The following is a 57,671-nucleotide window of genomic DNA, read 5'->3' as shown; positions in this document are numbered from 1 at the left end:
GAAACGGATACGTTAAAATGTGGATTAATGATTTTTTAATCGGATTTGATGTTGCTGATGAAGTCCTAATTAATAGTGAAAAGGAATTATGTATTGAATCTAATATAAATAAGAATATTAAACAAGGTAAATACCCTTTATTAAAACAAGAAGAAAATATAATTAGATGGGAAGGAAATGTAGTTAGTGTTAGTATTAACCCTAACTACATTTATTATTGATAAATATGATACAGCTATATAAATTTAATAATAATGATTTTAGTAAAAATGGTGACATTGTTTTGAAACCAACTTATTGTATATTAACAATGGAACTTTTAACAGGATTAAATTCAATAGAGCTTAAACACCCATATGATAAAGATGGTAGATGGAGATTAATTGAAAAAGATTCAGTAGTTAGTGTTCCAACTCCGTATATTAATATTCCAGATCAACTCTATAGAATTTATAGTATAGAAAAAGATGATGATGAATTAACTGTAAGAGCTAGACATATCTTTTATGATTTGATTGATACAATTATAAAAGATTATGATAATAAAGATAATATATTTGATGTAAGATGTGTTAATTGCAACGGTCAACAGGCGTTGAATAAGATATTTAGAAATACTGGTTTTAGTGCTAGTAGTAATATCTTAGAATTAAATACATCTTATTTTTATTGCAAAAATATAATTGAAGCTTTATCTGGTGAAGAAAACTCGTTCTTAAGTAGATGGGGAGGGGAGTTATTTTTAAACAACTTTAATATCTCTATAAACTATAAAGTTGGAATGGATAATGGCGTTACCATATCATACGGTAGAAATCTACAGGGCTTATTAGAAGAGATTAGTTGGGAAAGTGTAGTCACTAGAATAATACCAATAGGCTTTGATGGGATAATGTTATCTGGAAATAAACCTTGGGTAGATAGTCCATTAATAAAAAAATATTCCCATGTATATGAGAAACCAATTAAATTTGAAAATATTAAACTTAAAGGTACTCAAAATAATTCTGGAGATGATGCAGAGGGTTTTGATACTATAGAAGAGGCTAGAGCCGAATTAATTAAATGTTGCGAAAATGAATTTGCTAAAGGAATAGATAAGCCGTTAGTTAATTATAAAGTTGATTTTCTTGATTTATCAAAGCTAGATGAATTTAAAGACTATAAAATTTTAACAGAGTTATTACTAGGTGATGAAGTATCAATAAAACATAAACTATTAAACATTGATTTAAAAGCTAGGTTAATAAAATTTGAATATAATGTTTTAGATGAAAAAATGGAAACTTTAGAACTTGGCAGCTATTTAACAACTCTATCAGAAGAAGAAGCAAATTCATCTATTAATATTGATAATCTAAAGAGTAGCTTTGATGGAGAAGGATATTTAAAAGGTAGTTCAATTAAGGGGATAATAGATGCATTAAAAGCCCCAGTAGTTGCGCAAAAAACAGTAGCTAAAAAATTAGATAGTGTAGCATGGAAAATGGAAGTTTTAGATCCTGATGATCCTAACTTTGGATGTATGCAAGCAGGAACAAAAGGACTTTTATTAGCTGATAAAAGAACACCAGACAATAGAGATTGGGATTATACAACAGCAATAACTCCTAGAGGAATTGTAGCAGATACAATCGTAACTGGTATTTTAACATCTGTTGTAATTCAAAATGCAACTGGTTCATCATATTGGAACTTAGATACTGGGGATTTCTGCTTAAATGGTGGTCGTATAATCGGTAAAAATGAAAACTTTGAAATGGATTTAAAACAAGATGGAGAACTTACGTTTAAAAATAATGGGCAGAAGGCTATTAAAATTCATAACAACTCTATTGACTTGTTTAACTGGAAAAAGGATAGTGATTATATTGGGGGATTAAAAGCATTTATTCTAGGTGATGATGCTGATAAACCTTTTGTCGGCTTGGCAAATGATTTTGATAGTGCTGTAGGTATAAGTTATCCAAAAGATAATGGCATGTTCGGACAGTATATTATATTTGATAAATATAATGCTATGAAAGATAGTGCTGTAGCACCAATTAAAATTTTAGAAAATGTTGAAATGAATCACTATAACTTATATAATCCTGTAATAAAAGCTGATAAAACTGTACCTATTTATGCTAATGGGAAAAAGGTAGCCGATTTTACAGATAAAGCAATTTTTCTTTATTCTAATGATAAATTAGTGGCTCAGTTACAAGATAACGGCTTATGGCTACACGTTCCTATACTTAACAAACATGGTAATACTGTTTTAGATCCAGATGCACCACAAGGAGAAACTACAGACGGTTCTGATGAACTAAGAAACAAAGTAGTTAATAGTGCAAGAAAGCTTATAGGTAAGTGGTATGTATGGGGTGGTAATTATCCTCCACTTGGTACAGATAGTGGAACTGATTGTAGCGGATTGATGCAATTCGCTTATAACGACAATGGTATTAAAATTAGTAGAACTACATATACACAAATTAAAGAAGGTACAGAAGTATCAGAGGGCGATTTAAAGCCTGGCGATTTAGTATTTCCGTCTACAGAACACGTATTTATGTATAGTGGTGAAAGTAATGGTCGTCATATGTGTGTTGAAGCAGCACATACTGGAACTCAAATAAGAGAAAGAGCTTTCAGCTGGGGTTCTGGCTATAGAGCTAGAAGAATAATAAAAGAGAGTAGTTCTGGTGGCGGTGGTTCTGTAGGAGGTTCTGCAGAAAGTAAAGCGAGTGCTAATATTCTTTACTATGTAAAAGGTATAGAAGGTTTTGGACCTAACTATTACTATGATTCAGTCGGAGTTAGAACTCTAGGGTACGGAATGACAGGTGGAGAACTAAATGGCATAAGAGTTCCAATTAGCGAGGCAAGTGCAACTCATTATTTAACTAAATTTTTTAACAGAGATTATTACGAACAGGTTTTAAGAATAGTTAAAAGTAAAGGTGTTAAAAATCCAAAACAAAGAGAAATAGATGCCTTTGCAAGTTTTGCTTATAACTTAGGAGTACCCGCTTTTTCTGATTCAACTCTACTAAAAAAATACGTAGCAGGTGAGCGTGGAGAAGCTATCCACGAGCAATTTAAAAGATGGGTTCATGCAGGTGGTTCAGTTCATGCAGGACTTGTAAGAAGAAGAGAAGAAGAATGGAAAATATTCAGTAATTCAGGTCATGTTGCTGGATACGATGGAAGACCTTATATAGAGATAATTAATGGTGGTGGTTCAGTAACTTCTAATGGAGGATATGGAGCATCACCTTATTAATATAAAACTTTAAAAAGGAGTTACGATTTTAAGTAACTTCTTTTTATTTTAGAAAGGAGTAAACAATGGCATTAAATAATAAACTTATAGTCTTAGATATAGATAAAAGATTTAATAGATTATTATTAGGTAAAAGTTTAGATACTACAGGCGCTAGAAGTTATAGAATGAGACTTATATATAATAATTCAGCTTTTGATTTAACAGGTTTAACAGTTCAGGTAGGGGGTACAAAGCCTGACGGCTTTGGTGTCTTATCTAGTTGTAAAGTTATAGATGTTTTAAAAGGAATTATAGAGGTAGATTTTACAACTCAAATGCTAACAACACCAGGTATATTAAAACTTGAAATAATCTTTTTAAAAGGTGATATAAGACTTTCTTCAATACCTTTTGAAGTAGAGGTTATTCAAAGCGCAACTAATTATAATCAGATGATAAGCTCAAATGATTTCTTAGTTTTTCAAGATGAATTAAGAAAAATGAGATCTCAAATGGATGCTGCAGTAGATAAAATAAACTCTAGATATAATATTACTGAAGATAAAGCTAACAAATTAATAGATGCTATGCAGCATACTGTAGATGGAACAATAGCAAATGAAGTATACAACAATACTTATGAAACTATTGAAGGAACAAATATTAAATGTGATACAAAATTTGATGGGTATACTAAAGATTTGATTATAGAAGGGAAAACTATTCAAAATTTATTGCCTGAAATAAAAAATGAAAATTTTCAACTTAGTAATAGTTTAATTCAAGATGGTTCATTTGTACTTAAATATGGTGAGAATGTAAATGCAACAAGAATATTTTGTTCAAAAAATAAGGAACTACTAAAACCAAATACAGCTTATACGGTTGTTGTAGACATAGAAGAAAATACTGCTAAAACAGCTTTAGGAATGAGTGCTTATCAAACTATATTAACCCCTGAGAAGAATTCATTTGAAAACTTAACTGGAAGATCAATAATGAAATGTACTTCTAAAAATCCAACGGATATTACTAATTGTCTTTATGGAATACAATTCTGCATATGGGCTGATGGAGGTAATTTAAGTACAAATATTAAATTTAAAGCTATGATCCTTGAAGGTGATTGGACTGACAAAGAAATCCCTTCTTACTTTGAAGATATAAAATCAGTTGGCGATTTAAATAATAATAAAGTTAATATTATAAGTAATGGAAAAAATTTATTTGATATCAAAAATCCAACTCTATTAAATAAAAGATATATTGCAAAAGATGGCTCAATAAATGTTAGTGGCGGTTGGAGTGTTATAGAAGAATTTTGGAACTGTTCTAATTATAGAAATAAAACTATTACTATAAATAAAGGGATAGATTCAACTTTTGGAGTAGCTTATTTTGCATATTATGATAGTAACAAGCAATTTCTAGGAACAATACTACCTTCAATATCAAATAGATATCCTACGTTTAATGTACCAAAAAATGCAAGCTTTATTCGATTTTCAGTTAGAGAAGAACATATAGATGGAACAACAATCCAAATTAATGAAGGTATTAAAACAGAAGAGTTTGAATCATACGTTTCTAATAAAAAAGAAATCTTATTACCAATTACAGATGGTTTAAAAAGTTTACCAAATGGAGTATGTGATAGGGTTTACGAAAAAAATGGTGAAGTAATTTTAGAACAAAATGTAGGTTCTTACCACATAAATATAGATGACTCAAATACTAAATTGAGTTACTATACATCAGATGATAAATTTGTTATCAGAGATGATAAAATGAGCGTAACTTTTTCAAATGAAAATATATGTAATATAATCTGTAATACGTTACCTGTTAATACTGCTTATGCAGATAGTAAACAAATATTAGGAATTAGTGGATGGATGGATCACTCAGCTATTTTAGTAGGTGTTTTCCCATCAAACTCAATGCCTTTAGAAGAAAAATGGGAGTATCTTTATAACTGGTTTAAAACACATCCAACATATGTTTATTATCAATTATCAGAACCTATATATCATAAAATTAAGGATTGCAAAAGATTAAAACTAAGACTTTATAATAGAGAATCATATGTAAACTCTAATAATATAGTAAAACCAATTATTAAATTTGGGTATCCAGGAACATTAAGAAGTTCAGTAGATAATACTTTTGAATCTATAACTAATATGATTCCAGAGGATATAGGCGCACTATCACCTGAAAATTTAGGCAAATGGCGTTTCTTTGATAGAGATTTAAAAGTAAATGATAAAAGAGCTCTAGTTGGATATAATGATGCAGATGGAAATAGGTTAGTTATCAACTACGGTAATGATTTTAAAAATGGTGTATATATTTATGGCCCAGTAGTTTTAGATGGATTACCATTAGGAGCTACGAGTGCAACAGAGTTTAAAAATTGCATACCTATAATTGATAACGGACAAGTAATGGAAATAGGTCGATATATTGATTTTCACTATGATGGAGGTGGAAAAACTGATTTTCATTCGAGAATAGAGTGCGGTGGATATAGAGATTTAAGAGTCATTGGTCACTTATCTACTTCTGAAGGAGAAATAGCAGCATCAGCGAATGGGAATAAGGCAATATTAGGTTCAGGACCTAAAGATGTTTTCGTGTGTAATAATAACTCTCAAAAATACTTACAATTAAAGAATGATGGTGACTTATGTTACTCCGATAGGAAAGTGCAACTTGACCCACAAGCATCCCCTTTATGGCGTGGGTACCACCATATGACGGATGATGAAATTATAACACCTACTAAAAAGCTATCTCAATGTACTAATGGTTGGGTTTTAGTATGGTCCGATTTTAATACAGGAGGAACTGGGGAAGACTTTAATTTTTGTTTAACTTATATTCCTAAAAATACACCTTGGAAAAATGGACAAGGATATAACTTTTGTACTCCAACCGATATGGGTGAAGATTCATTTACAGCTAAATATATTTATGTGTTTGATGATCATATTGCAGGGCATAAGGATAATAAAACAGGTAAAAGAGCAGATGTAGTTATAAGAGCTGTTCTTGAATACTAATAAGGAGGCGTGTGTTATGTATGTACAAATAGATTTAGATTTGAGAGTTACAGGTTATTCGAGTAATAAAGAAAATGAAACTGATATAGAAATAGAAGATAGTGTTTTAAATGGGATATTTGAAAAATGTCCTATTTTTTATGTCTATAATTCAGATACTAAAACATTTGAATATAAGGAAGAGCTATCCGAACAATATAAGCAAAATAAAGAGGATGATAAAAGTCCAACTGAAATTTTAATGATGGAAATATCAAAGAACAAAATAGCTTTAATGCAGCAACAGAATGTAAATAAAACTCTCCTTGAACAATCAGGAAAGGATAAATTAACATATATGCAGCAAAAAGAGTTAAATAAGCAAGTTGTCGAAGAAGCTGCAAAAGTTAAAATCGATAATATGAAACAACAAGAATTAAATAAAAGTTTAATAAATGAAATAGCAAATATAAAAATAGCAAATATGAAAGGTGGTAATTAGTATGGATTTTTGGAAACTATTTTGGAGTTATACAGCTGATATGGATATGTTAAGACAGGCTGTAAAAACTGAAAAGAATGTTTATGGAGATATTACACCAGAAGAGTTCAAAGAAATAACAGGAGAGGACTTTTAGAAAGGAATAGCATTATGCATGAAGAATTAGTTGAGGATAAATTAAAAACACATGATAAAAGGTTAAATAATCATGCAGATAGATTAGATAAATTGGAGCAAGGGCAAGCAGAAATGAAAATAGAAATTAAAAACTTAGTCAAAAGCTTAGATAGTTTAACTGCAGCATTAAAATGGTTAATAGGATTATTAGGAGGAAGCATAGTAGGCTTCTTTTTTTATGCAATCCAAACACATATATTTAAATAAAAGAAAGAAGGAATGTAAAATGAAAGTAAAAGAAATTATCAAAAGATTAAAAAATACAGGAACTATAGTAGCTATAGCAAGTGCTGTAGTCATGATAGTTGCAAACCTTGGATTTAGCGTAGATAGTGACAAAGTAATGTATATAGTAAATTCTTTATGTGGTATTGGCGTAGCTTTAGGAGTATTAAACAATCCAACTACAAAAGGAATAGATGTAATAAACAAAAAAGAAACAAATTCATAATATAATATAGTCGATAAATTTGGACCTAGGAGGTCTTTTTTTATTGACTAAGTTTACAAAATATAAGATTAAAAAGTAATTAACTATATAATGAAGAAAGAAGGAATTTAAATGTTAAAAGGAATAGACGTATCAGAACATCAAGGAAGAGTAGATTGGGAGAAGGTTAAAGATAATGTTGACTTTGTTATGCTAAGAGCTGGTTATGGAAAAAATAATATTGATAAGCAGTTTATTAGAAATATTAAAGAATGTAATAGATTAGGAATTAAAGTTGGAGTGTATTGGTTTAGCTATGCTTATACTGTTGAAATGGCAAGACAAGAAGCAAAATATTGTTTAGCTGCAATTAAAGATTATAAGGTAGAATACCCAGTTTGCTTTGACTTAGAATATGATACTAGAAATTATGCTGAGAAAAATGGAGTAACATTAACTAAGAGATTAGCTACAGATATGGTTAAAGCTTTTTGTAATGAAGTTGAAAGTCAAAAATATTGGGCTATGAACTATGCTAATCCAGACTTCATAAATAATCAGTTTTATCAAAATGAATTAGATAGATACTCATTATGGATTGCATGGTATGGAGCAACAGAGTCTAATGCAAAAAAATATGGATGTGAAATGTGGCAATATACTGAAGATGGAACTATTAAGGGAATTGGAACTAATTCAGTTGATGTTAATTATGATTATAGAAACTTTGCTAAAGCTATTAGAGATAAGGGGCTAAATAATTTAGGACAATCCTCTTCTAATAATGATGCTAAATATGATAAAGAATATTCAGAACACGGTGTATGTACAGTTGCTGTTGATAAATTAAATATCAGAAATAAACCCTCTTTAGATGGGAAAGTTGAAGGTTCTTATACTAGAGGTGAGAGTGTTTCATACGACTATGTAATAGATAATGATGGGTATAGATGGATTAGATGGATTGGAGCGTCAAGTGGTAAATACAGATATATGGCTGTAAGAGATTTAAAAACAAATAAAAGGTTAGGTTATTGTAAATAAAATTAAGGCAGGGGCTAATGCCCCTGCCTTTTTTATTTTGGGTGGGTATTTGAGTATTTTTTATATTTATTGATAGCTAAATTATAACCAAATAAGTTTACTATATACATAATTTAATGAAATTTTTCAAAATATATAATAAGTCTTACTAATTATATTTATTATTCTGTATATATTTGATAAATAATACTGGTAGTGTATAGAAGGGATAAAATTAATCATGAAAAAACTAAAAATTTCAATAGCTGTTATAGTAGTTTTTATAACATTAGTTGGATCAACTAATAAGATGATACCCAACTTAATCGATGGAGGATATGTAAATTTATTATTTAATGTAAATGATGACCTTAATCAACAAGGCTTAACATATTGGAATGATAATTTTTATATAGGCTTTGATGTAGGTTCCAATAAAGGAGAAATTATTAAATATAGTAAAACAGGAATTAAAATTTCATCAACTGGTAAAATTGGAATTGGTCATACCGCAGATCTTGGATTTAGAAAAAAGAATGGGAAAATCTATGTAGCAAATGGAGGAGGTTCTAATCGTACTCACGTATATGAAGTAGATTTCAATAAAAAGCACATTACCAAAGATATAAATTTAGAACAATTTGGTACCGCTGCTTTATTAGCAATTGACAATGAAAAAGACAGACTTATACTACATACTTCAAAAGGTGGAGACACTGGTAAGATAACATTCAGTATACTTAACTTTAATGGAAAATTATTAGAAGAGCAATTTGAAATTTCTAATCAAGGGACGCCACAAGGATTAGAATATTATAAATCAATGTTATATTATTACACGAACAATACTATTACTTGTATTAATGTAAAAACTCATAGTATAGTTGGAAAGTTTCATATTAAAGAAAAAGGAGAAAGTGAAGGAATTACACTAGTACAAGATGGTTCTACTACATATTTAGCAATCGGTTATAAAAAGAACAATCGGGTATATTCTATTAAATTAAATAATATTTAAATCAAGCTTACTTTTAAACATAATTTATAAAGGCAGGAACTAATTAAAGCACCTGCCTTTTCCTTTTCCACTGTTGAGGTGATTGTGTATAAAGGATTTACATTAATCGAATTATTTTAATTATAGACAAAAATATAAATTATATACAAATATTCATAAAATATTTAATTTATAGAACTGATAATAACCATATTAATGATAAAAATATATTATAATGGAAATAAGTAGAATGTAATTTTAAATATATTTAGGGGGTAAATAGATATGAAATCAAGGCTTAAAAAAATAACTGCTCCAATGATTGGAATAATAATTTCTATTTTAGCTTTAATTTTAATGTTAATTACAGTAATAATTTCGATGGTTTCAAAAGAATTAAATACACAAACAATTATTATATTTATATCAACAATTACTATAACAATATCTAATGTTGTTATATTCAACGCAAACCGAAAAAAGAGTACTTAATCTAGTTGTTCTTTTGTTCATACAGCACATGCAAAATTGATGACAACTTATTATCCTCTTCATAAGTTGAGAAAAATAGAAGGACTAGAAAAAGCTAAGTTTGTTGATCCTTATGCTGGAAGCAAAGGGAATTCCATAAGATATTTATCAGTAGCACCTCGAAATAATGATATGCAAGTTATAGGAGTAAATAATCTTTTTTGTGGTGGAGAAAAATCTGGTTTATTTGTTGGACATACTGAAGCAATTGCTACAGGGACTTTAGCAGGGCATAATGCAGTACGAATGATATTAGGAATACCATTGCTTCAGCTTCCTAGAAGTCTATCTGTTGGTGATATAATAGCATTTGCAAACGATAGTTTAATTTTAAATAAAGGCAAACAGAAAAGATATACCTTTGCAGGTTCACTCTACTTTCAAAGAATGAAAAACAATAATTTATATTCTATTAATATAAAAGAAATTGAAGACAGAGTTAAAAAAGTTGGGTTAGAAAATATCTTTAATCTAAAATTAATCTAAAATTATTAAAGAGCAGTTTTAACTGCTCTTTAATAATTAATACCACATTTATTAATACACTCAATTTTATCTGAACTACAAGGTGTAACAGCATATGTCATCTTACAATTAGGACATTTGCATACTAGGGTTTTCATCTCAAAAACTTCTCCACAGCCACAGATTATACTATGATTTGTTTTAGGAGACATATTTTCAAAACCCTTTCCCCTTACTAGATCTGCTATAGACTTTCCATCAGAAATTGAACTACAATTACATGCCATTTTAATCACTCCTTCATCTTATTATATAATTTAATATAAAAAAAGTTTGTAACATAGGATACGTGAAGTAACTTTTAAATATATATAAGGTATGATATTATAGATGTAAAAAAAGAAAAAGGTGATACTATGAAAGATACAAAAAAAATAGCTGTCATTAATGATATATCAGGAGTAGGCAGGTGCTCATTAACTGCATCAATACCAATAATAAGTGCACTTGGGTCTCAAGTTTTACCTGTGCCTACTTGTATATTATCAAATCAAACTGGTTTTGATAAATTTTATTTTAAAGATTTAAGTAGTTGCCTAACTGAATATTTAAATGTTTGGCTTAATGAAAAACGAAGATTTGATGTTATCTATACAGGATTTATAGGTTCAATAGAGCAAATTAATCCAATAATTAATTTTGTTAAAGAAAATAAGAATTCACTTATAATAACAGACCCCATACTAGGTGATGATGGAGAAAAATATAAATTTTTTACTAATGAATTATGTAAGAAACTAAACGAATTAATTGCATATAGTGATTTAATTACTCCAAATTTAACTGAAGCTTGTATTTTGCTTGATTATGATTTGAATCTAAAAAAGTATAATATAAATGATATAAAGGTGATAGCCGAAAAACTTTGCTTGCTCGGTCCATCTAAAGTTATAATTACAGGTATAAAATCTGATTCAACAATCACAAATTTATATTTTAATAATATAACTAAAGAATCATTTATAATAACTAATGAACTATTAGGTGGATCTTTTAGTGGTACAGGAGATTTATTTATTTCTACATATATTGGATTAATACAGCTTGGTAAAACTGATGCTGAAGCTTTAGAAATAGCTTCAAACTTTATTTATGATTCAATAAGTTACTCTTTAAAGTATGATTTAGATCCTAAAGAAGGTGTGTCATTTGAAAAACAAATACCTTCACTTTTATCAAATGTATAATAATTTCTAATTTGAGAAACATATTATTGGTGGTGATAATATGAATAAGAAACAGGACAAAATAAATTCAATGCAAGATTTTATTAATTTAGAAAAAACTAAAAGTTATAAGAAAAATTATGAAAATAAAAACAAAGCAACAGAAATAGTTGATAACACGAATAATTCATTGAAATAAAGATTAGGTTTTCCTAATCTTTATTTTTGGCATAAAAATAGTGAAAATTTATTAAATTTAAGTTATAATAGTAAAATGTGATTAAAAACAGAATTTTTTAATTTTATTAGGAGGAATAAATGATAAACGTGAATAACATACCTACAGAAGTATTAAGTAGGGTAAATGATATATCAGAAAAAATTAATGACTTTAATTTAAAAGTTTTAAATAAAGAGTACGCAGATAAATGTGATGAATTATTAACTTCTTTATCACAGAGTGAAAATTGTAATTTAACAAGAGGTAAAACAAACACTTGGGCAGCTGGGGTAACTCATGCTATATTTTTTGTAAATGATACTCTTAATAAAAAAGGAATACATATGGATGAACTTGCTGATTTCTTTGATGTTTCAGAAGGAACTATTGGAACTAAATCAAGAGAAATTAGAAAAGCTTTAAAAATTGAAAAAAGTTCTACTGAGTGGAAAATAGATGAAAATAATAGTAAGGACAGTATATCTTCTCCTAATACTGACGATTCATCTAAAGTTATAGAAAAATTCAGTTTAGCTTTAGGGCTTGATAATGTTGAAGAAGGCGCGAAGTTAATAAAGGAATGTAGTGAAGAACTAGAACTAAAATTAAAAGAAAATGGTAAAGAATTAAAAGATAGCATTTTTTCTTGTGCTGAAGGTGATTTTTACTTAACGGTTTTAGCAACTTTATCTAACTATGAGTTTGCTTTAGGAAATTATGAAAAGAGTTTTGAAATAGAAAAAACTTTAATAGATTTAGATCCTGAAGATTTAAGAAATGTTAAACATTCAATAATATTTAGAGCATTAATGATTCAAGATTATGATTATGTTAAAGAAATATTTGATAAATTCAAAGATGATGACTCATTATTCTTTAAATTTGGTAAGGTACTATACTACTTTAACAAAGGTGACAGAAAGAATGCTAGAAAGTACCTTAAAAAAGGTGTTAAACATAACTTTAAATTTATAGAATGTTTAATCGGGAATACTAAAGTATTCGATGGTGAGATTAGTTCATATACAAAAGGTAGTTTAGAGGAAGCTAGCTTATGTTTAGAGTACAGTTTACCTCTATGGACAAACGAAAAAATTGGGGCATGGTTAGTAAAAGCAATTAATAAAGTAAGGTAATAGGATTTCCTATTACCTTTTAATTTTTTTAAATATATTATCATATATTTTATAAGAATAATTTTTTTGGAGGAGAAATGATATCTGATAGTAATATACTGCTTTATTTAGATGAATCACTTATTAAGAATATGGCATCTCTTTATCTTGATGGATACATCGAAATACAAACCTTTAAGCGCATTTATGATATTTCTTTATCTGGTAAGTACAGATATACTGAGCGATATTTAAACTTTTATGAAGATAGAGTAACTAAAAATAAAAGAGAAGGGTATAGAGATAAAATGTATTCAGATGTATATAATTTTACGATTGGTAAGGAAAGAGAAAATTGTATAGAAAATCGTGGAACTCAAAGAATTGAAGAAGAAACAAAAAGAATATATACAAGTTTTATGCTACATAATCATCTAATTACAGCATTAAACAAGAAGAGTTTACTAAATAATTTTTCAAATGCAGATACTAATGTTATTTCATCTGGGCAAATAGTAACATGTAGTGCGTGCATTTTACCTGAGTCAATTTTAGATTATTTAAGTAATATTATTTCTATAATTAAATCTATAGGCTTTGAAAGATTAAATACACTTTTAAAAAGGGATTCTTTAATAAACTTTGAATCAGTTTTAAATATTTTTTCAGATATTTATGATAAATTAGCTTCACAAGGAACAATTGATATAATGGCTAAATGTAAAAATAATGATTTGGTCATGACATCAATTGAAAATTGTTTTTTAAATCAACAGTCACATAAGTATGATGCACTAAATTGTGATTGTACATTTGTTGGCAAAGTTCTACAAAATTGTAATCACAATAATCAATCCATTCATATGCTTAGAAAAACTGGTAATCAAGATTTTTATGAAAATATGATAAATATATGTTTGCCAGTAATTGAGACATTAAAAAAAATTGGAATAAGAGTCCCATCACCACCAAGATTTAAAATAAATAATAATCCTATACAGGTTAAACCTTTAAGCATTTATATATAAAAATAGAAAATTTATGGTATAAGTGATACAATTAATCAGTACAATTATATTAAAGAAAAGGAATCTTTTTATGAACAAGGAAATATTAGCTTATTATTCATTAAGAAAATTTGATTTAGTTTATAAACTAGATTATTTGATTATTGAAAAAAGTAGCAAAAGAGTTTTGATTAAAGCAAAAAAAAGAATTAAAGATATTGATATATATATTGCGCATAAACAATCCATATATTATATATTAAGAAATATATTAGCATTAAAGGATCTTGGTTTCTTACCTAAAGATACAACCATAGAAATTGGTTTAGATAGTATTAAAACTATTAATAAACTTAAAAGTGATTTGATAAATAAAAAATTTAGTGAAGATTCATTAAATTTCTTAATCAATAAGTTAGAAAAGATATGCTTTTTCAAATCATTAAATACATTAGAATATATATATAAAACAAAAAAGCCAAACTTAAACTTATTTATTAAATCTGAAAAAAAAGCAAAGGAATACTCAAAATTTATAAGACGAAAAAGTTTGTTAATAGATTTAAAAGAAGATTTGACAACGAAGCAAGATATTATTTTTTTTGACTTTGAAATGAATTGTCTAACAGATTTTAAAAGTGTTGAAATAATTAGTATTGGAGCCGTAAAAACCAGTATTTCAGGAGAAGTTAAGGAGAAGTTTTATAGAACAATAAAGCCCTATGGGGTGTCCCAATTATCTGAAAAATGTATTGAGATAACAGGTTTATTACAAAAAGAAATTGATAGGTCAATGAATTTTAATTATGTTTTTAATGAATTCTTTGAATGGTCAAAAAATTCAAGTAAGGTCTTTTGCTTTTGGGGGGGTAACGATCTGAAAGTACTTCAAAACGACTATAGAAGAAATTCATCTAAAAGCAAAGTAGTTATGGAAATTTTGACTAACAACTATGATTTTCAGGAAATATTTTGTAAAGACATCATAAAACAAGATGATTTATTATCTATAAAAAATGCTTTAAAGTATTTTAAAATAGATTTCATTGGAAATGAGCATAATGCCTTAAATGATGCACTTAACTTATCAATAATTTATAAAAAAATACATCATAGCCTCTTCTAGGCTATGATGTATTTTTTATAATGGAAATATAAATCCAACTAACAAACCTAAAATTAAACCACCTAATACTTCAAATGGTGTATGACCTAAAATCTCCTTTAATTTTACGTTTGATAGATCTATTTTGTTTTGAGAAGACATTAAAATATTCAAGAATTTTGCATGCTGTCCAGCAGCTCTTCTAACGCCCATCGCATCATACATAACAATCGATGCAATCACAAAAGCAAGCGCAAAAATAGGTGATTTAAAACCTTCTGTTCTCCCGATCCCTACTGCTAAAGACGATATATATGCAGAATGTGAACTAGGCATTCCCCCAGTTTCAAAAATTATGCTTAACCTCAGTTCTTTATTAATAAAGAACCCAAATGGGACTTTTAGTAATTGAGCCAAAATTAACGCAAATAAACTTAACTCAATCAATTTGTTAAAATTCATATTTATGCCTCCAACTATAGTTTTATAATATTACGATAACATATAATTATATATTTTTCATTTAATAAATATGAATTTTTATTTATTAGAGATGAAATAATAAATAAAAATACTATTTTAGGAGTGATGATCTTGCCGATTCCAGTAATAACTTCAATAATATCTGCAATCTCAATAATTTCTGGTTCTGCACTAGGTGCATGGTGTAGTTGGGTAATTAACAATAAAATACATAAAATACAGATTGAAGAAGAACATGTTCTTTTAAAAGAAAAACAAGAATTTGAGACTCTATATAAGACCAAAGAGATTTGCTCAACTGCAAATTCAATTAAGCTAGATGTTTGTACAGCCATATTTCAAAGCATAAGATTTCTAGAGTGTAAAAATAAAAAAGAAAATATTTTTATTTTTCCAATAAACAAAAACTATAGTTTTTCAATTTCTTTACTTTGTGATTATTTTAATATAAGAGAATTAAGCTATATTTATCAGTTTTATGGATTAATAGAGACTATAAACAATAAAATATTAATGAAAAATTATTATACAAATGAAGAAAATTTTATAAGTGAATATAAAAATGTTATTAAGAAAGTATACGGATTAAATTATGAGGAAATATTAAAACTTGATATAAACAGTATAAGTTACGAGGAGCTTATTAATAATGAATATATAAAACCAGGGTATAGAGAAATACTAAGTAAACTAGATAATTTATGTAAATTAGCTAAAATAAAAGATAATAAATAATTATTATCTTTTATTTTAATAGCATTATTTTAATTTTATCTAGAGAAATTTTAGTTTTTTCTATATTAGAAACATAATCACTAATATGATTTTTTAAATAACTTATTCCTGAATCTGTTATTGAATATATCTTTTTACTACGTTTATTTAAAAATTCATCACCAGTCCATTTTGAAACTACGTAACCATTTTTTTCAAGTTCATATAAACTTTCATATATAGTACTAGATGATATAGGAAACGGAACTTCTATGTCTTTGAAATTTTCCTTGAAATCAATAAGTATTTTATTTCCAAACACCATATTGTTATTGGCTAGTTCCTTTAATATGTAAAGTTTGTACATCATCTTTGCATTCACAACATTTCTAGGGGCAACAATTCTACTTCTTTTTTCCATGTTTTCACTCCTTTTGTAACAATTATAACACATATACTCTATCTTCTGAATATTATGAAGTATCTAAAGAAGAGGAGTTGATTCACGTGTCAAGATCTTGTATGAGGTATTGTAATAACTGTCCAAATAATAATTGTAATCCTTACTCAAATAGTTCATTTTGTAACGGTGGCTTTAATAGCTGTGGTTTTGGAAATAATGGATATGGATGTGGTTTTGGATTTGGTAATAATCCTTTAATATGGTTGCTTTTATTAAATAGTTTTTGTAGGTATTAGTACAAATAAGGATGTGACAATTGTCACATCCTTATTTAACTTGTAAAAATTTTTAACTAAAGATATAATCATATTGAATATTGTACTGGAGGAAATTATGAAAGAAAGATTACAAAAATATATGGCTAGTTGCGGAGTTGCATCTAGAAGAAAATGTGAAGAAATTATTTTATCCGGAAGAGTTACTGTAAATGATAAATTAGTAACTGAACTTGGTTCTAAGATAGATACTGATATTGATAAAGTTTTTTTAGATGGAATATTAATAAATAAAGAGGAATTTAAAAGATATATAATTTTAAACAAACCAGTTGGGATTATTACATCTGTAAAAGATGAAAAAAATAGAAAAACAGTTTTAGATATCGTAGATGTTAATGAGAGAGTTTATCCTGTAGGTCGTCTAGATTATGACAGTTCTGGTTTGTTATTATTAACAAATGATGGCGAATTTTATAATAAAATCATTCATCCTAGAGTTGAAGTGAATAAAGTATACATAGCAAAAGTATCTGGAACTTTCACTAAAGAAGATATTTCAAAATTTGAAAATGGAATAGACATAGGTGGATATATAACTGCAAAATCAAAAATTAAAGTGATTAAACAAAGTAGCAAAGAGTCTGTCGTAGAAATAATAATTCATGAAGGAAAAAATAGACAGATACGAAGGATGTGTTCTGCTTTAAATCATGATGTTATAAGCTTAAAAAGAGTGGCGATAGGAAATATCAAACTAGGAAATTTAAAGCCTTCCGAATATAGAGAGTTAAATAAAAGTGAAATAGATTATATCAATACACTTTAAAAGGGGTAATATATATGTATAGATACGTTGGAGATATAAGTAAAATAGCACACAATATAGTATTAAATTACCTTGATTCATTTGATGTAGCAATTGATGCAACACTCGGAAATGGTCACGATACTGATTTTTTAGTAAATCACTTTGGTATAGTTTATAGCTTTGATATACAGCAAATTGCATGTCAAAACTATTCTAATAAAAATATTTCAAATGTTAATGTAATAAACGATAGCCATGAAAATTTTAAACTATATATTGATAAGCCTGTAGACTTAATAATGTATAATTTAGGTTTTTTACCAGGTGCAAACAAGGATATTACAACTAATCATTTAAGTACTATAAAAAGTATAAAATCAGGATTGGAAATTTTAAATAACGGTGGTTTTATTACCGTATGTGTTTATCCTGGACATAATGAAGGCGAAATAGAATCATCTTGCATTTCAGACTTAATTGAAACACTTCCTAAAAATGAATTTGGAGTTATGGTTCATAAATTTGCAAATAGGAGTAATTCAGCTCCATACTTAGTTATAATAGAAAAAAATCGTGCCAATATAAAAGAATAAACAAATTATAAAAGAATCTATAATGAATTATATTGTTGAATTAAATTTCATATGATGATAAAATTATAATACATAATTATTGAAAAGTGGGTAGGATGATATGGATAATGATTTTAATGATAATAGAGATTTAATGAGATTAATTCAAACAAGATTTCAAAAGCTTAGTAAAGGACAAAAATTGATTGCTGAATATATTTTAAATGATTATGATAAAGCAGCGTTTATGACAGCCGCAAAACTTGGTGTAGCCGTAGGCGTTTCAGAATCCACGGTAGTAAGATTTGCTAATGAACTTGGTTTTAGTGGATACCCTAAACTACAAAAGGCTTTACAAGAGTTAATAAAAAATAAACTTACGACTGTTCAAAGACTAGAATTATCAAATGATTATGTATCTGATGCAGATGCGTTAAAAGGCGTTTTAAAATCCGATATGGAAAATATAAGATCTACGCTTGAAAAAATAAACCCTAAAATTTTTGAACAAGTAGTAAATGAAATTTTCAAAGCAAATAATATTTATATTCTCGGTTTAAGAAGTTCTACTGCAGTAGCAGAATTTTTAGGTTTTTATTTAAATATAATTTTGAAGAATGTTAGAACTGTAAGTTATGGAATTTCAGATATTTTCGAACAATTAATAAACGTTAAAGAAGGCGATTTAGTAATAGGAATTGGTTTTCCAAGGTATGCATCTAAAACAATTGCTGCACTTGATTTCAGTAAAACTAGAGGGGCTAAAGTTATTGCTATAACCGATTCTTTAATTTCTCCTCTTGCAGCACAGGCAGATTTAGCACTTATAGCACAAAGTAATATGGCTTCTTTTGTTGATTCATTAGTCGCTCCACTTTCGTTAGTAAATGCACTTATTATTTCTGTTGGCATGAGAGAAAAGGAGAACATAGCTAAAACATTTGATTCCCTTGAGGAAATTTGGCAAGACTATAACGTTTATCAGATAAATAATAAAACAATAGGTGATTTAAATGATTAAGCAATCTTAAATGATTGCTTTTTCTAATGTTTAATTTTAAGGAGTTGATTTTTTGAAAACAGTAGTTGTAATTGGCGCTGGACCAGCTGGTATGATGGCTGCAATAGAAAGTAGTAAAAGTAATAAAGTTATTTTAATAGAAAAAAATAATAAACTTGGTAAAAAACTATTTATCACAGGAAAAGGTAGATGTAATGTTACAAATAATAAGGATATTTCAGAGTTTTTTGATTATATTCCTGGTAATCCTCATTTTTTATATAGCTCACTTTACACTTTTGATAACCAAAGGACAATAGAGTTCTTTGAAAAAAATGGAGTTAAGTTAAAAGTTGAGAGAGGAGGAAGGATTTTCCCTAATTCTGATAAATCGTCAGATATTATAAAAGGATTTGAAAGAGCGTTAAAAGAACAAAATATCAAAATTATCTTTAATTCAGAGGTAACAGGTATTAATGTTTCGAAAAATTTAATAGAATCAGTTTCTGTAAATAATTCATCATCTATAAAAGGTGATCATTTTATATTTTGCACTGGAGGTGCATCATATCCATTAACAGGTTCTACGGGGGATGGCCAACAATTCGCAAAAATGTTAGGACATAACATAATCCCACTAACACCATCTTTGGTTCCGCTAGAATTAAATGGACGTGATTTTTCTGAATTAGCAGGTCTTTCTCTTAGAAATATACAAATTGAGATTAAAAATAAAAATAAAATCTTATATTCAAGTTTTGGTGAAATTAAATTTACTCCTTTTGGTGTAACTGGTCCTTTAATACTAAGCGGAAGCAGATATGTTAATGATAAAAATCTAAATTTAAATATAGATTTGAAGCCTGCATTAGATCAATCTGAACTAGATAAAAGAATTCAAAAAGATTTCTTAAAATATAAAAACTCGGAATTCAAGAACTCATTAAATGAATTACTTCCAAAGAAGTTAATTCCAGTAATTATAAATCGAAGTGGCATAGATGAGAATAAGCTAGTTAATGAGATAACAAAATCTGAAAGAAAAAATCTACTATACAATATTAAAAATTTTGAATTTAGTATTAAAGGTTTGAGACCTCTAGCTGAAGCAATTGTAACTTCAGGTGGAGTAGATACATTAGAAATTGATCCTTCTACAATGAAAAGTAAGATAATACAAAATTTATCATTTGCAGGTGAAATAGTTGATGTAGATGCTTTTACTGGAGGATACAATGTTCAAATAGCATTATCTACAGGGTATATTGCCGGTAACAGTATATAATAATACTTGTTAGAATAAATATATGAAGATATAATATTGATATAAAGTTTTACAATTTAGGAAGGTGGAATTGATTTGAAATTATCAGTCGCAATAGATGGTCCAGCAGGGGCCGGTAAAAGTACAATAGCACAATTAGTAGCAAAGGAATTTGATTTAATGTACATAAATACAGGAGCTATGTATAGAGCAGTAACATTAAAAGCTAAAGAAAATAAAATATCTCCTGAAGACGTTAGTTCGCTATGTGAACTTATTGATACTATGGAAATGCATTTTGAAAATGATGACTTATATTTAAATGGAGTAAATATTCAAGATAAATTAACAATGCCAGAAATAAGTGCTTCTGTCTCAGCTTATGCCTCAATTCAGGAAGTAAGAAAAAAACTAGTAACAATGCAAAGTGAAATGTCAAAAAAATTCAATGTAATAATGGATGGACGAGATATCGGAACTGTTGTACTAAAAGATTCTCCATACAAAATCTTTTTAACAGCTACACCTGAAGAAAGAGCCAAGAGAAGATTTGATGAATTAACAAATAGAGGAATAGATTGTTCTTATGAAGAAATATTAAATGATATAATAAGAAGAGATCATATTGATAGTACTAGAGCAGTGGATCCTTTAAAAAAAGCTTCGGATGCAGTAGAAATTGATACAACTGGACTAAATATTCAAGAAGTTACTCAAAACATAATAGATTTTATTAAATCTAAGAAGAACAATTAAGCGTAGGAGAATATTATGAAAAATATAATTTTAGCCGACAATGCAGGTTTTTGTTTTGGTGTAAAAAGAGCAGTAGATACATCTTTAGAAGAGCAACTAAAGCAAAATAAACCGATTTATACTTTAGGACCTCTTATACATAACAATGATGTTGTAGAATTTCTTAAAGAAAATAAAATCTATCCTATAGATATCACTGAAGTAAATAAATTAAAAAGTGGAGATACTATTATAATAAGATCACATGGTGTTCCAGAAAAAACAATTAAATATTTAAATGATTTAAATTTAAATATTGTAGATGCAACTTGCCCGTTTGTTACAAATATACAAAAAAAAGTACAGAAATATTCTAATTTAGGATATAAAATAATCATACTTGGAGATAAGGAACATCCTGAAGTTGTTGGTATAAATGGTTGGTGCAATGACAATGCTATTATCTATAAGGATGGAAATTTAAGTTCTGATGTTCCCAAAAAGGTTTGTGCTGTATCTCAGACTACAGAAAAGAATAAAAACTGGGAGAAAATGATATCACAGCTTTCTGTAAAAACCAAGGAACTACTAGCATTTAATACTATATGTTCTGCTACTGAAGAAAGGCAAAAGAGCGTTGAAGAATTAGCTAAAAATGTTGACTTGATGATTGTTATAGGTGGAAAAAACAGTTCTAATACAACCAAATTATTTCAAATAGCTAATGAATTATGTTCGAAAACAATCCATATAGAAAATGCTTCAGAATTAAATACATCCTTTTTAGACAGTGCCAATAATATAAAAGTTGGTATTACCGCAGGAGCATCAACTCCTGATTGGGTAATTAGGGAGGTTATAGAAATATGCGAGAGTCAAATGAACAACTAGAATTTATTAATAATAGTTTTAATGATTTATCAATAGGGACAGAAATTACAGGTGAAATAGTAAAAAAGAATGCAGACAGTCTTATTATTTCAATACCTAATTATAAATATGAAGGATATTTACCTTTTAATGAAATCACATTTGAAAAAAATGATATTAGTTTTTTAGATAAATATAAATTAAATGATAAAATAACTGCAAAGGTTATTAAATTAAAAGATCAAAATAACCATGTTGTTTTATCAATCTTAGAATATGAAAAACAAAATGCTTTTAAAAAAATAGATGAAATTTATAAAAGCAATGAAACTATTACACTAAATGTTGATGAGGCAAAAGAGAATGGCTTGGTTTCTTATTATAAAGGTATTAGAATCTTTATTCCATTATCACAAATTGATACTAAATTTATAAATGATACAGCTATCTTTAAAAATAAGCATATTGAAGTTAAAATAATTGACTTCGATATTAGTAATCCTTCAAGAGTGGTTGCCTCTAGTCGTATACTAAAAGAGCAAGAATTTTTATTAAAGGAAGAAAAGGCTTGGGATAGTATTAAAGTAAATGATATAGTTTCTGCTGAAATTAAAAGGTTCACAAAATTCGGGGCTTTTGCAAATGTAAATGGAATTGACGGACTAATACATTTATCACAGATTTCTTGGAATCATGTTAAAAAAGCAGAAGATTATCTAAAATCTGGAGATATAATAAATGTTAAAGTTATTGATATTGACAAAGCATCTAAAAAACTTTCTTTATCTTTAAAGGAATTATCACCAAAGCCTTGGGAAAATATTGAAGTGAAATATCCTACAAATTCTATAGTCCTTGGAAAGGTTGTTAGAATTAACGATTTTGGTGCTTTTGTTGAATTAGAAGATGGTGTAGATGGGCTAGTTCATATTTCGAAAATATCTCATAATAGAATAGAACATCCGTCTGATGTATTAACAGTTGGTCAGGAAATAAAAGCTAAAATTCTTACAGTTGATAAAAATAATAAAAGAATAAGTTTAAGTATTAAAGATGTATAAAATAACCCCTATAGGGGTTATTTGTTTAGTAAGAGGTAATTATGTATAGGCTAGTCTCATTAAATAAAGATAATTATAATTTGGTTTTGAATTTATATAAAATGAATAGTAAAAAAAACAATTTCACGAAATTCATTAACTTCAAAAATGAAAATAACTTTTTTAACAAAATAATTAATCATAGACATGTTTTCTTAATAGAACGAAACAAAACAATTTCAGGTTACATTGTTTTTGAAAAAGAAGATGACAATTTAATCGAAATTATTGATGTTTTTTTTAGCAGATATGATGAGTCGTTTATTTTAAAAGAATTCAATATGTTTAAATCTAAAAATTTCAAATTATCGTGTCTTTTAAATGATAATAATAAAGAATTTATAAATGATAATTCTTTTATTATCACAAATAGAACTTTGCTTATGAAAAAATTATTGTTAAAAAATGAGTTGGAGAGAATAGATACACAACATGCTTTGAAAATTAGGGACTATCATAAAAAACAAGATGAATTTTTAAGATGTTTTATACAAAATGATGTATTTAAAAAAGAAGGTAGAATTCCTTTATCTGTTAATGATATACTATCTGAATATGAAGAATCATATTATTTAAATGACCTTAATTTTTTCTTGTATCTATATGATAATCCTATTGGGTATGGACAAGTTATAGATTTTTTTGGAAATTATATGATAGTAAACTTAGGAGTTTTATCAGATTTTAGAAAAAAAGGTTATGGAGAATTTCTACTTGATAATATCATTAACATATCAAGATCAAAAGGAATAACAGAAATTTATATAAAAGTTGATTATGAAAATGTAATTGCACAAAGTCTATATTATAAAAAAAATTTCAAGCATATTGGCGACTTTGTCAATTGCTTTATTATAGATTAACTATTTTATTATTAACATTATTTGTGATATAATACAAAAAGTAATTTTATATATGGAGGAAAACAAATGGAATCTAATCAAAATACTGATTTAAAATATTATATAGAAACTTGGGGCTGCCAAATGAACGAAGAAGATTCAGAAAAATTATCTGGCATGCTTAAAAGAATAGGATATTCTAGAACCGAATCAAAGGAAGAGGCTTCAATTATACTATTCAATACTTGTTGCGTTAGAGAAAATGCTGAAAATAAGGTTTTTGGAAATTTAGGAGCACTAAAGAAATTAAAAGAAAAAAATAAAAATCTTATAATAGGAATCTGTGGATGTATGATGCAACAGAAAGGGATGGCTGATAAAATTCTTAAGAAATTCCCTTATGTAAATATCATATTCGGAACTCACAATTCATATAAATTCCCTGAATATTTAAATAGAGTAAGATCTGAGGGCGTTCAAATAAAAGAAATATTTGATAAAGAAACTGAAATTATTGAAGGTATTCCTGTAGATAGAGAAAGCTCATTAAAGGCTTTTGTTACAATAATGTATGGTTGTAATAATTTCTGTACTTACTGTGTAGTTCCTTATGTAAGAGGCCGAGAAAGAAGTAGAAAATCTGAAGATATAATTAACGAAATAAAAGAGTTAGTTTCAAAGGGATATAAAGAAATTACACTTTTAGGTCAAAATGTAAATTCATATGGTAAGGGACTTGAAGAAAACATAAAATTCTCTGATTTATTAAGAATGATAAATGAAATTAAAGGATTAGAAAGAGTTAGATTCATGACTTCACATCCAAAGGATTTAGATTTTGATGTGGTTGAAGCAATAAAAGATTGCGACAAATTATGCGAACAAATACATTTACCAGTACAAAGTGGATCAAATAAAGTTTTAAAAGAAATGAATAGGCACTATGATAGAGAACAATATTTAGATATAATAAAAAAAATAAAATCAGAAATTCCTGATGTTGCTATATCAACAGATATCATCGTAGGATTCCCAGGCGAGACTGATGAGGACTTTAACGAAACATTAAGCTTAGTTAAAGAGGTTGGGTATGATTCTGCATTCACTTTTATTTATTCAAGAAGAAACCATACTCCAGCTGATAAAATGGAAAATCAAATACCAGATGACGTTAAACACGAAAGGTTTAACAAATTAGTTGAAGCTGTAAATGTAGGTGTAATAAACGCAAATAAGAAATATGAAAATAAAGTAGTTGAAGTATTAGTTGAAGGATTTAGCAAAAATGATTCTACTAAATTATCAGGCAGAACAAGAACTGGTAAACTAGTTAATTTTATAGGTGATGAATCTTTCGTTGGAAAATTAGTTAATGTGAAAGTTTTAAGAGCTCAACCATTTTCACTTATAGGTGAAATAATATAAAGATGCATTTGCATCTTTTTTTTATTTGCAAGATTTTTCAAAATCATTTATTCTATTTATTAATGGAGAGTGATTTATGAAATGTTAAAACAAAATATTATAAATGCATTTATCAATAGTTGCTATATAAAAAGTGAAGCATCAGGTAAAAGAGTATTAAAAAATGATTTAGTAGAAGAGCTAAATATAAATCAAGAAGAAACTACAGTAGAAGTATATTCTAACGTTATCTCAGAAGAATTGTTTAATACATATAAAGCACAATTTGTTATTGACTATAATGCTTTAAAGGTTGTAAGTACAAAGTGCACTTGCTTAGATTTTGAAAAATCGAAAAAAACTAATTATGTATGCAAACATATTTATGCTTTGATGTTAAAATTTATAGAGAATTTAGATACGCTTTCAATGCAAGATAAATCTTATAATCAAAAATCCTACAAAAGAAAACCTTGTATTATGGATTTTTTAATAGATGATTCTAAAAATCTTTTAAAATTAGAATCTTTCATAAATAAAGACGAGTGGTCAAATAAAATTTCAATTGAATTTAAAATTGGAAATGAAGTAGATAACTTAAATTTAATGTATTCTATACGAGATATTAATTTGTTTATATTAAATAAATATAATAACATTCCTATGAAATTTGGAAAAGGATTAACTTTCCAAGATGACTTGTTTTCTTTCAGTGATAAAGATACAGAAATTTTAAATTTTATTTCAATGCTTCAAGAGTATGATTACAGTCTTGGAAATTATAAAAAGAGCCAAGAAAAATTTGTAAACGGAAAAGAACTAAGAATTCCAAAGTTTCTATTAAAACAATTTTTGAAGATTTTTGTAGGTGAACATATTTATTTAAACAAAGGGTTTTACTCAAGAGTTATTATTTCCGAAGTTATTTCAGGGGATATTCCTCTTCCTATAGATGTTATAGATAAAAATGGATTAACTATTGACTTTATTGATGGATTACCAGAAGAACTTCTAGAAGGATCGAATGTTTTTATATATAAATCCAATATTTATCTACCTAGCCAAAATCAAATAAATATGCTTAAAAAATTTATTAAATTAGCAGCAGAAACTAAAAAAATTATAATAGATAAAGGTGAAAAAGATTCTGCATATAAGCATTTAATCCCAAAGCTTATGAGTTTTAGTAAATACCTTCATTTAGATAATACAGTTAAAAAAAATATTTTATTTGGAAATCCAATTTATAAATTCTATTTTGATAGAGATGGTTCGACCACTGTCTTAAAAATTAATGTATGTTACGATAATTATGAATTTAATATTTTTGAAAACATTAAAGGTAAATACATCTATAATAATCTTGATAGTGTTAAACATATTGTAGACCAGATTGAAGGCTATGGTTTTACTAAAATAGATAATAACTTTGTTTTTACTAATTCTGAATATGAGCAATATGACTTTTTCAAAAATAAGATAAACGATTTACAAAGATTAGGTGAAATATTCTACACTGATAATTTTAAGCCATTATTAAATATAAACGATAAAATTGAAATTAATGTTGGGCACGGAAGACAAGATTATATAGAAATGAAATATGAATTTAAAGATATAGACGAAGTTGAGTATAAAAGCATTATAGAATCTATTATAAACCATAATAAATTCTATAAGTTAAATTCAGGAGAGTTCATAGATTTAGAAGAAATTGAGATAAAGGAATTAATCTGCTTTTTAAACGCAGTAACTCCATTTAAAGATGATATTAATAAAAACAAGATAGAAGTCCCTTCTAGTTATGGTTACTTTATAAAAAATAAATTAAATACTTTTACAAATACAACTTCAAAAGAGTTTCTTTCATTTTATAAAAATAAATCTAACTGTGATAATGAACTAAATTTTGAATCAATCAATGCTACCTTAAGGGAATATCAGATTTTTGGTGTTAAATGGTTAATAGAGAAATATAATTTAAAACTTGGGGGAATCTTAGCAGATGAAATGGGGCTTGGAAAGACATTACAGATTATTGCTTTATTGATTCTAAAAAGGCCAATAAAAACGTTGATTGTATCGCCTACATCATTAATATATAATTGGCAAAATGAAATAATTAAATTTGCACCAAACTTAAATTACAAAGTCATAGCAGGTTCTAAATCTGAAAGGTGTGATTTAATTAAAAATATTAAAAGTAATGAGGTTATAATAACTTCATATAACTCTCTAAGGATAGATAAAGATCTCTATGAAAATTTAAAATTTGATTTATTAGTTCTTGATGAAGCTCAATATATTAAAAATCCATCATCATTAACTGCAAGAACATGTAAATCACTTAATGCTAACTGTAAGTTTGCGTTAACTGGAACACCAATAGAAAATAACTTACTGGATTTGTGGTCAATATTTGATTTTATATTACCAGGCTACCTTTTCAGTAAAGAAGATTTTAATGTTAAATATAACAGAAACTTAAATGAGGATGAATGTATAAAAGATGAATTAAACAATTTAATTACACCTTTTATACTAAGGCGAACTAAAAACGAAGTATTAAAAGATCTTCCACCTAAAATTGAAAAAACCTTAACAGTTAAGATGACTAAGGAACAAGAAAAAATATATCTATCTTATAGTAAGTATGTTACAAGTATAATTAAAAAAGAAATGAAAGAAGATACATTTGGTAAAAATAAGATAAAAATGTTATCTTATTTAACTAAATTAAGACAGATATCAATTAGTCCTAAGCTTACAATAAATAGTTACACTTCTGATAGTGCAAAATTTAGAGCTGCTTATGACTTAATAATTAAATCAATAGAAAATAATAAAAAGATACTTGTATTTTCTCAATTTACAACAGCATTAAAAGAATTTTCAAACCTTCTTCAAAAGAAATCTATTAATTTCTTCTATTTAGATGGTAAAACTAAAGCTTCAGATAGAATTGAATTAGTGAATTCTTTTAATTCAGAATCTAAATGTAACGTTTTTCTAATATCTTTAAAGGCGGGCGGAACTGGACTAAACTTAACATCTGCGAATGTTGTTATTCACTTAGACCCTTGGTGGAATCCTTCTGTTGAGAATCAAGCGAACGATAGAGCACATAGGTTTGGTCAAAAAGAACCAGTTGAAATAATAAAAATAGTATCTAAAGATACTATAGAAGAAAAAGTTCTTAATTTACAGAATCAAAAAAATATGCTTATTAAAAGTATTTTAGAAAATGGCAATTTATCAAATGAATATCTATCAAGTTTATCTAATGAAGATTTTCTTAAAATGTTTGAAGGCTAAGAATGCAACTTAGCCTTCTTTTATATATAAGTTTAATAATATGATTGGTTATGTTAAAATAATTCTATAATAATATATTAATGGAGGTAATACAGTATGGGTTTAACACCTATGATGTTGCAATATTTTGAAATAAAAGAAAGATATAAAGATTGTATAGTATTTTTTAGACTAGGTGATTTTTATGAGATGTTTTTTGAGGATGCAAAAACTGCTTCAAAAGAATTAGAGTTAGTATTAACAGGGAGAGATTGTGGATTAGAAGAACGTGCACCAATGTGTGGTATTCCTTTTCATGCCTCTGCTAACTATATATCTAGATTAGTACAAAAGGGGTATAAAGTTGCAATCTGTGAACAGGTTCAAGATCCAAGTGAAGCTAAAGGTATTGTTAAAAGAGATGTTATAAAGGTTATAACTCCTGGAACATATATAGATCCATCTAATGATGAATGCAGTAATACATATTTAATGTCTATAACAGAATCAGATGGGGAGTTTGGTCTTGCAATAAGTGATATAAGCACTGGAGAATTTAAGACAACTTCATTTAAGGAATCAATTAATACGTTGGAAGATGAAATAGCGAAGATATCTCCTAAAGAAATAATAGTATTTAATGAAATTTCAGATTATTTAAATAAATCACTTGAGAGTTTATCTGGAATACTAATAAGTAAAAAAGATTACAAAGCTAATGATATAAAAATTGAATCAATGTTTGAGAATTATAAGGAAACAGATATAAGTTCTTTAAGTAATTCTAAAATAAGTGCAATTAAATTACTATTATCTTATATTAAGGATACACAAAAATGTAATCTTAGTAATATTAATTTTTTAGATGTATATGAAATAATTAATTTTATGACTATAGATAGTTCATCTAGACGTAATTTAGAATTAACTGAGAATATTCATGAAAAAACTAAGAAAGGTTCTTTATTATGGGTCCTAGATAATACATCTACAACAATGGGTGGAAGAGCATTACGTAAGTGGATAGAAGAACCTTTAATTAGTAAGGATGAAATAGATGATAGGTTAAATGGAGTAGATGAATTATACAAAAATATATCTTTAAACGAAGATATAAGGGCGTCATTAAAAGACATATACGATATAGAGAGAATTGTAGGTAAAATTGCAAATGGAAGTGTTAATGCAAAGGATTTAATTTCTTTAAAAAACTCTTTAACAAAGGTTCCTGCTATTAAAAATTTGATTTCATCTACAACCTCAACCATTTTAAAAAAGTATTATGATAACTTAGATCCGCTATTAGAATTAACTTCACTATTAGAAAAATCTATTAAAGATGATCCAAGCATAAGTTTAAAAGAAGGTAATATTATAAAAGATACCTATTCAAAAGATATAGATGAGTTAAGAATAGCAAAAACTAACGGGAAAGAGTGGATTGCTTCTTTAGAGAATAGTGAAAGGGATATTACTGGAATCAAATCATTAAAGGTTGGATATAATAAAGTTTTTGGTTATTACATAGAAATAAGAAAAGCTAATTATGATTCAATTCCTGAAGGAAGGTATATTAGAAAACAAACTTTATCAAATTCTGAGAGATATATAACTCAAGAATTAAAGGAAATGGAAGATAAAATTCTTGGTGCTGAAGAAAAACTAATAAATTTAGAATATAAGCTATTTTTAGAAATCAGATGTATTGTTGAAAAGCACATACCGAAATTAAAAAATACAGCTAGAACTTTAAGTAATATTGATGTACTATCAACTTTAGCTAAAGTTGCATTAGAAAATAATTACGTAAAGCCAACTCTTAATTCAGATGGCATTATAAATATTGTAGATGGCAGACACCCAGTGGTAGAAAAGGTGATTGGTCTTGGTGAATTTATTTCAAATGATTCATTACTTAACAGAAATAATGATAGGCTACTTTTAATTACGGGGCCTAATATGGCAGGAAAATCTACGTACATGAGGCAAGTTGCTTTAATAACGCTAATGGCTCAAATAGGTTCATTTGTTCCCGCAAAAGCTGCTAATATTTCACTATGTGATAAAATCTTTACACGTATAGGGGCTTCTGATGATTTAGCAGGAGGTAAATCTACTTTTATGGTAGAGATGTGGGAAGTTTCAAATATCTTAAATAACGCAACTTCTAAGAGCTTAGTATTATTAGATGAGGTTGGAAGAGGTACTTCTACTTATGATGGACTTAGCATTGCATGGGCTGTGATTGAGTATATATCAAAAAACAAGGATTTACAATGTAATACCCTATTTGCAACACACTATCATGAACTTACGAAGTTAGAGGGACAAATTGAAGGCGTAAAAAACTATTCAGTTGCTGTTAAAGAAATGAATGATAGCATAATATTCCTTAGAAAAATCATTGAAGGTGGTGCTGATCAATCTTATGGAATTGAAGTTGCAAAATTAGCAGGATTACCTGAAGCTGTTATTAATAGAGCAAAGGATATTTTAAATAACTTAGAAAATGTAGATCAAAATAACTTAAATACAAATAAAGAATTATTTGAAAAAGAAATAATAGACTCACCTAAATCTCAAACTCCTGATATACAGATGGATTTTGAAAGTTTAGAAAAAGAAAATTTATTAAATGAAATATTAAATATAAATATTTTAGAATTAACTCCTATGTCCGCAATGAATGAATTATATTCTTTAATAAATAAAGTAAAAGCATTAAAATAAGGTGATAACATGAGTAGAATAAATGTTTTAGATGATGTAACTTCAAACAAAATAGCAGCAGGTGAAGTAGTCGAAAGACCTTCCTCTGTTGTTAAAGAATTAATTGAAAATTCAATAGATGCAAACGCTAAAAACATAAAGATAGAAATTAAAGATGGGGGATCTACATTAATAAGAATAATAGATGATGGGGATGGAATTCATAAAGACGATTTAAAAAAAGCATTTCTACCTCATGCAACAAGTAAAATACAAAATGTAGAAGATATTTTTTCAATTTTATCCTTAGGTTTTAGAGGAGAAGCTTTAGCCTCTATAGCTTCAGTTGCAAAAGTTAAACTAAAATCCAAAACAGCTGATAGTGAATTTGGTAGAGGAATAGTTGTAGAAGGAGGAAAGATACTTTCTGAAGAGGAATGTGGATGCAATGACGGTACACAAATTGATGTGACCGACCTTTTTTATAATGTTCCAGCTAGAAAGAAATTTCTAAAATCCTTTACAAGAGAGGGCTCTATAATAAATGACATTGTAAATAGAATTGCCATTTCAAATCCTAAAATTAGCTTTTTATTAATTAATAATGATAAAAAAGTCTTACAAACGTACGGAAATGGGAATCAGAAAGATGTAATTAGAGCTATATACGGAAAAACAATCTCGGATGAAACTATTCCATTTAAATCAGATAATGATTTTATATCTATTTCTGGTTTTATTGGAAGAGAATTAATAGCAAGAGGATCTAGAAATAATCAAAGTATTTTTGTAAATAATAGATACATTAAAAATAAAACTGTAGTTGCAGCTGTGGAAAATGCATTTAAATCTTTTAGCACAGTAAATAAATTTCCTTTCTTTGTTTTAAATATAAATATTTATCCTGAATTTATTGATGTGAATATTCATCCAACTAAATCTGAGATTAAATTTAAAGATGAAAGGATTCTTTTTAAAACTGTGTTTGATGCTATTCATACCGCATTAAAAAATGATGTTTTCAACGATTTCAATTTACCTGAAGAAATTAAACAAAATACGCAAACTATTAGTGAGAAGCCAATAGAACTTGAACTTAATTTTTTAGAAGAGGAGTCAAAAATAAAACAAAATTCAAATATAAGTAGTAATGAGTTTATGTTTGATAAAATCGATAAAGAAAGAGAACAATTACTTAAGTTAAAAAATGCATTTTCAAATGAATCTGTAATGAATAATAAAATAGACTTAAATCAAAATGAAGAAAGTTATTCTGAATCATTAGTAAAAGAAGATAATTCTAATAGTTACAATGATAAAGATTGTGTTGCAAAAGAAGATTTAATACCTAAATTTCCTGCACTTAATGTTATTGGTCAATTCAACAAAACATATATACTTTGTGAAAATGATAGTATTCTTTATATTATTGACCAACATGCAGCACACGAAAAAATATTATTTGAGAATTATATGCAAAGTATTAAAAATAAAAACATTGTAGTTCAGCCTTTGTTGATTCCAACTCTAATTGATTTGTCGCAAGATGATTTTGCTTATTTTGAAGAGAATAAATCTATATTTTTAGATTCAGGTTTTGTAATTGAGAATTTTGGTGATTTTACTATTTCGATTAAAGAAGTGCCATATTTTCTAGGAAAGTTAGATGCAAAAAAAATTTTTATAGATATACTAGACAATATTAAAAACTTAGGTAGTGGCAAAGAGATTGAAGTTAAGTATAATAAAATAGCTACTATGGCTTGTAAATCAGCAGTAAAAGGAAATGATTACTTAGATTATAAAGAAATGGTTAATTTAGTAGATAAACTAAGATTTATAGAGGATCCATTCCATTGCCCTCATGGTCGCCCTACTATTATTAAGTTCAGCAGTACTGATTTAGATAAAAAATTTAGAAGGATTGTGTAAAATGATTAAAAAAAATAAAGACATCTTAGTTTTAGCCGGGCCTACAGCGATAGGTAAGACTGAACTTTCAATTAGATTAGCAAAAAAATTAAATGGAGAAATAATATCTGCAGATTCTATGCAAATTTATAAAAGTCTTGATATAGGCTCTGCAAAAGTAACTAGAGAAGAGATGCAAGATATACCACACCATATGATTGATATCATTGACCCAGATATACCTTTTACTGTTGCTGAATATAAAAATATTGCAGCCCCAATAATAAAGGATATTATATTACGAGGAAAGCTACCTATAATAGCTGGTGGTACTGGGTTATATATAAATTCTCTTACATGTAACATGGACTTTACAGAGGCCAAAACAGATATAAACTACAGAAATGAATTAAATAGTTTAGCATCTTTAAAGGGAAATGAATATGTACACTCACTTTTAGCTACAATAGACCCTATTAGTTATAAAAATATCCATTATAATAATTTAAAAAGGGTTATAAGAGCTCTAGAAGTATATAAACTTACTGGTAAACCATATAGTTCATATAACGCTGGTGAAAAAATTTATAATAGTGACTATAACGTACATTACTTTGTTTTAGATATGAATAGGGATGAATTATATAATAGAATAAATCATCGTGTAGATATTATGATGTCAAATGGTTTACTTAATGAGTGTATCCTACTAAAGTCAAATGGATTAAATTTAAACAATCAATCTATTCAAGGAATAGGTTATAAAGAAATATTTACTTACCTTGAAAAAAAAATATCTCTAGATGATGCAGTTGAACTTATTAAAAAAGGAAGTAGAAATTATGCTAAAAGGCAACTAACATGGTTTAGAAGAGATCCAAGGGCAATATTTTTAAATAAAGATATGCTAACTTTAGATCAAATAGAAAATAAAATTATTAATGACATTAAATCTATTTAGAGTTATAATTATAAATAAACAGGATTTTGTGGAGGTGCTAGTAGATGAACAATCAACATAATAATTTACAAGACATATTCTTAAATGGGGCTAGAAAAAATAAAATACCAGTTGAAGTGTATTTAACAAATGGTTATAAATTAAAAGGGTTTGTAAAGGGATTTGATAACTTTACCGTTGTGTTAGATTGTGATGGCAATCAAATGTTAGTATATAAACATGCGGTAACAACAATAACACCTGCAAAACCAATCTTATTCGTTGATAATAATTTAAATAATGAATAAATTATGTAGGCACTTATATGGGTGCCTATTTATTTTTAATAATATCTAGGAGGAATATATGCTAAAAAATACAGAAGAATTAATAATATCTAAATATGGAATTACTAAAGATGCATTTCATATTTTTAGAAGAGCTTTAGAAGAGGTTAGTGATGACTTAAATAGATATGATGAAATAAAAGAGTATAATCAACTTAAAGTTCTAGCTGCATTTCAAGAAGAAAGGATAAGTGATTCTCACTTTACTAACTCAACTGGATATGCATACGATGATATGGGGAGAGAAGGATTAGATAGAGTCTATGCTCGTGTATTCAATACTGAAGCCGCAATTGTTAGACCTCACTTTGTTAACGGAACTCATGCTATAGGAACGGCTCTGTTTGGTAATTTAAGGCCTGAAGATACGCTTTTAGCTATTTCAGGTAGACCATATGATACTTTACATGGAGTAATAGGACTAAATGGATTAAAAGGGACTGGTTCTTTAAAAGATTATGGTATTAAATATGATGAGGTTGATTTAATTGATGATGAACACCTTGATTTTGAAAATATAGAAAAGAAAATTAAAAGTAATGATTCAATCAAGATGGTTCATATACAAAGAAGTACAGGTTATAGTACTAGAAAAGCCTTACAATTAACCGAAATAAAAGAAGCAATTGACCTTGTAAAATCTTTAAATAGTTCAATTATAGTGTTTGTTGACAACTGCTATGGTGAATTTGTAGATATATATGAACCAACTGATTTTGGAGCAGATCTTATGGCTGGTTCTTTAATAAAAAATATAGGCGGTGGAATTTCGCCAACTGGTGGTTATATAGTAGGTAAAAAAGAATATGTAGAAAACGCTGCATACAGATTAACTGTTCCTGGTATAGGTGGTGAATGTGGTGCAATGCTTGATACTATGCGTACCTTATTTCAAGGATTCTTTTTAGCTCCTAATGTTACTATCGAAGCCTTAAAAGGGGCACATTTATTATCAAAAGTAATGGAGCTTTCAGGTTTTTCTTGTAAACCTAGTTCAAGAGAAAAAAGAAGTGATATAGTTCAAACAATCACTTTTGGTGATAAGGATGTACTTATCGAATTTATAAGAGGGATCCAAGAGGCCGCTCCAATTGATTCATATGTAACATGTATACCTACACCAATGCCAGGATATGAAGATGAAGTAATTATGGCAGCTGGAGCTTTTATTCAAGGATCATCGATTGAATTGTCTGCTGATGCACCTATTAGAGAACCATATATTGCATACATTCAAGGTGGACTAACGTTCGATCATGCAAAAATAGGTGCATTAATTGCTTTAAATAAAGTCATTAATGCAAAAAAATAGAGTTCTTATGAACTCTATTTTAATATGCTCTATAAATTCCAACTAACTTACCAACAACCGAACAATCAGTTATAATTATAGGTTCCATTGTATCATTCTCTGGCTGTAATCTAATATGATCTTTTTCTTTAAAAAATCTTTTAATTGTAGCTTCTTCATCAATTAAGGCAACAACTATATCACCATTTTGGGCTGAATTAACCCTTTCAATAATTGCTAAGTCCCCGTCATGAACACCAGCATTTATCATACTATGTCCCCAAACTTTAAGCATAAATAACTCATTGTCATGTTTAATATAGTCTAAAGGAATACTAAATGTATCTTCTATATTTTCAGTTGCTAATACAGGCATACCAGCTGTTATACGACCTATTATAGGGATATTTATCATTTCTTTTTTACCTTGCGATAATTCAACAATTTCTAATGCTCTAGGCTTTGTAGGATCTCTTTTTATCAATCCTTTTTTCTCTAGTCTTTTTAAATGCCCGTGTACCGTAGAAGTTGACTTTAAAGATACAGCTTCGCATATTTCTCTAACTGATGGTGGATAGCCCTTATTTTCAGTATAAACTTTAAGAAATTCGTATATTTGGCTTTGCTTATCATTTCCATCTAGCATATATTGCACCTCACATTCTAATAATAGTATTATAGCATACGTATTTTTATATATCAAACTAATGTTCTTAGCACATATGTTCTTATAGTTTGATATATGTATTTTTTTTTGGTATAATTAGTTTTATTATTCAAGAGGTGATAAAATGAATAGAAAATTTAACGAAGACGATTATTGCGATATCTATGAAAATAAAATTTGTGATAATTGCGGAAAATGTTTAGAAGACTTAGGAATAGACATTCGTGCTATAAAAATCGAAGATATAGCAAAAGATATTGAGGAAAATAAAATTCTTGAAGAAGAGTGGAAAGATATGATTTTCAAGGCTCAAAATATCGATCCATCTTTAGATGAAGAAGATATAAAAAAAGCTTTAAAAGAAGCTTATTCATCACTAAATGTTTCAAACCAAGCTCTAGATGACGATAAAAATGATGAATATGTAGATGCTTTTGATAAAATAGAGTACTTAGATGACTACAATATAAATGAAGAAAATGGAGATTTGGAAGAATTAACAGAAGAAATTTTTCCAGGAGTACGACGCATTATTAAAAAGAACAGAGAATAATTATTCTCTGTTCTTTTTGAATATTAATCTGTAAATAAGTAATACTATTATTGAATGAAAAAGGAGAGTGATAGTATGAAAAATAAATTAATAATAACTCTAATAGCCACTGCAACTATTCTTGGGTTTGCAGGATGTGGAGCAAAAGAAATGGTTGATGATACAAAAAACAAGGTTGAGAATGCAACTGAAAGAGCTACAGATGATATCAAAAATACAACAGAAAACATTAAAAATGATTTTAGTGATGAAATGCTAAATTTAAAACTAGACGATTTCATAAAAAAAGTAGAGGATAAGGGGTATAATGTAGAAAATTTAAAAGAATCTACTGATAAGAACTATAATTTCAATGGGAAATTAGATAAACTTAAGATAAATAATGAAGAAATAATAATTTTCGAATATCCAGATAAAGAATCTTTAGATAAAGAGGTAGATAAAATATCAAACAATAGTTATTTAGCAGATGGAGGGAAAATAGATACAAATAATCCTCCTCAAATATTTAGAAGTGGAAAGTTATTATTCATATATAATGGAAAAAATCAAGAAATAACTAATCTTTTAACTGATATACTTGGAGCAAAAATAAAATAAAAGAATTAACTTCTTTTATTTTATTTTTGCTAAAGGATTTGATTTAACTGCAGCTCTTAAAGTTTCATCATCTACATGAGTGTAAATTTGTGTTGTTGATATATTTTCATGACCTAAAATACTTTGTAATGATCTTATATCAACTTCACCATATTTATACATTAACGTTGCAGCTGTATGCCTTAGTTTATGAGGAGTATATTTTTCATCTTTAAGTCCCGCATTTTTGGTAGCTTTTTTTACCATTATTTCTACAGTTCTTTTATTAATAGGTGTACCCCTGTTAGAAATAAATAAATAGTTCTTATTTTCTAAAGTACACTTAGAAGAGTCTCTAACCTTTAGATATTCTTCTAACGCCTTTAAACATGCTTCATTTAAATAAACAGTCCTTTCTTTATTACCTTTTCCTATTATAGTTAATATATCTCCTGAAATCTTATCTAATCTAATACCACAAAGTTCAGATAATCTCATGCCACAATTTAAAAAGAAGGTAATAATGCAATAATCTCTCTTATAATTTTTATTGCTTTTATCTAACGAATTCAAAAGTTGAATACTTTCATTCAAGTCTAAGTAAATAGGGTGACGCTTATTTATTTTAGGTGATTCCAATTCTAAAGTTGGATTCTCATCAATAACTTTTGCTTTGTTTTGAAGAAATTTAAAAAAAGATTTTAATGTAGCGACTTTTCTAGCTCTTGCGTATGAACTATTTTTCCTAAATTTTTCTAAAAAACTCATAAAAGCATATAATTCAGATAACTTTATCTCTTTTATAAAATCATCATTTACATCAGATATCTCAATTTCTGAGAAATCAACAGAATTATCTTTAACAGAGTTTCTATATAATTTTAAAAATCTGAAAAACATAACCAGATCAACTCTATAAGCTGCTATAGTATTTTCGGATTTCCCTTTAATAGTTTCAAGATAATTTAAAAAATCTATAACTAGCTTAGGTAAATCATCATTTTTTCTTAATTCCGAAAAGTCATAAATCATAATCGAAAAACCTCCTTTAAAATACCTTTTATTTCGCTAAATGGTTATTTAGCGAAATAATTATAACTAATTATATCATATAATCGATTATCTTTCTATTTTTATATATCTTTTTGATAATTTGAATTTCAGTTATATGAAGGTTTAAGATTTATAATAACTTTTAATTATACTTTTCTACGTAATAATAATTTTCAAATTTTCTATTACGTCTAAACGTGCGAACACAAGTTCCGACAACTTAACTTTAAAGAGGATGCAATTTGAAATAATTTAAAGATTAAAACATCAATTTTCTTATAAATTTCAAGTTTATCTAAATTTTATCTTTATAATTTGGTTATTAAGTGCTATTTTTAAAGTCTTAGAACATACGTTCGAGTTGACCCCAAATAGCACTTAATAAAAAAAGAAACACTAACGTGTTTCTTTAATCCAATTTATTATATCATTTTTTATATATTCAGATTTAGAAAATCCATTCTTGAATATCCTTATTTGTTTATACAATTCCCCATTCATATTAAAATCAAGAATATCTATTCTATCTCCGTTATATTCCTTAATTTCTCTGGTTCCTTTCAAAGAAACTCTTATTTTCATTAGAATCACTTTCCTATCTATTTAAAAATTTATCCCAAAAACTTCTCTTTTTATTTTTTTTCTTTTTATTTTCCCATGTAAAATCTCTGAATTTTTCTTGGACTATTTTAGACTGCTCTTTTAATCTAGATTTTCTTCTTTCTAATTCAAATTCATCTAGTTTTATTTTATCTGAATTATTACAAATTAGTATATCAATTTCTAGTGATAATTTCAACGCATAAATATTTTTATTATTCATATTAAATGCTTCATTTAACATTTTCCTATATTTTTCTATTTCTGAATAAAAAATAATATAATCATTTTCATCTTTTTCTTTTATTTTTTCTAGACTGCTTAATATAGTTTTGTAATTAGATTCAATTAAAGTAGTAAGTTTAGTTGAAATATTATAAGTTATTATGTCTTTATCTATTATAATCCCATATATTTGATTCATAGTCTCAATAGTAGAAATAAATGAATTACATTTTCTAAATGAGATTTTTATAAAATCACCATTTATATTATTAGCTGTATTTTCTAGTATACCATTCGAAAGTTCTAGAAATTTATTTGTTATGGATTCAGATTGATCGCTTGTGTTAGAAATTACTATATCTTTTATTATCGTTTCCTCTATTGCATCTATACCCTTATTATTTTGACTTTCATTACTTGGGATATTAATGTCATTTGAGTTCTTAAAATCTATTTTCTTGATGTCATTTATTTTTTTTATAGTATTACCAATAAAATTATCAAGCAATTCTACTTTGAATTTGTCTAATCCTATTTTTATCTTATTTTTTAATTCAAACTCTAAAATAACAACTATATTATTTAAGGCTTCTATATTTTCGTGACAAATATCAAAACAGTATTCTAAAACAGTTATGCATAGTTCTAGTTGAGATACTATAAATTTCAGTTTGCTCTTGCAATCGTATTTTGTAGCTTTAAATTGATCGAACAACTTCTCCATTCTAATTACCACTAATCTACTACTTTTAAACGATAAATATCTTCTTATCTCTATTATGTTAACAAGATCTCCATATACAATATTTGAAGTTTCAAGCATTGCAATTAGTGAAATTGATTTTTGGATAAAATTCTCTATCCCCTCCTCATTAAAGTTTCTTTGTAACTCATATAGCATCTCTTTGCTCTTTAAAATTGAATCTTTAGTTGAATTTCTTTTAGCTAAATTAATGAGAATAGGAATTTGGTCTATAGTTGTTTCCATTATAACCTTTTGAGAATTTTTTATCGAACTAAGTATACTTTTATAATTACTTATATACTCACGATCATATTTAATAAATGTATTTGAAGAATTTTTAACGTCCAACATATTTTTACCCATAAATTTACCCCTTAAAAAATACTTTATAATATTATTATAAAGTATTTTTCATATTTTTCCAAATTTATTAGCTTTTATTTTTTAATTCTTTTAAATTCTTCAATTTCTTTTGATTTGTTTGTTAGATATTCGAATCGTTCATATTTAACCAATAATTTTTCCTCAATATTATTCTTTTTTTCAGTAAGTTCTTGTAAAAATGAATAATCTGAGTAATGCTCTTCTATCTCTTTATCTATATCTTCTAACATATTTTCTAAATTCATAATATCATCTTCAATATTATCATATTCTCTTTTTTCATTATATGAAAATTTAGGTTCCTCTTTTAATTTAGTACTATATTTAATCTCTTTTACTAATCTAGTATTTTCAGATTTTACATTCTCATTTGATTGTAATATAATTTTATCCTTTATATCACTATAATTACCATTGTATATTTCTATTTTTTGATTACCTTCAAAACTGAAAATCTTATTGCATACCCTATCTAAAAAATACCTGTCATGAGACACTGTTAATAGAATACCCCTAAATGAATCTAAAAAATCTTCCAATATTTTTAGAGTTTCAATATCTAAATCATTAGTAGGTTCATCTAAAATAAGGACATTAGGATTACTCATTAAAACCCTTAAAAGTTGTAATCTCCTCTTCTCTCCCCCAGATAAATTGTTTATATAGGTATATTGCAATTGCCCATCAAATAAAAATCTTTCACATAAAGTAGATGCACTAATTTTACCGCCATCAGATAATGGAATGTATTCTCCACCTTCTTTGACAAAATCAATTACTCTCATTTCACCATTTAATTCAGCACCGCTTTGCGTAAAGGAACCTATTTTAACAGTATCCCCAATAGAAATTTCACCCGAATCAACTGACTCCGAACCTTCTATTATTTTTAACAAGGTTGTTTTTCCATATCCATTCTTTCCTATAATGCCTATTCTATCTCCTCTTGTGAAAATATAAGAGAATTTCTCAAACAATTTTTTTTCATTATAAGACTTACTTATTTCTCTTAATTCTATGATTTTCTTACCAAGTCTCGGATCAATAACATCTAATTTTATATCATTAGCAGTATCCACAAATTCTTTATTTATTAATTCGTCGAATCTTTGTATTCTTGCCTTCTGCTTTGTAGTTCTAGCTTTAGCCCCTCTTCTTATCCATTTCAATTCATTTCTTATAAGTGATTGTCTTTTGATTTCTTGATTTTTTTCATTTTCTATTCGCTCCACTTTTTTTTCAAGAAAATATGAGTAATTTCCTTGATATGAATATAAATTTCCTCTATCTAACTCTAAAATTCTATTAGTAACTCTATCTAAAAAATATCTATCGTGAGTTATCATTATGATGGCACCCTTATAATTACTTAAATATTCTTCAAGCCAACTAATCGTATCAGAATCTAGATGGTTTGTAGGTTCATCTAAAATTAGTATATCGCTTGGTGTAATAAGGGTTTGTGCCAAAAATACTCTCTTAACTTGTCCGCCGGATAATTCATTCATTTTTTTATCATATTCATAGATTCCTAATTTATTTAAAATTATTTTCGCTTCACTTTCTAGATCCCATAGTCTTAAATTATCTATTTCGCTTTGAAGAGATAATAATTTTGATTGACTACTCTTAGATTTCAAATTAGCGTTTATCATCATTTCATATTCTTTAAGTAATTTCATTTCTTTAATTTCTGCATTAAATACTTGCTCTATTACGGTTTTATCGCCCTCATATGTACTATTTTGCTCTAAATACTCAATTCTGATATTTTTACCTTTAGTTACACTCCCTTCAAAAAATTCATCTCTACCTGCAATAATTTTCAATAACGATGACTTTCCTGTTCCATTTATTCCTATCAAACCAATTTTATCTGCGCTATCTACCCCTAATGATATATCGTTTAATAAGATTTTTTCACTATATTGTTTATTTATTTTTTCTAATGTTAATAAATTCATATCATACTCCTAATCATTTTATTATTATAATTTTATCATTAATTCAACTTATAGTAAAAAAGAATGATATAATTTTTTAGAGGTGACTAAAATGTTATTAAATAAAAAAGAATCAATTTTAATAATTGCATTGTCAAACCAACTAAATATTAACTTTTCAAACAAAGTTGATTATATAAAGGATCAGTTAGAAAGTTTAGAATTAAATGTTATTATTTCAAAGTACATTTATGGTGAAAATGAGTCTAAAAACATTAAAGACAGAGCCACTGAGTTTAATTCTTTTTTAAATAATAACGAAGTTTGTGGTATATTCGATATTTCAGGCGGAGATTTAGCAAATGAAATTATCCCCTATATAAATATAGATTCACTAAAAAATTATTCTGGATTTTATGCTGGTTATAGCGATCTTTCTGTAATCATATCTATATTTCTAAAGTATAACAAAAAGACAGTGTATTATAATATAAAAACTTTACTCTATAATAAAAAAATTTCTAAGGACAACTTTTATAAAACATTCATGTGTAATGCTAAAAACTCAGATTTACTGAGTTATACAAATTATTATAAAAAACTTGGAAAATCTAAATTAATAGGTGGAAACATTCGTTGTATTTTAAAATTAGCAGGTACAAATTTATTTCTTGATCCCTCAGGATCTATTGTCTTTTTTGAATCTTGTAGTGGAGATATAAAACAGATAAGGTCATACTTAGCTCAGTATGAGCAGCTGGATTTTTTTAAGTCTTGTAAAGGAATTTTATTAGGTCAATTTACAGAAATTTCTCAGAAGAATGAATATCACTATTTACTGGATGTTTTCTATGAAATAGCCATCAAATATGATATCCCACTATCTTATACGAATGAGGTTGGACATTCACAAGATAGTAAAGCCTTATTATTAAATAAAATCTAAATATAAATAAGCAATGATTAAGTAATCATTGCTTATTTATATTTATTTTCTTAAACGCTATTCTTTTAGATATTTCCATACTATTTTTATCTATTTCGATTTTAAATATATTAGGGCAACTTTCTTTTCTCCAAATTCTCATATATTTAGGATTTATTTGTGTAGTGTAAAAGAACCTTTCTTCCAATTCATCTGCAAATTCAAAGAATTCTGTATAACTTCTTGTATCTAACTTAATTCTTTCTTTCTTTAAATTGCTGAATATAGGTAAGAAGTATTTCATAGGAATAATGTAATTATATATTCCTTTATTCTTTTTGGACTCTAAAACCGCCCTTTTTAATAATCTGTTATCTTCGTCACATTTATCTAGTGCTAATCTAAAAATAGGTTCACCTAAATAATTTTTATCCAATCTTATCTTTATCATTTCATCACCATCTTTATGTTTTTCTACTATAATTTTATCATAAAAAAAGCTAGAAAATTCTAGCTCTTATAATTTAAAATATTCAATTAATAATTCTTTCTCGCCATTTAAAAAATCGTAATTTCCAATAGACTCTTCATTTACCCATTCAATTTCCTTTACATTTTTCCCTAAGTTTATGTATTCTTTTAACTTCCCTTTAAATAAATACACACTTTGATCATCTATTAGAAATTCATCTATCTCTTCTAAATCAAACAGTAACGTATTTAATACCTCTTTAACGCAATTATTAATACATTTTTCTTTTGTTTCTTTACCCTTGCTTTCTCTACCTATAAGTTGCCACTTAATAGGATCATTTTTCTTTCCCTTTGCTATTATTAATACATTATTAAAATCATCTTTTATTATTACAGAACACTTTTGATTTTTACCCATTATTTCCCCTCCATAAATTAAACTACTATTCAATTATACAATATTCGATAAAAGATTGCTAAATCCCTTTATTTTTATATGTTTTTTTAATTAACTATAAACTTAATTAATTTATTTCATATATAGTTATACTTTATAATAAAAATCTGATATTATTAAGTCACATAGAAATGGAAGGAACGGTCTTATGCTTACTCAATTAGAAATATTTAATATCTTTAAAACAATAGTGGAAAATAAGAATAACGAAATAAAATACGGGATACATGAAGATACATATACCTTTTCACCAGATGTTGAAAATAAGATAAACCTAATAAAAGCCGAAAAACTTAATGCTCTATTAGAATTTTTAGAAGAAGAAGCAACTATCTTTTTAGAGAACAATGAAGATTTCTTAGACATTTACAATCAAATAGAAATTTTTTGCATTACTAATAACGAAAAAATTAATTTAATAATAAAATAGAGGTCAAATGACCTCTATTTTATTATTAATCCAACTGGACAATGATCAGATCCCATAACATCCTTATAAATAAGCGAGTCTATTATGTTATCTTTTAAATTACTAGATACTATGAAATAGTCTATTCTCCATCCAGCATTATTTTTTCTAGCATTAAATCTATATGACCACCATGAATAGGCACCAGATAAATCAGGATATAAATATCTAAAACTATCTACAAATCCGCTATTAAGAAGTTCTGTCATTTTACCTCTCTCTTCATCGCTAAATCCAGCATTTTTTCTATTAGTTTTTGGGTTTTTTAAATCTATTTCTTCATGTGCGACGTTTAAATCCCCACATAAAATAACTGACTTTTTTTCTTTAAGCCCCTCTAAGTATCCTCTAAATACATCTTCCCAAATCATTCTATAATCGAGCCTTGCAAGCTTATCTTTTGAGTTTGGTGTATATACGTTAACTAAGAAGAAATCTTCAAATTCTAATGTAATTACTCTACCTTCATTATCATGTTCTTCTATACCTAACCCTAATTTAACAGATATAGGTTTGATTTTAGAAAATATTGCTGTGCCGGAATAACCTTTTTTTTGAGCATAATTCCAATAACAATAATAATCTTTTAATTCTAGGTCTATTTGACCATCTTGAAGTTTTATTTCCTGTAAACAAAAAAAGTCCGCTTCTATTTCATTAAAAAACTCCATAAACCCCTTATTTACACAAGCTCGTAATCCATTTACATTCCATGAAATTAATTTTTTCATATCTTTTACTCCTTAATATGTAATCTTTTGTATTATTATATCACATATAATTTTAATTTTTAAATGAGTGAATTGGCGCAGGAATTCTTCCTCCCCTATCAATAAATTCTTTTGATGAATATTTGTTAACCTTCATTATAGGTGCCCTTCCTAAAAGTCCACCAAATTCAACTATATCACCAACATCTCCCCCAGGAACAGGTATTATTCTTACAGCTGTTGTTTTATTATTTATCATTCCAATTGCAGCCTCATCTGCTATCATTGCAGAAATAGTTTCTGATGGTGTATCACCAGGTATCGCAATCATATCCAATCCTACTGAACATACAGCTGTCATAGCCTCAAGTTTATCTATGTTTATAGCTCCATTAATAACTGCATCTATCATTCCAGAATCCTCCGAAACAGGTATAAACGCTCCACTTAACCCTCCTACATGTGTACATGCCATCACACCACCTTTTTTAACCGCATCATTAAGAAGTGCTAAAGCTGCAGTTGTTCCATGCGTACCAACGCTCTCTAATCCCATTTCCTCAAGTATATGCGCTACAGAATCACCTATTATTGGAGTTGGTGCTAAAGATAAATCCACTATTCCAAATTTTACTCCAAGCCTCTTCGAGGCCTCATTTCCTACTAATTGACCCATTCTTGTAATTTTAAATGCAGTTTTCTTTATTGTTTCATATAAAACATCAAAACTTTCTCCTTTGACGCTTTTAAGAGCCCTTTGAACTACTCCTGGTCCTGATACTCCAATATTAATTACAACATCCTCTTCCCCAACTCCATGAAATGCTCCAGCCATAAAAGGATTATCTTCAACAGCATTTGAGAAAACAACAAGTTTTGCACACCCTAGTCCATTTTGAGATTTAGTTAATTTTGCAGTCTCTTTTATAATACTCCCCATCTGTTTCACTGCATCCATATTTAACCCAGTCCTTGATGATGCTACATTAATTGATGCACATACCTTTTTCGTTTGACTTAATGCTAAAGGAATAGTTTTAATTAATATTTCATCGCCCTTTGTATATCCTTTTTGAATTTGCGCTGTAAATCCTCCTATAAAATCAATATCTAAGTCCTTAGCAACCTTATCTAAAGTAATCGCATATTTTAGATAATCTTTATCTTCACACGCTGAAGCAACTATAGAAATTGGTGTTACTGAAACTCTTTTATTAATAACAGGTATTCCAAACTCATTTTCAATATCACTTCCTACCTTAACTAAGTTTTTCGCTTTTAAAAAAATCTTATTATAAATTTTTTCACAAGCTTTATCTGAATCAGAATCTATACAATCTAGTAATGATATTCCCATAGTTATAGTTCTTATATCAAGATTTTCTTCTTCTATCATTTTTAGTGTTTCAATTATGTTTCCTGTATTCATAAATACCCCCTAAATATTGTGCATTGATTCAAATATTTCTTCTCGCTGTATTTTTATGTCTAAATTCATCTTTTGACCTAAATTAGTTAACTCATTTTTGATTTCATCAAAAGAAAAATCAGACCTTATTAAATCTACAACCATGAACATAGTAAAATGACTATTCATAATAGTTTGATTTACATCTAAAATATTAATATTCAATTTACTTAACGTATTGCTTATACATGCTATTATCCCAATCTCATCTCTACCTATTACCGTTAAAATACCCTTCATATTTACCTCCATATTATACCAATAAAGTTATTTTTTATTTTATAGATTTATTGTTTTTTTGTCAATTATCTATATACATTTAATTAAATTAGTCCATACTTTATATACTAATATATACATATTTTTATATATTTTTAGTTCTTTTATTTAATCATGTAAAATTAATGTTTTTATTTAAATAAACATCTATATTTTTAATCACTTTCACATTTTATTAATATTTAATAGATAGACATGCCCCTATCATTTATATGATAATATTTATTATTAAATCAAAGGAGGAAATTATGGATATTAATAAACTAATAGATTTTTGTTTACATTGGATTAAAACTAGCGGAATAAAGCTTTTAATTGGTGTTATTGCAATTTTTATTTTTTGGAAATTAATAAATAAGACTTTATCGTCTCTAAATAAATTTCTTTTAAGTAAAAATTTTGATGAAACTTTAATTTCATTTTGTCACGCTTTTGCAGATATAGGGCTTAAATTTCTGCTTGTTGTAGTTGTTATGGACTATGTTGGTATAGCAACTAGTGGAATAGCTGCTTTACTAGCTTCTGCTGGACTTGCTGTAGGACTAGCATTGCAAGGCAGTCTTGGAAATTTTGCAGGTGGTGTAATAATACTAATATTAAGACCTTTTAAAGTAACAGATTATATTGAGTGTGAAAAATATCAAGGTGTAGTAGAAAAAATAACGATATTCTATACCCACATAATAACTGTAGATAATAAAGAAATTACTATACCAAATGGTAAATTATCAAATGGAACAGTTATTAATTATTCTTCAAAACCTACGCGAAGAGTGGATTTAACCATTTCTGTAGGCTACAATGAAGATATTTTGCTTGTAAAATCATTATTAAATGAAATCGCACTAAAAAGCGAACACGTTCTTAAAGATCAAGAACCATTTATAGCATTATCAAAACACGCTGCAAGTTCTTTGGATTTTGTACTTAGAGTCTGGACAAATACTGAAGATTATTGGACTGTATATTTCTATTTATTAGAAGAAGTTAAACTTAAATTTGATGAAAATAACATTTCTATGCCTTATCAACAAATGGATGTACATATGATTAAATAAAGATACCTTAACAAGGTATCTTTTTCTTTATTATTTAAATCCTATGTATTATAATATATGTAATAATTAAACAATAGAGAGGGGGCATCACTTTCGAGTGATTCTTATGGAAAATTTAACTATAGACTGGACCAATTTAGGTTTCGATTATATTAAAACTGATTTAAGATACATATCAGTTTGGGAAAATGGAGAATGGGATAACGGTGTACTTATTAAAGATAATACATTATGCATCGAAGAAGGATCTCCTGCATTGCATTACGGTCAACAGTGTTTTGAAGGATTAAAAGCCTACAGAACAAAATCAGGTGAAATACAACTATTTAGACCAGATGAAAATGCTAAAAGACTAAATAATAGTGCTAATAGATTGTTAATGCCAGAGGTTCCAATAGAAAAATTCATAGATGCGTGCAAGCAAGTTGTTAAAGCAAATGAGAGATTTGTTCCACCTTATGGTACGGGAGCAACTTTATATCTAAGACCTTTCTTAATAGGCGTTGGGGATAATATAGGATTAAAGCCAGCAAATAAATTTATTTTTTCTGTATTTTGTATACCAGTTGGTCCTTATTTTAAAGGTGGGATGAAACCTTTTAACTTTATGATTTCTGATTACGATAGAGCCGCACCTAAAGGTACTGGAGCAGCCAAGGTTGGTGGAAATTATGCAGGTAGCTTAATCGCTCAGAAAAAAGCTAAAGAAAAAGGATATGCAGATGCTATATTTTTAGACCCTGCTACTCATACTAAGATTGAAGAGGTTGGTTCTGCTAACTTCTTTGGAATAACTGCTAATAATGAATTTATAACTCCTCTTTCTCCTTCTATTTTACCTAGTATAACAAAATACTCACTTTTAGAAATAGCTAGAGATTATTTTGATATGAAAGTTATAGAAGGTGATGTTCATATTTCAGATTTAGATAAATTTATAGAAGCTGGAGCTTGTGGTACGGCAGCTGTTATTACTCCAATTGGTGGTATTGAATATAATGGTAATTTACATGTTTTTCATAGCACAAAAGATGTAGGACCAATTACTAAAAAATTATATGATACATTAATTGGAATCCAATTTGGTGACATACCTGCCCCTAAAGGTTGGATATATACTGTATAAAATAAAAACTCAGAGATTTATCTCTGAGTTTTTATTATTGTTTCATAGTTTGGTTTGTATATTTTTATAAAGTTATAAAATTCTTTAGAATGGTTCGGATGAAAAAGATGTGCATATTCATGTAAAATAACATAATCGATAAATTCAATACTTTTTGTCAGTAACTCAATGTTTAAATTTATATACTTTTTATTGTAGTTGCAACTTCCCCATCTTGTTTTCATTAATTTAAATCTTATTTTTTTAGAATTAATATTTAATATTTTTTCCCATTTTTCACACAATTCTAATAATATATCTCCCGCTTTTTCTTTATACCAATCTAATAGCAATATATTTATATTACTATTAGATTCTGGTATTAATATAAACCCCTCTCTTATTTCTATTTTATTTATAGATTTTTCTAATTTTAAAATATATTTTTTACCTAAGTATACTATTTCCTTTATAGTTTCTTTATCTAAAAGATATGAAATTTTAAAATTATCCATTTCCTTTTCTAACTTTTCTTTATATTTTTCAAAATATTTTTCTATTAATTCGTTCGGCATTCCTATAGGTGCTGTTATTATAACTCTCTTATTTATAACTTTTAATTTTATATAATTTGTTTTTCTTCTGATAATATCATACTTCATTTTTATAACTTTAAATTCAAAATAAAATTTAATTTATTAACATCTACATTAAGTAAAAAATCATTAAGCAATAAATCAAATTTATTTTTTTTATATTTTGAATAAAATTTATTTTCTATAGTTTGATTTTTTGATATTACATCAAATCTATTTTTTAGTATTTCTAAAAATGTTTTCCTAAATTCATCACTTTCAAACAAACCATGAAGATAAGTACCTACTACATAACCCTCTTCATCCATTATTCCAATTATATTATTATAACCATCTATAATAAAAGGAATGGCAGATTCACTTATTTTGTATTCACCATTAATCAATTCATATCCATAAACTTTTTTGCCTAATAACTCATTATATAAATCAATGGAATTTACAATTTGTCCTTTAGTAACAACTGTTTTTTTATTTAAGGTGAAAACTGTATCAATCGGAAGTAAATTTATACCCTCTACAACTTCTCCCTTTTCACCTTCTAAACCATATATATCGTTTATTGATTTTCCAAGCATTTGAAATCCTGATCCAATTCCGAAAATAAATTTACCATTATTTTTCTGTCTTATTATCTCATCTAAAATACCTTTATCTTTTATATATTCCAAATCACTTAATGTATTTTTAGACCCTGGAATAATAATTATATCTTTATCTAAAAGCTCCTCTTTTTTATTAATATAGTTAAGTTTTATATTGTCTTCTTCTTCTAAGGGATAAAAGTCTGCTTTTTTACTTATCCCTGGAAAGTTTATTATCCCAACCTCAAGTATTGTTTTTTTGTCGAAATAAAATCTTTCATTAACAACTTTCTGTTTTTCAATATCATAATTCATTTCTGGTATTTTACCTATAATCTCTATTTCAAACTCTTCACTAAGCTTATTTATAAATATATTAGATGATTCTTCACTTTCTGAATATTTATTTAAAAATATACCTTTTATAGTTTTCAATTCATCCTTCTCTAACAATTTTAAAGTTCCATATAAAGAAGGAAAAGCATCTTCTTTAGAACAATCAACTACAAAAATAACATCTGAATTTGTTTTTTTTGCCATATCGAAATTTAAAAAGTCCCATGGTTTATTTTGCATGTTTTTACATGCTCCTTCACCTTCTAATACTACATAATCATATTCTGATTCTAAATCTTTAAAGATATCATTAAATAATTCTTCAAATTCATTTGTACATTCTTTTAATAAGTTATATTCTATATCTCTATAAAATTTACCATCTATATATAGTTTTTTTTCGTCCTTTGATAAATTTACTAGAGCTGGATTTACTTTTGTTGTTACTTGAATGTCTGATGCCTCCGCTTGAAGTGCTTGTGCTTTACTTATAACTTCAATATTATTTATAATTTCTACCTTTTTAGTGATATTTAAAAGCTTAAATGGTGATACTTTCTTATTATTTATAGTTAAATACCTGCAGATTATAGTTGAAAAGAACGACTTACCTGCACCTTCTGAATTACTTAATATCATTATATTTTTGCTCAACTTTACATCTCCCTTTCTTATCCTTATCTCTTTAATTGTAATAAATATTTTTTAAATAATACTCTCTATTTTATTAATATTATAATAATTTTCCTATTTCTCTTATAAAGAAATATAGCTAGACAAAATTGTCTAGCTTTTTTTATATCTCTTCATCATAGAAAGAAAACAAAATGTTATAAATATTGAAATTGGCATTACAAAAATTGCAGTAGATATTCCGAATTTATCAGATAATACCCCTACTAATAAATTTAAAAATGTATTTACTAAACTTGCAAATGTTATTACTACCCCTGTTGAATACGCCTTATATTTCTTAAAACTATTACTTGCAATTACAACACTTGTTGGAAATATTATTGAAAAGAAAAATCCAGAAATAGATATCGCATATAATCCTTTTTCTCCCAATAAAAGCCCAGATATAAAAGTTACAGACCCTAAAAAAGAGAATACTCTTACGCTTTTCAAGTCACCAAATTTTTGAACTATAAACCCTCCAATTAATCTTCCTAACGTTAATAGCAAGAAAAATATAGAAACATAAGAGGCAATTTGAGATTTATTTAAATACCCATAATTTGTTTCAATATATGTAGGTAACCAACGTCCTGTGCCTTGTTCTGCCATTATGTAAAATCCCAATCCAATTACTAAAAACCATGTTGTTTTTTCTTTTAAAACTTCACCTAATGATACCTTTTCTATTTTACTTAATTCTTTGTTATACGGTAGCTTAACAAAGAAAAATACTACAAATATTATTAATGTTAATATCGCAGCACCAAGATATATGTATCTCCAACTTACATTGTCACTAAGAAGCATCCCAGATATTTTTTGTGAAGCAGACAATCCTACTCCATATGAAAAATGAGTTAAATTCATAGCAATAGCCTGTCCCGTAAGCCACAAAATAGGTATTACTGTGTTAATCGCTATAGATATCAATCCTAAAAATCCTTGTATCATTGCAAAACTTATACCAAACATCAAAAAACTAGGTGCTTTCCATTGGACTAAATTCATTAATATAACACCTATAAGCCCTATTAATACAAGTTTCTTTTGCCCTATTTTTTCACTTAAATATCCCCCTATATAGTTGCATAGCAAGTATCCAATAGATCCAAATGTAAACATAAGTGAAAAAGTAGTATCATTTATATTAAAACTTTGCCTAATACTTACTCCGAACATATTTATTAATCCTTCTGTTGTTGCAACAATCATCATTACGATATATATAAGGATTGTAGAAATAATTTTTGCTTTTTTATTCATTTTTTTCTCCTTTAAATCTTTTGTTTAAACCGATTTATTATAGCATAAATAGACGTTATAGTAAAATAGAGGTACATAATAATTATGTACCTCTATTTTCTCTATACGTTTATTTCACTTTTAACATCCACAGCATCTTTATCAGTTTCGATAATTGGGTCTACATACTCACTTATAAACTCAGTTACTTGGCCTGGTGCTCTTCCAACAAATTTATTTGGATCAATAATGCTTAATATCTCGTCCTCAGTTAATCCAAATGATTTATCTTCAATTATCCTTTTTATAAGATCATTATCTAACCCTTCACCCTTGACTCTATTAGCTGCAGCCATTGAATGAATTCTTATTTTCTCATGTAGTTCCTGTCTATCTTTACCTCTTTTTACGGCTTCCATCATTATATTCTCAGTTGCCATAAAAGGTAGTTCATTTAATACATGTGCCTTAATTACTTTGTCATACACTACCATATTTTCCGCTATGTTAATATATAAGTTTAATACTCCATCTAACGCTAGGAACCCTTCTGCAATCGAAATTCTCTTATTTGCAGAATCATCTAATGTTCTTTCAAACCATTGTGTAGAAGCTGTTATAGCCGGATTTAAGGCATCTACAATAACGTATCTTGCTAATGCACCCATCCTTTCACTTCTCATAGGGTTTCTTTTATAAGCCATTGCTGATGATCCTATTTGATTTTTCTCAAATGGTTCTTCAATTTCTTTCATACTTTGAAGTAATCTTAAATCATTACTAAACTTATAGCAACTTTGTGCTATTTCTGATAATGTGTTTAAAACAATTGAATCTAACTTTCTTGGATATGTTTGACCAGTTACACCATAACTTTTAGAAAAGCCCATCTTGTTTGCAACTATATTGTCTAATTCTTTTACTTTGCTTTCATTTCCTTCAAATAAATTCATAAAACTAGCTTGAGTTCCAGTAGTACCTTTAACACCTCTAAGTTTTAATGTACTTATTACAAAATCTATATTTTCAATATCTAAAACTAAATCTTGCATCCATAAAGTAGCTCTTTTCCCTACAGTAGTTAATTGAGCTGGCTGAAAATGCGTAAATCCTAGTGTTGGCATATCTTTATACTTAATTGCGAATTTGCTTAATCTATGTAATACTGTTACAAGTTTTTTTCTTACCAATTTAAGCGCATCTCTCATTATAATTATATCTGTATTATCTCCAACATAGCAACTTGTTGCTCCTAAATGAATTATACCTTTTGCATTTGGACATTGTAATCCATATGCATAAACATGGCTCATAACATCATGTCTTACCTCTTTTTCTCTTTTTATAGCTTCATCATAATTTATATTATTTATATTTGATTTCAATTCATTTATTTGATCATCTGTAATATTTAATCCTAATTCCTTTTCACCTTCTGCTAATGCAACCCAAAGTTTCCTCCAAGTAGTAAATTTCATGTCATCAGAAAATATAAAACTCATTTCTTTTGAAGCATATCTTGAATTTAAAGGTGTACTATATAAATTTTTCATCTTTTCCCTCCATATACGAATATATTTTTTTTATTTATTAATATAATTCGTATTATATCATATTTTTACCCTTTTTCATATAATTTCAAATGATTTTGTAATACTTATATCTATTTTAATATTCCCTAATTATTAAATATAATAACTTTTTAGCAATTTCCTATTTAAAATAAAAAAAAGGTTCCAAAAGGAACCTTTAATTTTATTAATCTTCTAAATTTTCGATTAATGATGCTATCTCTTCTACTGCTAAAGCTTCGTCATCTCCTGAAGCTATAACAGTTACTGTTGAGTTAGCTGTTACTGCTAATGAAAGAACTCCTATTAAGCTCTTTACGTTAGCTTTTTTTCCATTGAACTCTAAGCTTACATCTGATTTAAATGATGAAGCCTTTTTAACTAATAAAGTAGCTGGTCTAGCGTGTAAACCAGTTGCATTTTTAACTAAAACCTCTTTAGATACCATGCATAAACACCTCTTTACTCAATTTTGTTGTTAACAAATTGTATTAACCATTACATTATAAACGTTTTTATAATAAATTTCAACCGTTCTCATGATTATTTATCCAATTATAAAAGTTATAAAAAAATAAAAGAATACCCTTTATTTCATGTATTATCTTGATTGAACAATTAGTTTAATTGCAGTTCTTTCTTCTCCATCAATTTGTATATCTGTAAAAGCCGGTATACAAATTATATCTTTACCACTTGGTGCTACAAATCCTCTTGCTATAGCTATTGACTTTACAGCTTGATTTATAGCCCCTGCACCTATAGCTTGAATTTCTACTCCATTTTTTTCTTTTATTATAGCAGCTATTGCCCCAGCTACTGAATTAGGGTTTGATTTTGTTGATACCTTTAATACTTCCATCTTTCTTCGTTTCCTCCTAGTAGTCACTAATCGTTTACATATTGTATACCATAGTTTTGGTATACTTATTAATATTCTACATATTTTTACTAAATCCTTTTTTATTATAAAAAAAAAATACATTTTATAAAAAAAAATACATTTTGTAAAACAAAATGTATTTTTATAATTATTTAGCAAAATCAACTGCTCTAGTTTCTCTAATAACACTGATTTTTATTTGTCCTGGATATTCTAATTGTTCTTCGACACTTTTGACAATATCACGTGCTAGTTCAACTGCCTTCGTATCATCAATTTGATCTGGTTTAACCATAATTCTTATCTCTCTACCAGCTTGAATGGCATATGACTTTTCTACACCTTCGTATGAGTTAGCAATTTCTTCTAACTTCTCTAATCTTTTTATATATGCCTCTAATGTTTCTCTTCTCGCACCAGGTCTTGCTGCTGATATAGCATCAGCTGCTTGAACTAAAATCGCTTCTAAAGATTGCATCTCAACATCCCCATGATGGGCTGCGATAGCATTTACTACTGAAGGTGATTCACCATATTTCTTAGCTAAGTCTCCACCTATTAATGCATGTGGTCCTTCTTGCTCTTGATCTACAGCTTTACCTATATCATGTAATAAACCTGCTCTTCTAGCTAGAGTTACATCTAAACCTAATTCAGAAGCCATTAACCCAGCTAAGTATGAAACTTCTATAGAATGTTTAAGCACATTTTGCCCATAGCTAGTTCTATACTTTAATCTACCAAGTAACCTAATTAGTTCTGGATGTAATCCATGAACAGAAGTTTCTAATGTTGCTTGCTCTCCTTCTTCCTTAATGTCATTTTCGACATCAATACGAGCTTTGTCAACCATTTCTTCTATTCTAGCTGGATGAATTCTTCCATCTACAATAAGTTTTTCAAGCGCTAACCTAGCAACTTCTCTTCTTATTGGATCAAAACTAGATAAAATTACTGCTTCTGGTGTATCATCAATTATTAAATCTACACCTGTTAATGTTTCTAATGTTCTAATGTTTCTACCTTCTCTACCTATTATTCTACCCTTCATTTCATCGTTTGGTAATGCAACAACATGAACTGTTGTCTCTGAAACGTGATCTGCTGCACAACGTTGAATTGCAGTTGTAACTATTTCTCTAGCTTTCTTATCCGCTTCTTCTTTAGCCCTACTCTCAATATCCTTTATCATAACAGCTGCGTCATGAGAAATTTCTTTCTTGATTTCGTCTAAAAGAATTTTTCTTGCTTCATCACTAGATAGGTTAGCTACCCTCTCAAGCTCTTCCCTTCTTCTATTATGAAGGTCTTTAGCTTCAACCTCTAACTGATCTATTTCTTGCATTCTTCCATTGATTGTTTCTTCTTTCTTTTCTAAAAAATCACTCTTTTTATCAAGAGTTTCTTCTCTTTGTAACACTCTTCTTTCAAGTCTTTGGATTTCATTTCTTCTCTCACGAGAATCTTTCTCTAAATCATTTCTTAATCTATGAACCTCTTCCTTAGCTTCAAGTATTGATTCCTTTTTGATGGTATCAGCTTCTCTTTTAGCTTCGTTTACAAGGTTTTCAGCTTCCTTTTCTAGAGATTCTACCTTTTCCTTTGACGTTGTTTGAATTGTTTTATAAAGTACTATTCCTAATATAAACAGTACAACTATATCTATTAATATCATTATGATTAGTTGCACACTAACACCTCCTAGCTTAATTTAAAATATGAAAGCGTAGTAGGTGTCATATTCCCTTCACTGTTAATGATGGAATATGATAAACCAGTATTTGTTATTATTGTATAGTAAAATTAAAATTATGTCAAGTTAAGTAGTATATACTCATTATAATAAAATTTATACTATTTTTCTTTAAATTTCTTTGAAATTCTCTTGTTTTTACAATTTAAGTAAACGGTTATATTCTTTGGTTAATTTATATAACAATAAAAATCCATCAGCTAAGCTGGTGGTATTTCTATCGCCCTATAAGGGCATGTTACTTGCAATTGCGTCTTAAGACGCTCGAAAGGTT

Annotated in this window: 56 protein-coding genes and 2 pseudogenes (1 of these 58 running past the window's edge); 38 read left to right on the top strand and 20 right to left on the bottom strand. The window is 27.4% G+C overall.

The genetic code is table 11. The features are described from left to right. The 11 genes and pseudogenes from M4I33_RS13105 to M4I33_RS13055 all read left to right on the top strand — a co-directional run. Nucleotides 1-221: the 3' end of a distal tail protein Dit gene (locus M4I33_RS13105; RefSeq protein WP_257917215.1), read on the top strand. 496 nt of this gene lie to the left of the window's left edge; the window shows 221 of its 717 coding nt (coding positions 497-717); its start codon lies off the left edge, out of view; the stop codon is at nucleotides 219-221. 62 nt (nucleotides 222-283) lie between these two features. After that, on the top strand, nucleotides 284-3,271 hold the full coding sequence (locus M4I33_RS13100) for a phage tail spike protein (RefSeq protein WP_257917214.1): 2,988 nt from the start codon (nucleotides 284-286) through the stop codon (nucleotides 3,269-3,271). A 65-nt stretch (nucleotides 3,272-3,336) separates the two neighbouring features. Continuing rightward, nucleotides 3,337-6,318: a phage baseplate upper protein gene (locus tag M4I33_RS13095; RefSeq protein WP_257917213.1), complete on the top strand. Its 2,982-nt coding sequence runs from the start codon at nucleotides 3,337-3,339 to the stop codon at nucleotides 6,316-6,318. 16 nt (nucleotides 6,319-6,334) lie between these two features. Next, complete coding sequence (locus tag M4I33_RS13090) at nucleotides 6,335-6,799, top strand: hypothetical protein (protein WP_257917212.1); 465 nt, start codon at nucleotides 6,335-6,337, stop codon at nucleotides 6,797-6,799. A gap of 1 nt (nucleotide 6,800) precedes the next feature. Further along, nucleotides 6,801-6,935, top strand: a complete 135-nt coding sequence (locus M4I33_RS13085) for an XkdX family protein (protein ID WP_257917211.1) — start codon at nucleotides 6,801-6,803, stop codon at nucleotides 6,933-6,935. 14 nt (nucleotides 6,936-6,949) lie between these two features. Then, nucleotides 6,950-7,183, top strand: a complete 234-nt coding sequence (locus M4I33_RS13080) for a hemolysin XhlA family protein (RefSeq protein WP_257917210.1) — start codon at nucleotides 6,950-6,952, stop codon at nucleotides 7,181-7,183. 19 nt (nucleotides 7,184-7,202) lie between these two features. After that, nucleotides 7,203-7,427, top strand: coding sequence for a phage holin family protein (locus M4I33_RS13075; protein WP_257917209.1), 225 nt, complete (start codon nucleotides 7,203-7,205; stop codon nucleotides 7,425-7,427). Nucleotides 7,428-7,538: 111 nt separating this feature from the next. Continuing rightward, the gene (locus M4I33_RS13070) at nucleotides 7,539-8,450 is read left to right on the top strand and encodes a GH25 family lysozyme (protein WP_257917208.1); all 912 of its coding nucleotides are present in this window, start codon (nucleotides 7,539-7,541) and stop codon (nucleotides 8,448-8,450) included. A gap of 220 nt (nucleotides 8,451-8,670) precedes the next feature. Then, nucleotides 8,671-9,447: a hypothetical protein gene (locus M4I33_RS13065; protein ID WP_257917207.1), complete on the top strand. Its 777-nt coding sequence runs from the start codon at nucleotides 8,671-8,673 to the stop codon at nucleotides 9,445-9,447. Between the two features lie 264 nt (nucleotides 9,448-9,711). Continuing rightward, nucleotides 9,712-9,918, top strand: coding sequence for a hypothetical protein (locus M4I33_RS13060; RefSeq protein WP_257917206.1), 207 nt, complete (start codon nucleotides 9,712-9,714; stop codon nucleotides 9,916-9,918). 21 nt (nucleotides 9,919-9,939) lie between these two features. Further along, nucleotides 9,940-10,443 (top strand): annotated as a pseudogene (locus M4I33_RS13055) (FAD-dependent oxidoreductase); the annotation flags it as partial. Nucleotides 10,444-10,472: 29 nt separating this feature from the next. On the opposite strand, the gene M4I33_RS13050 reads toward M4I33_RS13055, so the two are convergent. Next, nucleotides 10,473-10,709, bottom strand: a complete 237-nt coding sequence (locus M4I33_RS13050) for a hypothetical protein (protein ID WP_257917205.1) — start codon at nucleotides 10,707-10,709, stop codon at nucleotides 10,473-10,475. Nucleotides 10,710-10,838: 129 nt separating this feature from the next. Between M4I33_RS13050 and M4I33_RS13045 the strand changes: the two genes are divergently transcribed. The 5 genes from M4I33_RS13045 to M4I33_RS13025 all read left to right on the top strand — a co-directional run bounded on the left by M4I33_RS13045 (nucleotide 10,839) and on the right by M4I33_RS13025 (nucleotide 15,116). Further along, nucleotides 10,839-11,669 carry a pyridoxamine kinase gene (locus M4I33_RS13045; RefSeq protein WP_257917204.1) on the top strand — a complete coding sequence of 277 codons (831 nt, stop codon included), beginning with the start codon at nucleotides 10,839-10,841 and terminating at the stop codon, nucleotides 11,667-11,669. A 40-nt stretch (nucleotides 11,670-11,709) separates the two neighbouring features. Continuing rightward, nucleotides 11,710-11,847 (top strand): hypothetical protein, encoded by a 138-nt coding sequence (locus M4I33_RS13040; protein WP_257917203.1) that lies wholly within the window; start codon nucleotides 11,710-11,712, stop codon nucleotides 11,845-11,847. 119 nt (nucleotides 11,848-11,966) lie between these two features. Further along, nucleotides 11,967-13,004: a transcriptional repressor TCF25 family protein gene (locus tag M4I33_RS13035; RefSeq protein ID WP_257917202.1), complete on the top strand. Its 1,038-nt coding sequence runs from the start codon at nucleotides 11,967-11,969 to the stop codon at nucleotides 13,002-13,004. A gap of 77 nt (nucleotides 13,005-13,081) precedes the next feature. After that, a complete protein-coding gene (locus tag M4I33_RS13030) occupies nucleotides 13,082-14,011 on the top strand; it encodes a hypothetical protein (protein WP_257917201.1) in 930 nt (309 codons plus the stop codon). 70 nt (nucleotides 14,012-14,081) lie between these two features. Then, the gene (locus tag M4I33_RS13025) at nucleotides 14,082-15,116 is read left to right on the top strand and encodes a 3'-5' exonuclease (RefSeq protein ID WP_257917200.1); all 1,035 of its coding nucleotides are present in this window, start codon (nucleotides 14,082-14,084) and stop codon (nucleotides 15,114-15,116) included. 15 nt (nucleotides 15,117-15,131) lie between these two features. Here M4I33_RS13025 and M4I33_RS13020 read toward each other — a convergent pair whose 3' ends face one another. After that, nucleotides 15,132-15,557, bottom strand: coding sequence for a divergent PAP2 family protein (locus M4I33_RS13020; RefSeq protein WP_257917199.1), 426 nt, complete (start codon nucleotides 15,555-15,557; stop codon nucleotides 15,132-15,134). A 132-nt stretch (nucleotides 15,558-15,689) separates the two neighbouring features. Here M4I33_RS13020 and M4I33_RS13015 point away from each other — a divergent pair, with 132 nt between their 5' ends. After that, entirely contained in the window at nucleotides 15,690-16,313 is a 624-nt protein-coding gene (locus tag M4I33_RS13015; RefSeq protein ID WP_257917198.1) for a hypothetical protein, read from the top strand. Between the two features lie 10 nt (nucleotides 16,314-16,323). Here M4I33_RS13015 and M4I33_RS13010 read toward each other — a convergent pair whose 3' ends face one another. Next, nucleotides 16,324-16,713, bottom strand: coding sequence for a PadR family transcriptional regulator (locus M4I33_RS13010; protein ID WP_257917197.1), 390 nt, complete (start codon nucleotides 16,711-16,713; stop codon nucleotides 16,324-16,326). Between the two features lie 86 nt (nucleotides 16,714-16,799). Here M4I33_RS13010 and M4I33_RS13005 point away from each other — a divergent pair, with 86 nt between their 5' ends. The 15 genes and pseudogenes from M4I33_RS13005 to M4I33_RS12935 all read left to right on the top strand — a co-directional run bounded on the left by M4I33_RS13005 (nucleotide 16,800) and on the right by M4I33_RS12935 (nucleotide 36,081). Next, nucleotides 16,800-16,991, top strand: coding sequence for a hypothetical protein (locus M4I33_RS13005; protein ID WP_257917196.1), 192 nt, complete (start codon nucleotides 16,800-16,802; stop codon nucleotides 16,989-16,991). Nucleotides 16,992-17,088: 97 nt separating this feature from the next. Next, a complete protein-coding gene (locus tag M4I33_RS13000; protein WP_257917195.1) occupies nucleotides 17,089-17,799 on the top strand; it encodes a pseudouridine synthase in 711 nt (236 codons plus the stop codon). Between the two features lie 14 nt (nucleotides 17,800-17,813). Further along, entirely contained in the window at nucleotides 17,814-18,374 is a 561-nt protein-coding gene (locus tag M4I33_RS12995) for a class I SAM-dependent methyltransferase (protein ID WP_257917194.1), read from the top strand. A gap of 100 nt (nucleotides 18,375-18,474) precedes the next feature. Beyond that, the gene (locus tag M4I33_RS12990; protein WP_194190428.1) at nucleotides 18,475-19,374 is read left to right on the top strand and encodes a MurR/RpiR family transcriptional regulator; all 900 of its coding nucleotides are present in this window, start codon (nucleotides 18,475-18,477) and stop codon (nucleotides 19,372-19,374) included. Between the two features lie 52 nt (nucleotides 19,375-19,426). Then, a complete protein-coding gene (locus tag M4I33_RS12985) occupies nucleotides 19,427-20,638 on the top strand; it encodes an NAD(P)/FAD-dependent oxidoreductase (RefSeq protein ID WP_257917193.1) in 1,212 nt (403 codons plus the stop codon). Between the two features lie 75 nt (nucleotides 20,639-20,713). Next, entirely contained in the window at nucleotides 20,714-21,373 is a 660-nt protein-coding gene (gene cmk / locus M4I33_RS12980; RefSeq protein WP_257917192.1) for a (d)CMP kinase, read from the top strand. A gap of 15 nt (nucleotides 21,374-21,388) precedes the next feature. Next, nucleotides 21,389-23,283 (top strand): annotated as a pseudogene (locus M4I33_RS12975) (bifunctional 4-hydroxy-3-methylbut-2-enyl diphosphate reductase/30S ribosomal protein S1). 41 nt (nucleotides 23,284-23,324) lie between these two features. Continuing rightward, on the top strand, nucleotides 23,325-24,185 hold the full coding sequence (locus tag M4I33_RS12970) for a GNAT family N-acetyltransferase (protein WP_257917191.1): 861 nt from the start codon (nucleotides 23,325-23,327) through the stop codon (nucleotides 24,183-24,185). A gap of 66 nt (nucleotides 24,186-24,251) precedes the next feature. Then, nucleotides 24,252-25,589, top strand: coding sequence for a tRNA (N6-isopentenyl adenosine(37)-C2)-methylthiotransferase MiaB (gene miaB, locus M4I33_RS12965; RefSeq protein ID WP_257917190.1), 1,338 nt, complete (start codon nucleotides 24,252-24,254; stop codon nucleotides 25,587-25,589). 81 nt (nucleotides 25,590-25,670) lie between these two features. Next, a complete protein-coding gene (locus tag M4I33_RS12960) occupies nucleotides 25,671-28,883 on the top strand; it encodes a DEAD/DEAH box helicase (protein WP_257917189.1) in 3,213 nt (1,070 codons plus the stop codon). Between the two features lie 96 nt (nucleotides 28,884-28,979). Then, nucleotides 28,980-31,592 (top strand): DNA mismatch repair protein MutS, encoded by a 2,613-nt coding sequence (gene mutS, locus M4I33_RS12955; protein ID WP_257917188.1) that lies wholly within the window; start codon nucleotides 28,980-28,982, stop codon nucleotides 31,590-31,592. Nucleotides 31,593-31,601: 9 nt separating this feature from the next. Continuing rightward, a complete protein-coding gene (gene mutL / locus M4I33_RS12950) occupies nucleotides 31,602-33,503 on the top strand; it encodes a DNA mismatch repair endonuclease MutL (protein ID WP_257917187.1) in 1,902 nt (633 codons plus the stop codon). Nucleotide 33,504: 1 nt separating this feature from the next. After that, nucleotides 33,505-34,443 carry a tRNA (adenosine(37)-N6)-dimethylallyltransferase MiaA gene (gene miaA, locus M4I33_RS12945; RefSeq protein ID WP_257917186.1) on the top strand — a complete coding sequence of 313 codons (939 nt, stop codon included), beginning with the start codon at nucleotides 33,505-33,507 and terminating at the stop codon, nucleotides 34,441-34,443. 44 nt (nucleotides 34,444-34,487) lie between these two features. Then, entirely contained in the window at nucleotides 34,488-34,730 is a 243-nt protein-coding gene (gene hfq / locus M4I33_RS12940; protein WP_194190437.1) for an RNA chaperone Hfq, read from the top strand. 58 nt (nucleotides 34,731-34,788) lie between these two features. Then, complete coding sequence (locus tag M4I33_RS12935) at nucleotides 34,789-36,081, top strand: methionine gamma-lyase family protein (RefSeq protein WP_257917185.1); 1,293 nt, start codon at nucleotides 34,789-34,791, stop codon at nucleotides 36,079-36,081. A 19-nt stretch (nucleotides 36,082-36,100) separates the two neighbouring features. Here M4I33_RS12935 and lexA read toward each other — a convergent pair whose 3' ends face one another. Then, complete coding sequence (gene lexA / locus M4I33_RS12930) at nucleotides 36,101-36,706, bottom strand: transcriptional repressor LexA (RefSeq protein ID WP_257917184.1); 606 nt, start codon at nucleotides 36,704-36,706, stop codon at nucleotides 36,101-36,103. A gap of 145 nt (nucleotides 36,707-36,851) precedes the next feature. Between lexA and M4I33_RS12925 the strand changes: the two genes are divergently transcribed. Further along, nucleotides 36,852-37,280, top strand: coding sequence for a hypothetical protein (locus M4I33_RS12925; protein ID WP_257917183.1), 429 nt, complete (start codon nucleotides 36,852-36,854; stop codon nucleotides 37,278-37,280). 75 nt (nucleotides 37,281-37,355) lie between these two features. After that, nucleotides 37,356-37,880: a hypothetical protein gene (locus M4I33_RS12920; protein ID WP_257917182.1), complete on the top strand. Its 525-nt coding sequence runs from the start codon at nucleotides 37,356-37,358 to the stop codon at nucleotides 37,878-37,880. 15 nt (nucleotides 37,881-37,895) lie between these two features. On the opposite strand, the gene M4I33_RS12915 is transcribed toward M4I33_RS12920, so the two are convergent. The 4 genes from M4I33_RS12915 to M4I33_RS12900 all read right to left on the bottom strand — a co-directional run bounded on the left by M4I33_RS12915 (nucleotide 37,896) and on the right by M4I33_RS12900 (nucleotide 42,830). Beyond that, the gene (locus M4I33_RS12915; protein ID WP_257917181.1) at nucleotides 37,896-38,891 is read right to left on the bottom strand and encodes a tyrosine recombinase XerC; all 996 of its coding nucleotides are present in this window, start codon (nucleotides 38,889-38,891) and stop codon (nucleotides 37,896-37,898) included. A gap of 417 nt (nucleotides 38,892-39,308) precedes the next feature. Continuing rightward, nucleotides 39,309-39,494, bottom strand: coding sequence for a hypothetical protein (locus M4I33_RS12910; protein WP_257917180.1), 186 nt, complete (start codon nucleotides 39,492-39,494; stop codon nucleotides 39,309-39,311). 13 nt (nucleotides 39,495-39,507) lie between these two features. After that, complete coding sequence (locus tag M4I33_RS12905; protein WP_257917179.1) at nucleotides 39,508-40,845, bottom strand: hypothetical protein; 1,338 nt, start codon at nucleotides 40,843-40,845, stop codon at nucleotides 39,508-39,510. A 74-nt stretch (nucleotides 40,846-40,919) separates the two neighbouring features. Beyond that, nucleotides 40,920-42,830 (bottom strand): ABC-F family ATP-binding cassette domain-containing protein, encoded by a 1,911-nt coding sequence (locus M4I33_RS12900; RefSeq protein ID WP_257917178.1) that lies wholly within the window; start codon nucleotides 42,828-42,830, stop codon nucleotides 40,920-40,922. A gap of 91 nt (nucleotides 42,831-42,921) precedes the next feature. Between M4I33_RS12900 and M4I33_RS12895 the strand changes: the two genes are divergently transcribed. Beyond that, complete coding sequence (locus tag M4I33_RS12895; RefSeq protein ID WP_257917177.1) at nucleotides 42,922-43,755, top strand: LD-carboxypeptidase; 834 nt, start codon at nucleotides 42,922-42,924, stop codon at nucleotides 43,753-43,755. 25 nt (nucleotides 43,756-43,780) lie between these two features. Here M4I33_RS12895 and M4I33_RS12890 read toward each other — a convergent pair whose 3' ends face one another. Together M4I33_RS12890 and M4I33_RS12885 are read right to left on the bottom strand one after the other, a co-directional pair. Then, nucleotides 43,781-44,185, bottom strand: a complete 405-nt coding sequence (locus M4I33_RS12890; protein WP_257917176.1) for a hypothetical protein — start codon at nucleotides 44,183-44,185, stop codon at nucleotides 43,781-43,783. A 66-nt stretch (nucleotides 44,186-44,251) separates the two neighbouring features. Continuing rightward, the gene (locus tag M4I33_RS12885; RefSeq protein WP_257917175.1) at nucleotides 44,252-44,626 is read right to left on the bottom strand and encodes a hypothetical protein; all 375 of its coding nucleotides are present in this window, start codon (nucleotides 44,624-44,626) and stop codon (nucleotides 44,252-44,254) included. Nucleotides 44,627-44,813: 187 nt separating this feature from the next. On the opposite strand from M4I33_RS12885, the gene M4I33_RS12880 reads away from it, so the two are divergent. After that, nucleotides 44,814-45,095 (top strand): hypothetical protein, encoded by a 282-nt coding sequence (locus M4I33_RS12880; protein WP_257917174.1) that lies wholly within the window; start codon nucleotides 44,814-44,816, stop codon nucleotides 45,093-45,095. 14 nt (nucleotides 45,096-45,109) lie between these two features. Here the strand turns inward: M4I33_RS12880 and M4I33_RS12875 are convergent, their stop codons facing one another. Genes M4I33_RS12875 through M4I33_RS12865 form a run of 3 tightly spaced genes read right to left on the bottom strand, consistent with a single transcriptional unit; the run spans nucleotide 45,110 to nucleotide 47,552 of the window. Next, complete coding sequence (locus tag M4I33_RS12875; RefSeq protein WP_257917173.1) at nucleotides 45,110-45,865, bottom strand: exodeoxyribonuclease III; 756 nt, start codon at nucleotides 45,863-45,865, stop codon at nucleotides 45,110-45,112. Nucleotides 45,866-45,917: 52 nt separating this feature from the next. Further along, on the bottom strand, nucleotides 45,918-47,273 hold the full coding sequence (locus tag M4I33_RS12870; RefSeq protein WP_257917172.1) for a PFL family protein: 1,356 nt from the start codon (nucleotides 47,271-47,273) through the stop codon (nucleotides 45,918-45,920). A gap of 9 nt (nucleotides 47,274-47,282) precedes the next feature. Continuing rightward, the gene (locus tag M4I33_RS12865) at nucleotides 47,283-47,552 is read right to left on the bottom strand and encodes an ACT domain-containing protein (protein ID WP_257917171.1); all 270 of its coding nucleotides are present in this window, start codon (nucleotides 47,550-47,552) and stop codon (nucleotides 47,283-47,285) included. A 287-nt stretch (nucleotides 47,553-47,839) separates the two neighbouring features. Between M4I33_RS12865 and M4I33_RS12860 the strand changes: the two genes are divergently transcribed. Together M4I33_RS12860 and M4I33_RS12855 are read left to right on the top strand one after the other, a co-directional pair. Next, the gene (locus M4I33_RS12860; protein WP_257917170.1) at nucleotides 47,840-48,649 is read left to right on the top strand and encodes a mechanosensitive ion channel family protein; all 810 of its coding nucleotides are present in this window, start codon (nucleotides 47,840-47,842) and stop codon (nucleotides 48,647-48,649) included. Between the two features lie 106 nt (nucleotides 48,650-48,755). Continuing rightward, nucleotides 48,756-49,775 (top strand): branched-chain amino acid aminotransferase, encoded by a 1,020-nt coding sequence (locus M4I33_RS12855; RefSeq protein WP_257917169.1) that lies wholly within the window; start codon nucleotides 48,756-48,758, stop codon nucleotides 49,773-49,775. A 17-nt stretch (nucleotides 49,776-49,792) separates the two neighbouring features. Here the strand turns inward: M4I33_RS12855 and M4I33_RS12850 are convergent, their stop codons facing one another. The 7 genes from M4I33_RS12850 to rny all read right to left on the bottom strand — a co-directional run bounded on the left by M4I33_RS12850 (nucleotide 49,793) and on the right by rny (nucleotide 57,319). Further along, on the bottom strand, nucleotides 49,793-50,416 hold the full coding sequence (locus tag M4I33_RS12850) for a M48 family metallopeptidase (RefSeq protein ID WP_257917168.1): 624 nt from the start codon (nucleotides 50,414-50,416) through the stop codon (nucleotides 49,793-49,795). Nucleotides 50,417-50,418: 2 nt separating this feature from the next. Beyond that, a complete protein-coding gene (locus M4I33_RS12845; protein WP_257917167.1) occupies nucleotides 50,419-51,924 on the bottom strand; it encodes a cobyric acid synthase in 1,506 nt (501 codons plus the stop codon). Nucleotides 51,925-52,056: 132 nt separating this feature from the next. After that, on the bottom strand, nucleotides 52,057-53,211 hold the full coding sequence (locus M4I33_RS12840; RefSeq protein ID WP_257917166.1) for a sugar MFS transporter: 1,155 nt from the start codon (nucleotides 53,209-53,211) through the stop codon (nucleotides 52,057-52,059). Nucleotides 53,212-53,312: 101 nt separating this feature from the next. After that, entirely contained in the window at nucleotides 53,313-54,743 is a 1,431-nt protein-coding gene (gene purB / locus M4I33_RS12835) for an adenylosuccinate lyase (protein ID WP_257917165.1), read from the bottom strand. Nucleotides 54,744-54,948: 205 nt separating this feature from the next. Continuing rightward, nucleotides 54,949-55,209, bottom strand: a complete 261-nt coding sequence (locus M4I33_RS12830) for an HPr family phosphocarrier protein (RefSeq protein WP_194190459.1) — start codon at nucleotides 55,207-55,209, stop codon at nucleotides 54,949-54,951. Nucleotides 55,210-55,362: 153 nt separating this feature from the next. After that, nucleotides 55,363-55,623, bottom strand: coding sequence for a stage V sporulation protein S (locus tag M4I33_RS12825; RefSeq protein ID WP_194190460.1), 261 nt, complete (start codon nucleotides 55,621-55,623; stop codon nucleotides 55,363-55,365). Between the two features lie 169 nt (nucleotides 55,624-55,792). Next, nucleotides 55,793-57,319: a ribonuclease Y gene (gene rny / locus M4I33_RS12820; RefSeq protein ID WP_374707714.1), complete on the bottom strand. Its 1,527-nt coding sequence runs from the start codon at nucleotides 57,317-57,319 to the stop codon at nucleotides 55,793-55,795. Between the last annotated feature and the right edge of the window lie 352 nt (nucleotides 57,320-57,671).

Origin of the sequence: Clostridium sp. LY3-2, assembly GCF_024705715.1 — a bacterium.
In the GTDB taxonomy this organism is placed as follows: Bacteria; Bacillota; Clostridia; order Clostridiales; family Clostridiaceae; genus Clostridium.
This window is presented reverse-complemented; position numbering and strand designations above follow the sequence as displayed.

Coding starts and splice junctions, on each gene's coding strand:
- M4I33_RS13040 (WP_257917203.1), top strand. CDS start 11,710: ATGAATAAGAAACAGGACAAAATAAATTCAATGCAAGATTTTATTAAT.
- M4I33_RS12915 (WP_257917181.1), bottom strand. CDS start 38,891: ATGATTTATGACTTTTCGGAATTAAGAAAAAATGATGATTTACCTAAG.
- M4I33_RS12875 (WP_257917173.1), bottom strand. CDS start 45,865: ATGAAAAAATTAATTTCATGGAATGTAAATGGATTACGAGCTTGTGTA.
- M4I33_RS13025 (WP_257917200.1), top strand. CDS start 14,082: ATGAACAAGGAAATATTAGCTTATTATTCATTAAGAAAATTTGATTTA.
- M4I33_RS12830 (WP_194190459.1), bottom strand. CDS start 55,209: ATGGTATCTAAAGAGGTTTTAGTTAAAAATGCAACTGGTTTACACGCT.
- M4I33_RS12865 (WP_257917171.1), bottom strand. CDS start 47,552: ATGAAGGGTATTTTAACGGTAATAGGTAGAGATGAGATTGGGATAATA.
- M4I33_RS12890 (WP_257917176.1), bottom strand. CDS start 44,185: ATGATAAAGATAAGATTGGATAAAAATTATTTAGGTGAACCTATTTTT.
- M4I33_RS12990 (WP_194190428.1), top strand. CDS start 18,475: ATGGATAATGATTTTAATGATAATAGAGATTTAATGAGATTAATTCAA.
- rny (WP_374707714.1), bottom strand. CDS start 57,319: ATGATATTAATAGATATAGTTGTACTGTTTATATTAGGAATAGTACTT.
- M4I33_RS12825 (WP_194190460.1), bottom strand. CDS start 55,623: ATGGAAGTATTAAAGGTATCAACAAAATCAAACCCTAATTCAGTAGCT.
- M4I33_RS13070 (WP_257917208.1), top strand. CDS start 7,539: ATGTTAAAAGGAATAGACGTATCAGAACATCAAGGAAGAGTAGATTGG.
- mutL (WP_257917187.1), top strand. CDS start 31,602: ATGAGTAGAATAAATGTTTTAGATGATGTAACTTCAAACAAAATAGCA.
- M4I33_RS12885 (WP_257917175.1), bottom strand. CDS start 44,626: ATGGGTAAAAATCAAAAGTGTTCTGTAATAATAAAAGATGATTTTAAT.
- M4I33_RS12920 (WP_257917182.1), top strand. CDS start 37,356: ATGAAAAATAAATTAATAATAACTCTAATAGCCACTGCAACTATTCTT.
- mutS (WP_257917188.1), top strand. CDS start 28,980: ATGGGTTTAACACCTATGATGTTGCAATATTTTGAAATAAAAGAAAGA.
- M4I33_RS13080 (WP_257917210.1), top strand. CDS start 6,950: ATGCATGAAGAATTAGTTGAGGATAAATTAAAAACACATGATAAAAGG.
- M4I33_RS13030 (WP_257917201.1), top strand. CDS start 13,082: ATGATATCTGATAGTAATATACTGCTTTATTTAGATGAATCACTTATT.
- M4I33_RS12960 (WP_257917189.1), top strand. CDS start 25,671: ATGTTAAAACAAAATATTATAAATGCATTTATCAATAGTTGCTATATA.
- M4I33_RS12970 (WP_257917191.1), top strand. CDS start 23,325: ATGTATAGGCTAGTCTCATTAAATAAAGATAATTATAATTTGGTTTTG.
- M4I33_RS13020 (WP_257917199.1), bottom strand. CDS start 15,557: ATGAATTTTAACAAATTGATTGAGTTAAGTTTATTTGCGTTAATTTTG.
- hfq (WP_194190437.1), top strand. CDS start 34,488: ATGAACAATCAACATAATAATTTACAAGACATATTCTTAAATGGGGCT.
- M4I33_RS12860 (WP_257917170.1), top strand. CDS start 47,840: ATGGATATTAATAAACTAATAGATTTTTGTTTACATTGGATTAAAACT.
- lexA (WP_257917184.1), bottom strand. CDS start 36,706: ATGCTAGATGGAAATGATAAGCAAAGCCAAATATACGAATTTCTTAAA.
- M4I33_RS12925 (WP_257917183.1), top strand. CDS start 36,852: ATGAATAGAAAATTTAACGAAGACGATTATTGCGATATCTATGAAAAT.
- M4I33_RS12855 (WP_257917169.1), top strand. CDS start 48,756: ATGGAAAATTTAACTATAGACTGGACCAATTTAGGTTTCGATTATATT.
- M4I33_RS12905 (WP_257917179.1), bottom strand. CDS start 40,845: ATGGGTAAAAATATGTTGGACGTTAAAAATTCTTCAAATACATTTATT.
- purB (WP_257917165.1), bottom strand. CDS start 54,743: ATGAAAAATTTATATAGTACACCTTTAAATTCAAGATATGCTTCAAAA.
- M4I33_RS13010 (WP_257917197.1), bottom strand. CDS start 16,713: ATGGAAAAAAGAAGTAGAATTGTTGCCCCTAGAAATGTTGTGAATGCA.
- M4I33_RS13085 (WP_257917211.1), top strand. CDS start 6,801: ATGGATTTTTGGAAACTATTTTGGAGTTATACAGCTGATATGGATATG.
- miaA (WP_257917186.1), top strand. CDS start 33,505: ATGATTAAAAAAAATAAAGACATCTTAGTTTTAGCCGGGCCTACAGCG.
- M4I33_RS13090 (WP_257917212.1), top strand. CDS start 6,335: ATGTATGTACAAATAGATTTAGATTTGAGAGTTACAGGTTATTCGAGT.
- M4I33_RS12900 (WP_257917178.1), bottom strand. CDS start 42,830: ATGAATTTATTAACATTAGAAAAAATAAATAAACAATATAGTGAAAAA.
- M4I33_RS13095 (WP_257917213.1), top strand. CDS start 3,337: ATGGCATTAAATAATAAACTTATAGTCTTAGATATAGATAAAAGATTT.
- M4I33_RS13050 (WP_257917205.1), bottom strand. CDS start 10,709: ATGGCATGTAATTGTAGTTCAATTTCTGATGGAAAGTCTATAGCAGAT.
- M4I33_RS12895 (WP_257917177.1), top strand. CDS start 42,922: ATGTTATTAAATAAAAAAGAATCAATTTTAATAATTGCATTGTCAAAC.
- M4I33_RS12840 (WP_257917166.1), bottom strand. CDS start 53,211: ATGAATAAAAAAGCAAAAATTATTTCTACAATCCTTATATATATCGTA.
- M4I33_RS12935 (WP_257917185.1), top strand. CDS start 34,789: ATGCTAAAAAATACAGAAGAATTAATAATATCTAAATATGGAATTACT.
- M4I33_RS13075 (WP_257917209.1), top strand. CDS start 7,203: ATGAAAGTAAAAGAAATTATCAAAAGATTAAAAAATACAGGAACTATA.
- M4I33_RS13065 (WP_257917207.1), top strand. CDS start 8,671: ATGAAAAAACTAAAAATTTCAATAGCTGTTATAGTAGTTTTTATAACA.
- M4I33_RS12850 (WP_257917168.1), bottom strand. CDS start 50,416: ATGAAGTATGATATTATCAGAAGAAAAACAAATTATATAAAATTAAAA.
- miaB (WP_257917190.1), top strand. CDS start 24,252: ATGGAATCTAATCAAAATACTGATTTAAAATATTATATAGAAACTTGG.
- M4I33_RS13045 (WP_257917204.1), top strand. CDS start 10,839: ATGAAAGATACAAAAAAAATAGCTGTCATTAATGATATATCAGGAGTA.
- M4I33_RS12995 (WP_257917194.1), top strand. CDS start 17,814: ATGTATAGATACGTTGGAGATATAAGTAAAATAGCACACAATATAGTA.
- M4I33_RS13035 (WP_257917202.1), top strand. CDS start 11,967: ATGATAAACGTGAATAACATACCTACAGAAGTATTAAGTAGGGTAAAT.
- M4I33_RS12880 (WP_257917174.1), top strand. CDS start 44,814: ATGCTTACTCAATTAGAAATATTTAATATCTTTAAAACAATAGTGGAA.
- M4I33_RS12910 (WP_257917180.1), bottom strand. CDS start 39,494: ATGAAAATAAGAGTTTCTTTGAAAGGAACCAGAGAAATTAAGGAATAT.
- M4I33_RS13000 (WP_257917195.1), top strand. CDS start 17,089: ATGAAAGAAAGATTACAAAAATATATGGCTAGTTGCGGAGTTGCATCT.
- M4I33_RS13060 (WP_257917206.1), top strand. CDS start 9,712: ATGAAATCAAGGCTTAAAAAAATAACTGCTCCAATGATTGGAATAATA.
- M4I33_RS12870 (WP_257917172.1), bottom strand. CDS start 47,273: ATGAATACAGGAAACATAATTGAAACACTAAAAATGATAGAAGAAGAA.